The following is a 47496-nucleotide window of genomic DNA, read 5'->3' as shown; positions in this document are numbered from 1 at the left end:
CAAATCGAAAGTATGGGATTCATAAGCACTCGCTCAAAAAAGACATGATTAGCTGCTATCATAATCTATCGCACCTTGTGATGTCCGCTTTTCCTTCCGGCTTGCCAATTAGATGGGGAGCCTTTGGTGAAACCATAGTTGCTACTGCTTCTCGCTGCACTCTCCAAGCATTATTAGAAGCCGGGTTTAAGAAACCGGGTGTTTCCAAAAAACCCGGTTTCTCCTCAAAAATTCGGTTTCTGCACAAGTTCTATTTTACGTTACTCTTAACTCAGAAATTTAAAATTAGCGATCGCCCTCAAATTTAGTATCTATTATTTGCTGCTGTTTTATGAAAATCAAGAAAAAACAATTTAACCAATCGAATGTTATTTTCTCCCTAGCAATGCTCGGTGTCTTCCTTTTTTCCTTAAGTCTACGCTTTTGGGAACTAGAGCGATTTAACACTTTAGTATTTGACGAGGTTTATTACGCTAAATTTGCCAACGATTATCTCACCAAAACTCCTTTTTTCAACGCTCACCCGCCTCTGAGCCAGTACATAATTGCGATCGGCATTTGGATCGGAACTCACCTTCCATTCGGCAAAACCGCCGTCAACAGTATGGCAGGTTCCCTGCTTTCCCCTTGGGATTACCGCTGGCTGAATGCTCTTACAGGTTCCTTTATTCCCCTAGTTGTGGGAGGGCTAGCTTATCAGCTAGTTCGGCGCCGCACCTTTGCTTTTCTTGCTGCTTTGTTTATCGCCTGCGACGGTTTGTTTTTAGTTGAGTCTCGCTACGCGCTGAACAACATTTATCTAGTTTTGTTTGGAATTTTAGGTCAGTTATTTATTTTAAAAGCCGTAGAAGCAGAAGGCAAAAAGCGCTGGCTTTGGCTGGTACTCGCCGGGATAGGTTTCGGCGCATCTGCGGCTATCAAATGGAACGGATTGTGGTTTCTTTTCGGTACTTATCTAATTTTAATCTGTGCTTGGGCCGTTCGTTTTATCCAGGGTAACAGAGGAAATGAAGAACAAAGCCGCGAGGTAAATTCACCTTTAATTCCTGCCGAAAGTCCCGTACAAAAACTCACTAAACTCAATCTTATAGAACTCTGCTTAAGTCTAGCTATTATTCCTATTATAGTTTACAGCATCTCTTGGATTCCTCACCTGCACTTTAATCCAACTCCCAATTTCTGGCAGATGCAAACGGAAATTTTGACTTATCACCAGCGGATTAAAAGCGGCCCAGATGTACATCCTTACTGTTCCACGTGGTACAGTTGGCCTTTGATGCTGCGCCCCATAGTTTACTTCTACAAAACTGCTAGCAGCAATGCCCAACCAGATCCGGTTTTGCCGCCTTTACCTGAAGGTGCAACTCAGGCAATTTTTGACGTTCACGCGATGGGAAATCCCTTCCTTTGGTGGTTGTCAACCTTAGCTTTACTGCTAGTAATAGGAGTTTTAGTTCACCGGATTTTGGTGTGGCTGCAAACGCGCAGCGAGGCTTCTGTTGACACGATAGAACAGCAGCGGCCGATTTTGTTTCCGCCGACTGCTGAAATGTGGCTGGGGTTATATTTAATAGTTAATTGGGTCGCTAATTTGCTGCCTTGGGTGAAGGTGACTCGCTGCATATTTTTGTACCATTATATGGGCTGTTCTGTGTTTGCAGCCTTAGCACTTGCTTGGTGGGTTGACAGGTGGCTGCACAGCCCTCAAACTAGACTCCGAGGGATGGGGGTAACAATTATTTTTCTGGTTTTGAGTGCTTTTATTTTCTGGATGCCTATCTATTTGGGACTGCCTTTGTCGCAAATGGAATGGAAAATTAGGATGTGGCTGCCGTCTTGGGTTTAAGTTAGAAATAATTCCTTTATGAACGGGCAAGATGCCCGTTCCACAAGAAAATTAAGTTTTGTGGAACAGGCATCTTGCCTGTTCCTAACAAAGGTGCAAGATGTAAGTTATAACATTTATGACAAAGGTGAGTTTGCAAAAGCGAGAATTATTTTTGATAGAGTGCTCGATAAACTGGTTCACCGCGTTTCAGAGTAGCAATTTCTCTTTCAGTAGCAACAGGTAGGGGATTTTCTGCTAGCCAGTTGTCGCCGTTTTGACGTTTAAAACTGGGGTGATATGAAAAGCGATCGCACATTTCCCTTTCTACTTCTTCAATATCTGACTGGATAAAAACTTCGCCGCCAATTGCCAGATAAGTTGCCAATTCGTTGACTAATTCCTGCTGCACTACCCGCCGTTTGTGGTGCTTTTTCTTGAACCACGGATCGGGAAACTGAATGCTAACTCGGTGCAAAATACCTGCGGGTAAAGTTTCTAAAATTGGCTTTAGGGAACTATTCGCATTGCAAAACAAATAGTGCAGATTTGTCAAGCCTTTTTCGTCTCGCCAAAGATTCGCCTCCTCTACTAGAGGTTCCCGAATTTCTAATCCTAGAAAGTTCCAGTCTGTTTGGATTTGCGCCATGTGCCACAAAAACCGTCCTCTGCCGCAGCCGATATCTAAATGCAGCGGTAAATTTAAGTCGGCATAGATTTTAGTCCAATCCGGGGGACTTGCAGATGCTTGATATCTAATTGATAGGGGATTGACGTGTTCCCGCACTCTTACTCTTGCCAATTTTGCTGTCTCCTGAAGGTAATTTTTAACCGCTGATGAAGGCTGATTAACGCAGATAAATATTGATTTTTGCGAGGTTGTTCAATACTTTTTAATTAATGAGCAATTTAAAATTGCAGAGGAACAATTTTAAATTGCTCATTATTGCATTAGGCTTCTGGTTCAAGGCCTGCTGCTCTTAATTGGGCGGCTAGTCGATCGGCCCGCTGTTGAACATTTGCTTTTTCCTGCCGTTCCCTTTCTACCATTTCTGCTCCCCACAATAACATCTCTCCGCTCTCATCCCACCACCGCAACCAATATCCGGTTCTTTCAGCCTTGGTTCCCTGCCAAACACCCAAAAATAACCCAACTCCTTCAATCCAATAACGATTGTTTGAATCCGGCTGCTGTACTTGATATCTCCCTGATGAATTCAACTGATAGACTTCGAGAACTCCGGCGGCAGGTTCAAAAAGTACATAAATTGGCACTCGCAATACTTGCTCGTAAAAAAACCATTTTCCCGGCGGATACGTTGGTTTTATCGAATATTCATCGTTGGGAGTAGCTGATAAGAATTCCATGACAATCGCCGGGACTTCTCCTTCTAAGTTGGGAGTGTAACTGCGGCGAATTTCTTGACTAGAAAGCGGCTGGACGTTGCGGGCATAAAACCAATCTGGAGCTTTGATTACTAGCTTGCTGTCTACTGTCGCACAAATTCCCATGTTTGGGGCAACTAATATTCCTGTTACAATTAGCCCTGCGATTTCTAAGATTTCCCCCAAGGCGGCAGCCAGCAAGGGTTGGTCGATATTTTCCACAGGTTCCTCGTCTAAAATGAAGTCGTCTGGCAATTTTTCCCAGGTAATTTTTAAGTCGGCTGTACTGGCTGTCACGATATTTTACCTCTTACGGAGACTGCTGGAGCGCGGCTCGCAATACTTCGCGGTGAAAGAGCGATCGCTCTACTATAAATTTTATCCTGTCTGGCGATAAGGCGTCGCCGTTAGCATAGTGTTCCATCCAGGTTTTGCTGATTAAATAAGGATCGTCTGGCAATTCTGATAATAAGTATCCCGGCATTTCTAACTCGTCCATTAACTGGCTGACTTTGGGATCGTAGCTGAGGGCAAAACAGCGGCATTCTTCGGATGCTGCCATAATTAAACTGTGGTAGCGCATCCCGATCGCCATTTCGACTCCCCGGAATACTCCTTTCAATTTTCTCGGATCGTCTAAACTGAGGATGCGGCTTCTTTTCGGCAGGGCGTCGTGCAAATGTTTCGCAATTTCTAAGTCGTGAGACGCTTGAAAAGGCAGCAGCAAAATTAAGGTGCGAGTTGCTTTTTGAAAGTCAACTAAAGCTTGAGTTAAGATTGACAAACGCGCGGGAGTTAGTGTAGGATGAGAACGCAAACAAACAGCAACTCTGGGCGCAGGTAAATCCCACAAACCCGACACGGGAGAATTCTCCAAAGCCCACACGGGATCGGGCGCTAAAGTAAAGGGAATTTGCCAATCTGCAAGTAAAGTAGCTGAACCTTTATCGCGCACGCTGACGGCGGTGCATCCAGCAAAACAGCGCTGAGATAACTTGCGAGTCATTTCGCGCTTCAAAGGCCCAATTCCCTGGGCCCAGGCAACAGTTTTTAAGCCCATCCGCTGCGCTAATCCCATCAAACCCCCATAATAGAAAGGGCTCGCAATGCTAGTAGCGTCTTGGATTAAACTACCGCCGCCCCAGATTAGGGCGTCGGAGGTGCGGAGTGCTTCGAGAACTTGGAACGCATTCATGCGATCGCGTGCAGCTACCCCGTACCGCTGATTTGTCTCGACAGGATTGCCAGACAGGACGATCGGCGTCACGCCATCTGGTAACATTTGCAGTAGCGATGCCAACAGCGCCTCGTCGCCGCCGTTGCCTTTACCGTAATAGCCGCACAAAATTGCTCGCATTTCTACTCTTTTCTGTGTTTGTGGTGGGGAATCTAACTATTTTAGATTTTAGATTTTAGATTTTTTTGATATTTGAGATTTGATCCTAGTACCAAAAAAATGTTACTGTCAGCAAGCTTCAAGGCTTTACGTCATCAGTCAGCTCAAATCGCAAATCTAATAAAATCTCAAATCGCTAATCTAAAATTGTATGACGCATCATACTTTATATGACAGTTTCGTAAGTCCCGATAGATAAATCTTTTATCTTCGTTATCGATAAATTTTTCATCTTGGTTCACAATACAAAAAATGCACGCTTTGTCAATTCCCACCTGGATTATTCACATCTCTAGCGTCATCGAGTGGATTGCCGCCATCTGGTTAATTTGGACTTACGGCGAAGTCACTCAAAACCGAGCTTGGTGGGCCCTTTCCGCCGGAATGCTGCCCGCTCTCGTCAGCGCAATGTGTGCCTGTACATGGCACTATTTTGACAACTCCCCAGCCCTAGAATGGATTGTTACCCTGCAAGCGGGGATGACTCTCATCGGCAATTTTACTCTATGGGCGGCGGCTTGGTGGATTTGGCGATCGGCTCAGCCAGCAGAGAAAATTAAAGAGTAAAACAAGGAGAAACGAAGTGAAAAATAGCACTATTTGGGTAAAATTTGCGGCGAGTTTGCTTTTGTTGACAGCCGGATTTTTGCTTCCCAGCAAAGCCAGCAACACTTCCTTGCTACTCGCCCAACAGCCTAACTGCAAAAGTCCTCAAACTACACAGGAGCAGAATACCTGTTCCAGTCAAGAGTTTCAGGCAGCAGACAGAAAACTCAATCAAGTATATCAGCAACTTCAGCCGAAACTCAACAGCAAACAAAAGCAAAGATTGATAGTAGCACAGCGTAGTTGGCTCAAGTTTAGAGATGAATCTTGCAATTATGAAATGGGACAGTTTGAAGGTGGAACTTTGGCTGCTTCTACCTACGGTTATTGCAGAGCGAGGGTGACACAAGAACGAGTTAAAGACTTGGAGCGTTATTTGCAACAAGCAAGTTTGTAAAAGTTCGATCGCGATTTAGGGAGGTACACACTGCTAACCCTACGATATGGAACTATTGTTTTGTGGCACGTACCTAGTTAGCGAGAGAATTAGTAGCAATTAAACCTGCCTCAATCAACAAGCGATCGAGACTGTCAACCAGTCCATCAAGACAATGTAAAATTTGGCGATCGCCCGCAGGTAACGAAACACAATTAGTTAGACTGTCAATCTGGCTGTCCAAATCTTCCGGCAATTTTGAACACAAAGCTGTGGCCCTTTCTACCAGACGCTTTTCGCCAGGATGAGGGATAGAATTAACAGCAAAAACAATATCAAAATAACTGCCTAAAAAAGCTGCTGTTCGATGGATAATACTTACTGAATCGCGGCGCAAAACAGCGGATTCTAACTGGTGGCGAAATGAAAAAATCTGGTGGCGCAAAATCGGATAATTTTTGGCAATTATCGCTTGACAGAGTTGTTCTGGATAAGGTCGATCGACATTAGCTTGCAATTGCTGAAACCAACCGTCTCTGTCATACAATGATACTGAGGTGAGAACGTTCCACCAAAAACAGGTTGAATAACCTACTGATGCTTGATGTTTGACAAGGACGCGATCGAGTTCTTCTTCGATCCATTCGGGCTTGCGGTACATAATATCTATACCGCAGCCAGTGTTAATATCTATCCACTCGTCGCCGGGTTCCCAAAATTGATTGTTGATGGCGATGCGATCGGAAAATTGTCTCGCTATCGCCTCGCGTATGTCAACAGGAATATCCTCTTCAACATACACGTAAAAATCAAAATCCGACGACTCATCCGTAACTATAGTTGTTCGAGAACCTGCTAAAACGACAGCCACAACTTGAGGCAAACTGCTAAACTGCTCCCCAATAGTTTGAGCTAGTGATGGAATTTCTTCGAGAGCTATTTGATAATTATGCAGCATTTAATTACCTTTTTTTGAGCTTTAAAAATAACAGCAAATGCTTAACTATAGCACTCAAGATTTTAACGCCTAACTTTTAACTCGTCACTCAACAATTGATAATTGTTAACAAATACGGCGGAGGCGAACTGATGCGCTGCTACATCAGACCCCCCAACCCAAACCAGCTCAAAAGTGATATAAAATTTTGTTTTTATTTTACCTTTTGACACGCCAATGGTGTAAAATCTAAATTCTCAAATCTTATATTTTAAATCCCTATGTCTTTCGTTGGTTTGCACATTCACAGCGATTATAGCTTACTAGATGGGGCGTCTCAGCTACAGCAGCTCGCAGAACGGGCGGTGGAATTGGGGATGCCCGCGATCGCCCTTACAGACCACGGGGTGATGTACGGCGCGATCGAGCTAATCAAAGTTTGCAGAAATAAAAATATCAAGCCGATTATTGGCAATGAAATGTATGTCGTCAACGGCGACATTGAAGTAAAAGTTCGAGGTAGAAGAAAATACCATCAAGTTGTTTTAGCTAAAAATACCCAAGGTTATAAAAACCTCGTCAAACTAACCACAATTTCCCACTTAAAGGGAATGCCTGAAAGAGGTATTTTTGCCAGACCTTGCATCAACAAGGAACTGCTAAAACAATACTCCGAAGGTTTAATTGTCACCAGTGCTTGTTTGGGCGGCGAAGTTCCCCAAATGATTCTGCAAAACAAGCTAGATACTGCCCGCGAAGTAGCCAGATGGTATAAAGAAGTATTTGGAGAAGATTACTATTTAGAAATTCAAGACCACGGTTCCCCGGAAGATCGGATTGTTAATGTTGAACTCGTTAAAATTGCCCGCGAACTCAACATTCAAATAATTGCAACCAATGATTCTCACTATATTTCCTGCAACGACGTAGAAGCACACGATGCTTTGCTGTGCATTAACACCAACAAACTGATTGAAGAAGACAAGCGGATGCGCTACAGCGGCACTGAGTATTTGAAGTCCGCAGACGAGATGGCGCAACTGTTTCGAGACCATTTGGATGATGAAACAATCAAAGAGGCGATCGAAAATACCCTAGAGGTCGCAAATAAAGTATCGAGATACGAGCTCACAGGAGAAGCTCGAATTCCCACAATTCCAATTCCCCCCGAACATACAGCCGATACTTATGTAGAAGAAATATCTTGGCTGGGACTGTTAGAACGCCTCAAAGCCCGCACCAGAAATGAAATCCCCCCAGTCTACAAACAAAGACTAGAATACGAGCTGAAAATGCTTCAGCTGATGGGCTTTTCAGAATATTTTTTAGTAGTTTGGGACTACATGAAATATGCTAGAGACAACAATATTCCCGTCGGACCCGGACGTGGTTCGGCCGCAGGTTCTTTAGTTGCCTACGTCCTCAAAATTACCAATATAGACCCTGTACATCACGGATTACTATTCGAGCGATTTCTCAATCCCGAACGCAAATCTATGCCAGATATCGATAGCGATTTCTGCATAGAAAGGCGCGACGACATGATTAAATACGTTACTGAAAAATATGGCGAAGACCGAGTAGCGCAAATTATTACCTTTAACAGAATGACATCAAAAGCTGTCTTGAAAGATGTTGCCAGAGTTTTAGGTATTCCCTACAAAAAAGCAGACGAAATGGCAAAAATGATTCCCGTGTCGCGGGGGAAACCGGAAAAACTAAAAGTGATGATTTCCGATGCAACACCTGCACAGGAATTTAGAGACAACTACGAAAATACAATTTGCATAAATGCAGAAACTGGCACCGAAGTCCCAGTGCGTCAGTGGATTGACATGGCAATTCGCATTGAAGGAACTAACAAAACCTATGGTGTTCATGCCGCCGGTGTGGTAATTTCTTCCGTCCCCCTTGATGAAATTGTACCATTGCAAAAGAATAATGAAGGCGCTGTAATCACCCAATATTTCATGGAAGACTTGGAATTTTTGGGGCTACTGAAAATGGACTTTCTGGGACTTAAAAATTTAACAACTCTCCAAAAAACAGTTGATTATGTTAAGCACACGCAGGATATAACTATCGATGCCGAAGGCTTGCCTTCTAATATAGAACGCAGAGCTCAAGAGACATTTACTAGGAATAACAAGTTGCCCCCTGATGTAGCAAAAACTTATCAACTATTAGAAAAAGGAGATTTAGAAGGTATTTTTCAGCTAGAATCTTCTGGGATGCTGGATGTAGTAAAAAAAATTAAACCTTCCTGTCTGGATGATATTTCTTCTATTCTGGCGCTTTATCGTCCCGGCCCGCTGGATGCTGGTTTGATTCCACAATTTATCGATCGCAAACACGGTAGAGAGGTGGTTAAATATGACCATCCGCTGTTAGAGCCGATTTTAAAAGAGACTTATGGAACGCTTTGTTTCCAAGAGCAAATTATGCGGATGGCTCAAGATTTGGCGGGCTATTCTTTAGGTCAAGCTGACTTGCTGCGTCGCGCAATGGGTAAGAAGAAGGCTGATGAAATGCAGAAGCAAAAGGAAATATTTATTGATGGGGCGACTAAGAATGGTGTCACTCAAAGAATTGCCGAAGACTTGTTCGGGCAAATGCTTCAATTCGCAGAATATTGCTTTAATAAATCCCATTCAATGGCCTATGCCTATATCACTTATCAAACTGCTTATTTAAAGGCAAATTTTCCTGTAGAGTACATGGCTGCATTGCTGACTGCTAACAGAGGCGACCAGGAGAAGGTACAGAGATATATTGCTAATTGTCTCAAGCTGAAGATTGACGTTGAGCCGCCTGATATTAATGGTTCTGAACTAACTTTTACGCCATTGCCGATGGAGATGACTAAAGCTGAAAAACATAAAATTTTGTTTGGAATTTCGGCGGTTAAAAATGTGGGTGAAGGGGCTATTGAAAATATTTTGGCGGCCCGGCAGGAAGAGGGTAAGTTTAAATCGTTGGCTGATTTGTGCGATCGCGTAAATCTCCATTCTGTCAACCGCCGCGCTTTAGAAGCATTAATTCAATGCGGTGCTTTTGATAAAATTGACCCCAACCGTCATCAATTAGTAAACGACCTCGAAGGGGTGATGAAATGGGCGCAAGACCGCAAAAGAGACAGAGAAAGCGGCCAAGGTAATCTTTTTGACTTGTTAGGCGCGAATAGCTTTGGTAAGTCGGTCAATACCTATGAGTCGGCGCCAAAATCTAAATTGGTACCAGATTATGACAAACAGGAGAAATTGCGTTTAGAAAAAGAACTGCTTGGCTTTTATGTGTCAGAACATCCCCTAAAGTTTCTCATGCAAGTAAACGAAGACCCCGATGTTGTGACTCTCGAACAGTTAGCAGATAAAAAGGGGAAAGTATCAGTTATTGTCATGCTCAGCGCTATCAAAATGGTAGTGACTAAAAAAGGCGATGCGATGGCAATTTTGCAGTTAGAAGATTTGACACATCAAATAAAAGCTGTTGTGTTCCCCAAGGCTTACGAACAAGTGAAACCTTACATTGTAGAGAATGCTATCTTACAGATTAGTGGAAAAATCGAGAAAGATGGGGAGGAAATTCAGATAATTGTAGACACTGCAAAGCCGGTAGAAACAGTACAGGTTGAAGAGGAAATCGAGAAGGCGGAACCGGAAATAAATAACCATTGGCCGGCCGAACCAGTCAACGTTGTACGATCGACAAAACCTGTGGAAGTTCTAGAAATGGTGATTGTCAAGCTGACACCGCAGCAAGTACAAGACGGGAAAAAACTCAATTCCCTCAAAGCTATTTTGCAAGAACTTTCCAATCGGGGAGAAGATGCTAGCGTTTCTGTGGGGGGAATTGTTGTCGGTGAATATTCCTGTCAACCCCTTCGCATTAACCCTCAATTGTGGGTGCAAGATGGCGAGGGAACTGTTAGCCGTCTAAAGTCGGCTGGATTTGATGCTTGGGTTTTTCCTCTAGACAATCGCGGGGATGCTGCGGTGTTTCGAGAAATGCGATCGCAACTTAATGTACATTCTTGGGCCAGTCGTTTACTTGACACTGACACCGATCGCCTTCACAAGTATGTCACTTATCTCGCCCAACTAAACAGACGCCCGCCAAATTAACACTTCGCCGTCATTCCCACCGGTGACTAAAGTTTGACCGTCAGGACTAAAAGCCACCGGATTGTACCCAGCCAGACTGCACAAACATTCTCCTGTTTCAAGGTTCCAGAGTTTAACCGTACCGTCTCGACTGCCACTAGCCATCGTTTCGCGATCGGGACTAATCGCCACCGAAATCACCGCATCAGAATGCCCCCTCAAAGTATTAATCAATTCCCCTGTATCGGCATTCCACAATTTAACAGTAGCATCGGCACTTCCGCTGACAATCATCTTGCCATCTTGACTAAATGCGATCGCATAAACCCAATCTGAATGACCGACAAAAGTCCGTACACTCTCCCCAATACCTACCAGCCACATCTTGATAGTTGTGTCAGCACTACCGCTGGCAAGCATCATACTTTGAGGGCGAAAACTAACAGATAAAACCTTGTCAGAATGTCCCGAAAGCTTTTGAACCAATGCTCCGTTGCGCTGGTTCCACAATTTAATACTCTTGTCGCCGCTGGCACTCGCGATCGCTCCAGAGTCGCAACTAAAAGCCACCGAGTACACGGAGCCGTAGCGATGACTGTACGGCGAACCAAAATCGCTGTAAAATTCGCGAATCATCGCCTTTTTATCCAGCTTCCACTCAATGACTTTTCTGTCAAAACTGCCGCTAACTAGCATTCTCCCGTCTGGGCTGATTGCCACAGCATCAACCGTTGCGGAATGGCCGAAAAAAGTATGGATGAATTCACCTGTTTGCAGATCCCACAGCTTAATTGTTTTATCATCGCTGGCGCTAGCGAGAATATTGCCTTGAGGATTAATAACAACAGCATTAACCGAGGCTGAATGACCGTGGAGAATGCGATCGCACCGCCAGTTATTAGACAATAATTTCGGATTGCCAGCGGATGGCACAACATGAATCTTGGGGGGCGGCGCGGCGGAGACGGCGGTTGCCTTATTGGGCTGCGAGTTAGTTACTGGCGAATTAATAGCTATTTTTGTGGGCGAATTATAACTGATTTGAGAGCGGGGATATTGCCCAACATTTACCAAGTCTTGCAACACTTCAGCAGCGGATTGATATCGCTCTCGTACCGAATCTTTGAGCAATTTATTCAAAATAGTTGCTAATTTTTGGCTGACTTTTATGCCTTTTTGCGCCAAGTGCGATCGCCAAATCCATTTGCATTCCAAAGCATCGAACAAATCCTTCAATACTGCCCCAGTTAGCAGGTGAATACAGGTAACGCCCAAACTGTAAAGGTCGCTCGCCGGATACGCCTTGCCACTGCGAATTTGTTCGATGGGCGCATAGCCAGCAGTTCCAGTTATCGTTCCAGTTTGCGCCTCAGAAAGGCCGGTAATGTGCTTAGCAACTCCAAAATCTACGAGCACAAACTGACCCCCCATCGCCTTCCCCTGTACAGCCGGAGATTCAGCGACAATTAGCCCTTTCATACCAGCAGAAGATTGAGGTAAATTTGCCCCTCCTTTTCCTTTACCAGGAGTTGAGGTGCTGTATCCCGCCGCCGCCCACAAGGTTTGGGGAGTTCTCCGCACAATATTTTCCGGCTTAATATCCCGATGAATCACCTGCTGCTCGTGAACAAATTGCAAAACAGGCAGCAAATTGATCAACAATTCCCAAATCTGTTCCTCGCTAAAAGCTCCCCGCTGGTGCAACTCCTGAAACAAATTATTTCCCTCGATTAACTCTTCCACAAGATACAGACGTTTGGCTTGTTCAAAAGAAGCCAGCAAACTTGGAATCTGCGGGTGCTCTCCGAGTTCGTGCAGTCGGTGAGCTTCTTGTTTGAACAGTGCAGTTGCCTTTTCTAATTCAGCCTTTTCTTGAACTTGGGGGAAAAATTGTTTGATGGCGCAGGGAGTTTTCAACCTATCTTCATCGACAGCTAAAAAAGTTCTGCCAAATGTTCCTTCACCGATAGGTTGAATGGCGCGGTAACGCTCTTTCAGTAGCAATTTAGAGCCGCACGCCAGACAAAAATTGGTTGAGTCAGCATTCTGCGGCTTTTGGCAATGGGGATTGAGGCAATAGCTCATCTTTTTTCCGGCCTGGAGATTCCCACCACAGCTAAACTTAGCAATATGGTAGTCTGTTTCCACTCACGCCCAGAGCACCATTCTCGATAATACCTGAGAAACTCGCTTTCTTAACCTAAAATGTCGGCTCTCAAGTTGAGCCCGTGGCAAGAAACCAAGGTGAGGACACTAGAAGTGCTTGATGTGAGTTTCCATATATTCTAATGCTTTCCTAAAATTTTGCCGGTTGGCGGCTCACAAACTGGTATGTCAACAGTTAAGTGTTAATTACGGCTATTCTGGAGCATTTCTGCGGAGAGTAAATACCAAACTGACGTGATCCCGGCTATTTTCCCCCATCTAAAAGACACTCTTGCTCCTCACCACCCTTCTGTGACGATGCTTTGGCTTTAATCACCGCTTCTCTAAAGCCTAAAACTAATAAAATATTGGCAAGTGTTAAGAATAGTTCCGCAGAACCGTGCAGCCAATCAACATTTGCTAGTGACTCGTTGTAGGCAACTTTTGCGTAAATTGCGGCGGGAATCGTCACCGCTACAAAAACGAGAGTGCCGTAAAATCCCATCAGAGCTAAACGGGGTGTTTTTCTCGATCGAGTCAAAAACCAGAGAAATCCCAAGTATGGAAATAGAGACAGAACAAATAAAGTTTCTTTGGAAATCATTAGTAATTGGTGAGCGACCAGATACTATGATAAATTAAAAGCTCAAAAATTAGTGTGAATAATTTTTAACTTTTAATGTTTAGTTTTTAATATTTAATTAGACAGATGCACCCGTTTCTTTTGAACCGCTATAGAATCACCCAAGACCATAGCTCTTAACCCAAGCCGCAGCAGGTTGGCACTATCCAAAACCCCTCACCCACGCGGAGACAAAACCCGTAACTTTCCCCCTAACACCGTTTTTAGCATAACACCTTTTTCACCGTGCCAGTCTGTTAATTGTCCCTCACTCCAAAGCTACCCAGCAATTAGAAATAGAGACGGTTCCAAAGTTTTTTGTCTGCTAGGCATCAAGCAAGCATCGTTCAAAACCTCTAAATCCAAGCCGTTATTTCTATCTGCTGCCAGAATTTCCTTTAGCTTAGCATCAAAATCAAAACACGGCCCGCAATCCCAAACTTTGAGTTCCAATCGTCCGTTAAACACCGTAATTTCGAGTTGCACAGGAGTTTCTACTGGCAGATTTTTGTGAGCGTGGCGAACTGCATTACTGAAACCTTCAGCCAACGCCAACTGCAAGTTCAACCAAACTTCATTGGGGAGCGATAGATCTTTCAACTGCTCAAACCACAACAAAACTTGAGTTAAAGCATTCACATCTGTGTTCACTTGCAGGCTAATATGTTGAATACAAGTTTCATGCAGCTCTTCTTCCTGCTCTGTTTCAGGCTGCCAATCCCAGGTATTTAATAAATTCATTAACCCATCTAAAACGCTAGCTTTTTTTATATTTTGGGATTGATTGCGACCTTCTACTTCGTAAGTTTTACTCAGCGACAAACAATTTCGATTGTCGAGAGTCCGAGTGTAACTGATATCGTCTGCAATCTGCCACATGAGTTTGATTCCCCTGCCGCCTTCTGCAAGTTGATCTATGCTGTTCGACATCTATTTTCCTCCTCTGAAAGTATTAGCTGTACCCTATTTTCCCACCCGCCGAGACATTTGGTACTTTTTTTATACTTGCTGGCTCGGTATTATTTCGGGGATCATACAAAAATGCTATCTTTTTTAGAGAAGGCAGTGCATCAGCAATATGTCTTAAGAGTCTAAGCCAATTGGCTTATTTACCGATCGCCTGTACGGAGAAAGATCGCCCTCTGCAGCTAAATCCAACTCCATCGATTACCAATACTTATCCGTTGTCGGAGTCGGTCACTTGCCGCAGCCGTCGCCAGTTCCCGAATCACAGGCATTTAGCGCCTCCGGCCGTTCGCCGTTCGCTGCCACGGAGCCTTGATGTGCGGGCTTTCATCCCGAAGGCGTAAGTAATATCCGTGAGCGCGATCGAACCTTACACCGTCGAGTCGCATCCATCCACTAGACTAGGACTTACGCAAACAACCCAGTTTCTGCTCAGAATATTGGGTTTGACAGCGAGGAATTAATGAGGAAACCTGGTTTTTGGTCTCCCGCGCGTAAGTCCAGGAGACAAATCGGTGATGAAAGGCAGTTACAGAACTTACCCCGACTATGACCCAAATCAAACTCAAAATTCTGACTGCAGCGATAATGCTACTCCCATTTTGCGCCGCACTTCCCTTACAAGCTCAAAATCTGTCTCTAGTCAAGCGGCTGCTAGAAACCAGAGGATGTCCCGGATGTGACTTATTTGGCGCTTCCTTGAGCCGTGCAGATTTGTTTGGCGCTTCCTTGAGCCGCGCCACTCTCAGCAGGGCCGACTTAGTTGATGCCGACTTGACTGCGGCTGACTTAATGGAAGCTAATTTAAACAACGCCAACATGAGAAACGCCTTTTTGGCTGACGCCGACCTCCGCAAAGCCGACCTGAGCAGGGCAGACATCAGGGGAGCCAACTTAGAAAATGCCAACCTCAGCGAAAGTTTTTTGCGAGACGCATCCCTCCAGTTGGCTAACTTAAAATGCAGTAATTTGAGCGCCGCTAAACTAAGTAGAACCGACCTGAGAAATGCCGATTTAAGCGGTGCAAATCTTAGCGGTGCCGACCTCCAAGAAGCCGATTTAAGCGGTGCAAATCTCAGCGGTGCCGACCTTAGATCGGCCGACTTGAGGGATGCGAGATTGAACAAAGCTAATCTCACAGATGCCAATCTCTGCGGCGCCCGGATGCCGAACAAAAAAACATCTCGGCGAGGCTGCGAAGTTAAAAAAGAACAAGCTATAAGCACGAACAATTACTGCAATTATTGCTATGCCTTGAATGATTGGTGGCTGAATGTATTAAGGTTATACTAAGCGGTATCATCGGGATAACTGCTCCGCTTTAAATATGTACTGTTAGAAGTGCGAGCAGGCGGTACAGATATCAAACTTAACCTGTTACCGCCAATAGCTTTTATCTACTTTGAAGAACCTAAAAATTGGCTCAGTATTTGCAGATATTCTGCGCCCCCGATCTGTGCCACATTAGTGTGACCTCCGTCAGGAACTATGTACAACTGTTTGGGCTCCGGTGCTGCCTCAAACATTTTTTTGCTCATTTCCACTGGAACTACATTGTCAGCAGTCCCGTGAATAAACAGCACGGGCATTTGCAGGCGATCGACTTTTGAAAGAGAATCAAAACGCTGTGTTAGCAACAAATCTATGGGAAACATCCAAAACAGCCCTTTTTGGAAATTAACCATCGCCCGCGTCGAAGTAAAAGAGCCTTCTACGATTAACCCCGCCGCCTCCGGGTGACGCACAGCTAGGTCGATCGCGATCGCGCCTCCCAAAGAATGACCGTAGAGATAAATTTGATTCGGGTTAATCCCCCGCTGTTGCACCAAATAATCCCAAGCAAGTTGAGCATCCTCATAAACCTGAGATTCACTCGGAAAATCGCCCTGGCTTTTTCCATAACCACGATAATCCATCACAAATACCGACAAACCTAATCTATGAAATCGATAAGCGTGTTCGACATTTGCTCCCACATTTGAAGCATTGCCGTGCAGATACAAAACTACCCCCCCTAATCCCTTGTTAAGGGCGGGAACCGCAGCGATGGCCCGTTTGTCACTTTGGGGGGTACCCAGGAATGACTCCCCCTTTCTTGCTCCACCCCTTGCTAATGGGGGGCTGGGGGGATTTCCCGATGCAGGAATCCACCACCCGTGCACGCTGTCCACCGCGCCTGTTTTAGTTGGAATTGGCAACCAGACATCTTGATATTTCAACTGAAAATCATCTGGCGTAGTTTCGATCGCCCGCGCGGGAAAAAAGATAAACTTACCTTGTGCTACAAATAGGAATACACAAGCAGCAGAATAAGCAACGGCCAAAACTATCCCAAAAGCTATTAGCGATTTAGACAAAAGGAATACTAGCAACTTGTTCATAGATAGAGCACGCGGGAAATTAGAGATCGCTCAAAAGCTAATGGCAAATGATTAATTCAGACAATTAGCCAAGATCGATTACTAACTTCCGCCGCAGCATTCCGCCGATTTTCAAAAATTAATCCAATTCCGGGTGGTGTAAGTGCCAATTCGTAGACTGTTCGTAAGCGTGAGCCACTTGAAACAACCGAGATTCTTGCAAAACATTACCAATCAGTTGTATACCCACGGGCAGTCCTTTATCATCAAATCCGCAGGGCAAACTCAAAGCTGGCAAACCAGCAAGATTCACGGGAATAGTCATCAAATCTGACAAATACATACTCAGGGGGTCATTGAATTTTTCGCCTGCTTTAAATGCGGTAGTAGGAGCAGTGGGACAGACTAAAACATCAACTTGAGAAAAAGCTTTTTCAAAGTCTTCTTTAATCAAAGTCCGAACTTTTTGAGCTTTTAGATAATAGGCATCGTAATATCCAGCCGAGAGTACGTAAGTGCCGATCGCAATCCGGCGTTTAACTTCTGCACCGAACCCTTGAGAGCGAGTTTTGGCATACATATCCAAAAGATTATCGGGGTCTGGAGACCGGAAACCGTACTTGACTCCATCATATCGCGCCAAATTCGCCGAAGCTTCCGAGGGAGCAATGATATAGTAAGTGGGCAAACCGTAGCGGAACCGGGGACAAGAAATTACTTGAATTTCTGCTCCCAATTGTTGAAATTGTTCGATCGCCTTAGTAACGGCTTCTTTAACCCCCGATTCCAACCCTACACCAAAAGTTTCTTTAATTACACCAATTCTAATCTGACCCTTCGGTCGCAAACTGGGTCTCAAAGCTTGGGCATAGTCAGGAATTGGAACATTCAGACTCGTGGAATCTCTCGGATCGTAACCCGCGATCGCCCCCAACAAAATCGCCGCATCCTCAACAGTCCGGCCAAAGGGCCCGATTTGATCGAGAGAAGAAGCATAGGCGACCAAACCGTAGCGAGAAACCAATCCATAAGTCGGTTTCAGCCCCACCAAACCGCAAAAAGCAGCAGGTTGGCGGATTGAGCCCCCTGTATCCGAACCCAAACTCACGACACATTCTTCGGCGGCTACCGCTGCGGCAGAACCGCCAGAAGACCCTCCGGGCACGCGCTCCAAGTCCCAAGGATTCGCGGTAACTTGATAGGCAGAAGTTTCCGTCGAGCTCCCCATTGCAAACTCGTCCATATTCGCCTTACCCACAATCACCGCACCGGCTGCTTGGAGTTTGGAGACGACAGTGGCATCGTAGGGAGGAACAAAATTCTCCAAAATTCGAGAGGCGCAGGTTGTGGGAACGCCCTCGGTACACATATTATCTTTAACGGCGATCGGGATGCCGGCCAACAGGCCAATTTGCTCTCCGGCTGCGATTTGGGCATCCACTTTATGGGCCTGCGCCAATGCGCTGTCTGCCGTCACGCACAGAAAGCTTTTCAACTTCGGCTCTAGCTGGGTAATTCGGTCTAATGCTTCTTGAGTAATTTCCACAGCAGAGCGTTCTTTATTGACCAGTTGTCGGTGCAACTCGCGGATGGATGCCATGCTCGTACCTTTATCATTTCTACTTTGAGACAATACAGTTAATATAACTGGCAATTGTACCTGCTTACAGCCCGAGGGCAAAGTCGGCTATTTTTGTGGCGAAAGTTCCAGCCTCGAAGAGGGCTCCGCTAACGCGCGATCGGGCATTTTATCTACAATAGATTAAATTGCCCAAATCCCACCGAACACAAAATAGCGATCGAGTTTTTTACCTAATCTTTTAACAAATCAAAAAGGCAACTATATCACGACTGATGCAAAAAGTGGTTTGACGCGAGATTTATATGAGTAAGGGGTAAGGTGTGCAATGCGGCCCCTACATAATGTGGTTCTTCCTCCAAGAATGTGTATGCAAGATCACTCTCATTAGGAAATTAGTTCTTCCCAATTCAGTCATCTAAATTCTAAAATATTAGAACCCAGGTTCTCTTAGACGGCACCCCAAATTTATGGTATTAAAAAAAATCAAAGAATAAACTAATTCCAGATGGTGACTGCTTTATTCCGATAAATATACTCAGCTAATATTAAAAATTTACTTGATAAAGAATTACTACTTGGTGGAATTTAATTTATTTTGATAAACTGAAAGCAAAACATTAAAATCTAATTCTCAACGAGCTTATTAGCCTAAAAATTTTTATATAATAAAAATTAGCTAGACAATTAGGAGTAATAAAATATTAGATAATAGTTGATATTCCCCAATAATTAGGATTAGTTTACTAAGAGCGCTTTTTTAGTCAAAAGATAAATTCGGGGGGCAAGTTTCATCGGATACAGATTTTTTATTTCTCCGTCCTGAGTCTGCGAAGGAATGAACCAGGGGCTTGTATCCTGGATGCTTTCGGTCAAAAAGCCTGTCAGAAATCTGGGGTTGACAAAAAAGCTCGAAACGCTCACCGCCACGCCGAGGTCTCCTGTTGCACGCACCTGCAAAAAAACAGCAGTCCTTCCTCAAATGTGACTAGCTGCGTGCATCTGGGGTAAAAAAAGCTACTTAATTTGCCCGAACGATCCCCAGGAAAATAATTTCATCCGGAATTATCCCCAAAACCAAAGATATATGGTAAGAAGTTCCCGATGCCCCGTTGGAGGAATGCCACCTAAAGCTCACTTAGAATCCCACCTGACGGCAGAGGAACTCAAAATTCGCTACCGGCAGGCACAAAACACCACAGAGTCACGCCGCTGGCACTTGCTGCTCTTAGTTTCCAGAAATTGGACTATCAAACAAGCAGCCCAAGTCGTAGGCCTCAACTACGACTATGCCAAAGAAATTGTCCAGCGCTACAACCGAGAAGGGCCTAACTCTGTCAGGAACCGCAGCGGAGACCGCCAGCCCCCTCCTGCGAAATCCTTGCTGAATCCTGAACAGCAAGAAGAACTGCGACAAGCGCTGCAAGGCCCTGCCCCCGACGGCGGAGACTGGACAGGCCCCAAAGTTGCTCGCTGGATTGCCGAAAAAATCGGTAGCGATCATGTCTGGCCCCAACGCGGCTGGGATTACCTCAAGCGGTTGGGTGCTGACTGGCGACGGCGGCGCAAAAAGTAGATAGTTCGCAATATTTAAAGGGGGTTGATTGCTTTGGTGCGATCGCTCCCTTTATTTTGGTAATATTTTGCAATATTGGCGCGATCAAAACCATTTTAGATTTTAGATTTTAGATTTAAGATTTGTTCTCTTATCTAAAATCTAAAACTGTTTGACTGAAGTAACAATAGCTGCTTATATTGAATGTGGTGGTGTTAAGGATGTTAAAGATGCGAGATATCAGGTGTTTTTTGTCGATCGCCAACAAGATGGCGGCAGTAGTAGCCAGCATCGGATTGGTTCAGATGTTAACCATCGCAAGTTCATTCTCTCAATCATCTAACCCGCGTTCCCTAGACGAACTCTACAACATTCGCGATCGGCTGATCACCGAATTAGAACAACCCTCCTCTCCCTCCCCAGAACCAACCATCCTCTCCGGCTTAGTTCCCTTCGCAGCCAATCCTCAAGAACAGCTACTACAGCAGTTGCAAGCGGTGGAAGCTCAAATATTAGTAGAACAGAGGGCTAACGACAACTTACAGCAAGCAGTCCGTTTAGCCAACCGAGCCGTAGAAACAAAACTGCAGCAAAATAAGTCGATCGAATCTTCGCAGCAAACTCAATTTTTCTGGCATCAGGCCCTCAACAACTTGCAGGAAGTTCCTCAAAATTCATTTTTAGCTTCCCTCAGTGCCTCAAAAACTCAAGAATACCGGGAAAATTTAACAGCAGCAACCTTTCAAGTGCAGCAAGCAAAATCAGATTTTTTGGGTGCGCTTGCCCGGGAAAGCGGTTTGTCGGCTCAAGCTTCGATCGGTATTTGCAACCTTTCTAGAGAGTGCGTACACCTGCGGGGCGATGTGCCTCCTGTCAGTCCGGCCAGCTTAATTAAATTGCCGATTGCTGTCGCCCTGATGCAAAAAGTCGAAAAAGAAAAAATTAGTCTGAACCATGAAGTATTCGTCAATCGGGGTAATTTCACCGAAGACGCATCGGCAAAGATTACGTCCAATCGCAATTACCCGCTACAGCTACTGTTAGAAGAAATGATCTATCACAGCAGCAATATCGCCACCAATCAACTAATCGATTATTTGGGTTCGGATTACATCAATCAATATTTAGATAATAGCGGCTACGAAGTCACCCGCGTCAACTTCAAATTAATGGGGGAAAGAATTATGCCCTCCAACCCCGGTTCTGGTCGCAACCGCGTGACTGCTAACGAACTCACCGAAATGATGGTGCAAATTTACAACGGCGAAACACCCGGTGCTAAACTATTAATAGAAACTCTCAACCGCCAGTACGATCACGCTCTGGGATTTGCCGCATTGGAAGGAACGAAAGCTCAGTGGTTGGGGGAAAAAACAGGCCAAAATTCCTGGGTACTCGGCACAACTTTAGCGATGAGCATTGACGACGAAGCCTATGTGATTACTGTGATTGACAGCCGCAGCGGCGAGCTACAAATGCGCCAGTCTATTTCTAAAATTGCCGATTACATTGTCCGAAACCCCAGCTTTTAACCGCTGGAATATACAATTTATAGCGGGGGACAACGCACCGCCCAAACAGTTAAAAAATGCCGCATCAACAACTCAGTGTTTCCGTCAAAGGCAAAGGATTTCCTATTCTCTGCTTGCACGGCCATCCAGGTTCCGGCGATTGTATGTCCGTATTCACAGAACACTTATCAAAGCGGTTCCAGACGATCGCCCCAGACTTGCGCGGATACGGCAACAGCCGCACCTCAACTTTCTTTGAAATGACCGACCATCTGGTCGATTTAGAAGCACTATTAGACAAATTAGGAGTCGATCGGTGTTTGGTGATCGGATGGTCTTTGGGAGGGATTTTAGCGATGGAATTAGCCATGAAATATCCCCAGCGAGTCACCGGTTTGATTTTACTTGCATCCGCAGCAAAACCGCGAGGAAGTCACCCTCCCATCTCTTGGCAAGATAACCTTTACACCGGTTTAGCGGGAATTATCAATTGGGTGATACCCGGTTGGCAGTGGAATATTGATACTTTTGCTAGGCGATCGCTCTTTCGCTACTTGATACAGCAGCATACAGCCACCCCTTACCGCTACTTAGCACAGGCAGGTACCCCCGCCTACCTCAAGACTTCTAACACGGCCACCAAGGCATTAAATACCGCTCTCAGGGCAGGATACGATCGACTGATCCACCTCGGCGACATTCAATGTCCCAGCTTGGTGCTCGCCGGAGAGGCCGATCGGCACATCACCTCAGCATCCAGTTTAGAAACCGCCCGCCACCTCCACGATTGTCAGTGGCAGTGCTATCCAAATACCGCCCACTTGTTCCCTTGGGAAATTCCCGATCGGGTAGTTGCAGACATCGATCGTTGGATTGAGAGTCACCCCGAAGCAGTTGGCAATTGCGAGTGTTGAGTTGGGATTTTGTCACAAGCAATTTATCACCCAACACTCAACAGTTTTGAAGTTATAAATCACCACTCAAAACCGCACAGCGTTGCGATGGAAGCGTAGCCCTCTCAAAACTCAAAACTCCCCTGTTGCTACTGACCGCTCAAAACCGGCCACAGCCCTGCATCACCAAGCTTTCCCATATCTTCTGCAACCGTCAAAGTAATTGGTTTGCAGCGGTGAATCGAAACACTAACACCTTCTGCCCCTTCATTTTCTATGTCTTCTACATATCCTGCTTTTGCAGCTTCCGCCTCTCCATCGGTTAAGAACGGGCCAAAATAGTAAATGCACCGCGGCGCTGAAGTTTTAACTTCAACCCACCAAGCCAATCCGAAAAAGTTGAGCAAGCTAATCAAGAATTCTTTCATCTGCTTTTCTAATGTATTTGACGGTGTTTTCAGGGTGCTGCGAACACGCCTAGGCTTTTGTTATTTACACGTGGCTGACTGCTGCCAAGAACCGATCGAAACCTATTTAAATATATCTAAATAGATGGGTGTCGAATTCCTGTTTGAACCTAGGGGCTACGCCCCTTCTACTTTCGCCTGAACAAGTAACGACAGTCGATCGACTATCCTTACTTGTTCCGGGTGTGGTGCCACTCAATTCTGGGCGGCATCCACAATAAACTACTCTGTTGTGCTCTTTTTTTCAAGCACCTTTACGATCCGTGTACGTGAAACTTTTTGGGCCCGCGCTGACGGTAAATTTCGTATAAAGCCATCCCCGTTGCTACCGAGACATTCAGGCTAGGAGTATGGCCCCTTAAAGGAATTGAAACTAATCCGTCACATCCGCGCTGTATCAAAAGGCTCAAACCGTCAGCTTCACCACCCACCACTAAAACAGTGGGCCCGGAGAACTTGACTGTCTCTATAGATTGACCGACGCCTGCTGCAGTGCCATAAATCCAGAATCCAGCCTCTTTGAGTTCTTCCAGCGCCCGGTTAAGATTGACAACCCTCGCCACGGGCAGGCTTTCCAATGCCCCTGCTGCCACTTTTCTCACTGCCGAGGTAATCCCAACAGCCCGCCGCTGGGGAATCACCATGCCCTGAGATCCCAATGCTTCTGCGGTGCGAATGATCGCCCCTAGATTGTGCGGGTCGTTGAGTCCTTCTGCCACCACAATTACTGGATCTTCGCAAGCCGACTTAGCCTTTGCGATCAGTTCGCTCAAATCCAGGTATTCGTAAGCTGATACTTGGGCGGCTACGCCTTGGTGGTTTGCTTTGCGCGTGATGTAGTCGAGGCGCAAATCGTCAACTTCGTCAATAATGCTGCCGTTGGCTTTTGCTTCGGTTAGCAAGCTATGAAAGCGGGGATCGTAGCGCAGGTGCGGAACAACCCAGATCCGGTTGAGGACTTGGTTTGTTTCTAAAGCTGCTTGCACCGCATGGCGACCGTAAATCATGTCGTCTGTGTCTGCGTCTGGTTGCACGACTGTATTTGAGGCAGTGTCAACAGGGCGAGTGTCTCTGTCTTTGTCCCTGTCTCTGAAATGGTTGCCCCGGAATTCCTGCGGGCTATTGTCTTTGTCTCTGTCTTTGTAATAATTGCCCCTGGATTCCTGTGGGCTGCTGTCTCTGTCTCGGAAATTATTGCGGGCCCGCTGTGGGCTGCTGTCTCTGTCTCTGTCTCGGAAATTGTTGCGGGCCGGCTGGGGGCTGCTGTCTCTGTCTCTGTCTCGGAAACTGTTGCGGGCCGGCTGCGGGCTGCTATCTCTGTCTCTGTCTCGGAAACTGTTGCGGGCCGGCTGTGGGCTGCTGTCTCTGTCTTGGTAATAATTGCCCCTGGATTCCTGCGGACTGCTGTCTCTGTCTTTGAAATGATTATTTCTGCGAATTTCCGGTTGGCTGTCGGCATCGACTCTCCGTTTGAAAATTGCTCTCACGGGCATTTCTCGCGATTGCGGGGCGAAGGTCGATCGCTTTTGAGGCGCGTCTACTCCGCGAGTATCGGGACGGGGCTTGCGTTCAAAGCGGGGAGAGGATGGTTGTGAGTCCTGACGGCGGCCTTCGCTTTTGAATGGCTTGCTGTCGGAATTCGATCGCGAGGAGTTGGGTCTGGTAAATTTTCTCATTGGTTTCTTGTAGTCAAAACGTTTTGGCTGAAGGCTAGTCGATTGTAGATTGTAGATTTGAGATTCTTGATTGAGGGAGCAATCTTGGGGCTTTGAGATTTTAGATATTCTAGGGAGGGAGCAAGGATTTTGCTGTGTTCAAATTGCTAGTTAATAACTGATAAATCCTGTTTTGCCCATCAAGATTTTTGAGGTTTTATGTTGGCCGTGCAAGGATGGTTAATTAATCCCTCCTCATTCGCAACTCTTAACTGCTAAATCCTTTAAGTCTCAATATCTAAAAGTGCCAGAAGTTCGGTCAATCTTTCGGGATCGGTGAGATACAAATATCCGATCAAAGTTTCTAAGCTGCTGGCTTGTTGGTATATCTCTGGATCTGCTCGCTTAGAACGGCCCGCTGCAGCATTGCGGCCGCGCTTGACAATTGCTAATTCTGTACTGTTCAAGTAAGGAGAGAGCGATCGCAAGTGACGCGCTTGAGTTTCGGCTCGTACTTGCCCCACCACCAATTCGTGATAAGCTTGCAATCTTTTGGGTGGCACTAAGTACGAACTCCGAACGTAGAGTTCGTACACTGCATCTCCCAAATATGCCCAGGCTGCAGGCGAAATTCTTTCTATTTCTGCTGGTGTAGCCCTCGCAGGATGCACTCGATTTAAACTGATATCCGTCAGACTCAGTTTGAGTCCGTCATCTGCGATCGGCGACATACTTTTTTAAATAAAACTTCCGCACAGCTTGGTTTTTCTAGTTACTTACTTATTTCGTCTTTCGTCACTTCCGCAATTATAGCTTTTACAGGACTGTTCGCTCTCAGAGCACGAAGCGAGATATATAGGCAAAGCTTGGCGCGACGATCGCACTCCTAAAAAAGGCTTTTTACCAAATCGGGATGCTCTAATTTTTATACCATTTTTCCGCGTGTTTGCCACACATATTTTACTGCCCATCCACCGAAACTCTAAGCATCGGAGAAATAGCGGCTGGCGCGTGTCACAGCTTCTGGGTAAATTGGTATTGTTTTACCAGCAAAAAAATAAAAATTTGCTATCCAGCGTTTAGAACCGGATAGCTAATTTAATCCACTTTGGCGTCAAGCATCCTTGACGTTTTTTACCGCCTCATCAACCGAAGGCTGCAAAGACAAAAATTTCTCTAAGCGAACCAGTTTAACAGTCTGAGTTACGCGGGGATTTGAGACAATTTGCAATGTCCCTTCCAAGGTTTGGGCTTTTTTGACAAGTTGCACAAGTGCGCCCAAGCCTGAACTATCCACAAAGTCTATCTGAGACAAGTCCAAAATTACGTGTTTTGGGCCCTCGTCAATACATTTGCTTATTACCTTCCGAAAAGTGGCCTCAGAAAAAGCGTCCAGCAGGCCAGTCAAGCGAAATAACTGATAGTTATTCTTGACTTCGCGAGTGCCTCTGAGGCTAACGGTCAGGGTCAATGACTCAGGAATGACACCCTCCTAGCTAGATATGGCTTAAAGTCGAGGCTTCATTATAGGAGTTTTTTGGTCTTTTGTCTACAGTTTTTTAGTCATTAGTCATTAGTCATTGGTCATTAGTCAGAAGCGATCGACATAAACAGCCTCTGATGACTACTGACTAATGACTGCTGACTAAGGACTACTTACTGCTGGCTACTTTCTGATTGTCTCGCATTGACTGCACGAATCGATCGAATAAATAATCGGCGTCATGCGGGCCCGGACTGGCTTCTGGGTGGTACTGCACTGAAAACAGTGGCAGAGTTTTATGCTTCAATCCGGCTACGGTGCGATCGTTCAAATTGAGATGAGTAATTTCTACTTCAGGGGCTAGGGAATCGGGGTCGATCGCAAAACCATGATTTTGGCTAGTAATTTCTATTTGCTCAGTTAAACCCGCTGGATGATTCAATCCCCGATGGCCGAACTTCAGTTTAAAAGTTTCTGCACCCAAGGAAAGTCCCAAAATTTGGTGTCCCATGCAGATGCCGAATACGGGTTTGTCCGACTTTAACAAAGCTTTCGCAGTCGCGATCCCTTCCGTTACCGCCGCCGGATCTCCGGGGCCGTTGGACAGAAAAATACCGTCCGGGTTGTATTTGAGGATTTCCTCCGGCGACGTGTCAGCGGGGACAACGATGACCCGACACCCGTAACTCGCCAGACGCCGCAGGATGTTGCGCTTGATCCCAAAGTCTAGCGCTACCACCGTCCACATTTGGCCGTTAGCCGGTTTGACTGTGGGACTAAACTCCCAAACCGAGTCCGTGGCTTCAGACCACTCGTAAACCTCGCGAGTGGTGACTTCCTGAACCAGATTCAGCCCGTCCATGCTGGGGGCGTCTTGCACTAGCTCCAAAAGCTCTGCCTGGTCGAGAATCGTGGTCGAAATGCCGCCGTTGATCGCTCCCACCGTGCGAATTTTGCGAGTGAGGGCGCGGGTGTCGATCCCGTAAATTCCGGGGATATCGTACTGTTTTAGGTAGTCTTGCAGAGATTGCGAGCAGCGCCAGTTGCTGGGGCGGCTGCATACGTTCCGGGCGATCGCACCCCGAATTTGCGGGCGCGAGGATTCTTCGTCTTCAAGGTTTACCCCAGTATTGCCCAATTCTGGATAAGTAAAAGTTACAATTTGACCGCAATAGCTGGGATCAGTCAATACTTCTTGGTAGCCCGTCATTCCAGTATTAAATACTACCTCACCAACGACGGTGGCGTCAGCGCCAAACGACCAGCCGCGGTAAGCAGTACCGTCAGCCAGGACTAGGAGAGCGGGTTGTGCAGTTGAAAGTGACATGGCATCCTTAATTACTTTCGTTTGGTTTAATTCTTACCACTGCCAGGGATTTGATGCTAGCCGGCAATATACAGATATTATTTGAATTTGTGCAAGGGTTCGGCAAAGCAAGGCACTTATGCCGGAGGCAGAAGCAACAGATAATCAAAAAGCTGCAACAAGTGCAAATTTTCCCTCTCCCCCTCGGCCAGCAATTGATCTGCCAGCAGCTTATGAGGACAGAAAGTCTAAATCTATACCAAAAGGCAGTTGTCGCTGTTACGATCGAGCTACAGCGTTTAATCAAACTATGCCCAGCAAATCTCTCTTGCCTTTACTCTCAAACTCAAAAAAGTCTCTTCTGAACTCTAACAACCTGGGCCAACCTTTACTGGTTTTAGCAGGGGTTATGTCTCTGAGCAGTTCAATTTTAGTAGGCACTGTTGCCAACTCCTCGCCAGCAGTGGCTCAAGAAAGTGAGGGATGCTTCATGAGGAGCTCGTCAGGCCGAACCATCAACCTCAGCCAATCAGTCTGCGGTTTTCTCCCTAAAGAATTGACTCCCACCACTTCGGCGGCGGCAAAGTCGGGAGTGTTTCAGGCAAAAATCAGACGCCGAGAGGCTAATATCCCCGTCATAGAAGTCACATTTAACGGCAAACAAAAGTTCGAGATGATGGTAGATTCTGGAGCTAGTGGCACAGTAATTACACCAGCAATGGCTAAAGCCTTGGGCGTTGTTCTCCAGGGAACAGTGCAAGCACAAACTCCCAACGGAGTGGCTACTTTTCCCCTCGGTCGCCTGACTTCTATTGAAGCAGGTGGTCTGGCAGTTAACAATGTAGTTGTGGCAGTCTCGCCATCCCTAGATATCGGACTGTTGGGTCACGACTTTTTTGGTAATAAAGATGTGACTATTAAGCAAGATGTCATTGAATTTCGATCGCGCTCTTAAACAGAGGGAAGAAGGAAGAAGGAAGAAGGATTTTTTTTACTAACAAACAAGAATAGAAGACAGAAAAAAGTTTCCCAACTTCAAAAAGTATGAATGCAGAAGGCTGAGTTTTAGACGGTTAGAACGGGAAGATGTTGGCATTCTAAATTTTTCTTTACTTCTTCCCTCTTCCTTCTTCCTTCTTCCCTCTTCCTTCTTCCTTCTTCCCTCTTCCTTCATTTCAAAAACTCAATCAACTGCTGCAACTTCGCCCAAGATTCGCCGCTCAATAAAATGTCCTTAGCCATAGAAACTCCTGCTGCGTGGGAACCCATAGGAATTGCACCTCCCACCTGCAAAGCCAAAGAGGCATTCAAAGCTACAACATCCATTTGTGCGGGCGTCCCTTTGCCTTGCAAAACCTTCAGCAAAATCTCGGCGTTTTCCTCAACATTTCCACCTTTTAACGAGCCGATCGCAGTTGGTGTCAATCCTACCTTTTGGGGGTCTAAAGTAGTGAGTTCCACTTTGCCATCCGACAAAACCGCCAAATCAGTTACATCACCCAAACCCGCCTCGTCCAATTTTTCTCTGCCGTGAACGACTACAGCTAACTCAGTCCCCAACTCGGCCAAAGCTTGCGCGATAGTTGATACCAGACTAGGATCGAACACCCCGATTACCTGCCCTGTAGGGCGCATAGGATTGACAAGAGGCCCTAAAAGGTTAAAAACAGTCCGTACCTTCAAAGTGCGGCGGAGCGACGCTACAGCCTTAAGTGCCGGATGCCACCCAGGCGCAAATAAAAAGGTGATGCCTACTGCGTCTACCGCAAATCTTACCTTCGCGGGCTCGGCGTTGAGGTTGACTCCCAGTGCTTCCAACACGTCAGCAGAACCCACTTTGCTCGATGCGGAGCGATTTCCGTGTTTCGCGACTCGAACTTTGCCGGCGGCGGCCACAAAAGCTACAGCAGTGGAAATGTTAAACGTAGAAGCGCCGTCGCCGCCGGTGCCGCAAGTATCAATTAATTTGAGATTGGAGATTGAGGATTTGGGATTGAAAACGCTCCCCGAGTCGCCTGCAAGCGACTGAGAATCCAACACCTGAGCCATTCCTACCAATTCTTGGGCAGAAATGCCTTTGGCTTGGAGGGCAGCTAAAATTGCTCCTGAGAGGACTGGGGGAATAGCTTCTGCTAGCCATCCCTGCATCAAGTCGGCTGCTTGGGCGCGTGAGAGAGATTGTCTGTCTAATAGTTGTTGCAGGAGGGCTGACCACACAGGAGAATCCGCCGTCTGGGTTGAAGCAGGGGATAACTCTGGCGTTGCTAAGAGAGGAGAATCTGTCATTTATTAGTTTGTAGTCAAATTTAGCTCGATCGAGCTTTGTGCCCAAACCGAGAATCGATCGGGATTTTACCAGAGTTGCCGACCACATTTTGCGCGATCGGACCCAGATTTTTGCCCAAATGCCAACACCGCTACAGAAAATTTCCCCCCACAGCAGCAGAATATGAATTTTTTGATACAACAATTACCCTATTGTTGTGCCAACTTTACATATAAACTCCATATCGTAAAACTGCCAGCAGTCTGCTGTATTATCTATCAGCAATAATACTTAACAGTAACTCAGAGCAGCCAAAGACCGATAAAAGTTTCCGACAGGAGTTGTGGAGAGCAAAAATTTTAGACATTAGGAGAACCCCAGATTCATCTGTGGACTCAATTCTTTAATCTAGAATCTAAGATCTAAAATCGATTGACAGCAAGGACAGCGAGCGTTTAGCTCTTGTATGCGGGTTAGTTGCCTCGGAGAAGAGTCGATCGTACTCTCACCCAAATCCTAAAGATAGGCTCTTGCGGTTGTAGAAGTCGCTGCCTTTAATTGTAAGAACATCCTTGCTACTAACTTATTTCAGGGTATTCAACTGCTAATATATTCAGGGAGATTTCCAGGAGCGGGTTTTGCTCGAACACCTGCACCGCAAGCCGATCGATATGTCAATGCGATCGTGACAGCCAGTCAAGCCTCAAATAAATACCCGATCAACTAAACTTTCCGCAGCAACGACTAACAACTAACAGCCCCGTTGGACAGATGAATCAACACACTCGTCTCCGGCTGCGACACACCATCTTTCAGCCTAACAAACGGCTCAAATTTAAGAGGCGGTAGACCAAAAATATTCAACTCACACACAAGAGCAGGGTATTCACAAGTGGGAAATCAAAAATTAGGAAATAAAGCGATAGAATGCCTGAATGTCGCGGAGGCACTGCACCAAATGGAAGCAAAATATTATAGTATGTTTGAAAATGCGGTGTCGGGCATTTTTCAAACAACCCAAGACGGTCGCTACATCAGCGCTAACCCAGCTTTGGCTCGCATCTACGGATACAATTCCGCCGCAGAATTGATGGGCTGTCTGACTGATATCAGCGATCAGCTTTACGTCAATCCCGATCGGCGCGATCAGTTTGTTTCTGCTTTGCAACGACAGGGTATCGTATCGGATTTTGAGTCGCAGATTTATCGGCGGGACGGAACAATAATTTGGATCGCTGAAAATGCGCGGGCTGTCTGCGATGAAGCGGGTAAATTACTCTACTACGAAGGTTTTGTAGAAGATATCACCCAGCGCAAGCAAGCAGAATCTGCACTTCGAGAAAGCGAAGAACGCCTGCGCTTAATAATTGAAGGCGTTAAGGATTACGCTATATTCATGTTAGATACTGAGGGGTATGTAGCTAGCTGGAATTCGGGTGCAGAACGCATTTTTGGATACAGATCTCATGAAATAGTGGGCAATAAGTCGGAGTGTTTTTTCACGAAACAAGATCTTGAAATTGGCAAGCCCCAAGAAAAATTAATCAGGGCAGTGGCAGAAGGTCGATACGAAAATGAAGGCTGGCGGCTTCGCAAAGACGGATCGCGATTTTGGGCGAATATTATTGTTACTCCTTTGCGCGATGAAAGGGGAAAGTTGCAGGGCTTTTCTCAAGTAATGCAGGATATTACTGAGCAAAAGCGGGCGGCTGAGGAAAAGATGCAGTTGATTGCTTCTTTGCAGGCGTCGGAAAAAAAGTTTCGCACTTTGTACGAATCGACGACTGATGCGGTAATGCTCCTAGATGAAGAGGGTTTTTTGGATTGCAATCCGGCTACTTTAAAGTTATTTGGATGCAGCACTGAGTCGGAGTTTTGCGGCAAGCATCCTGCAGATTTTAGCCCGCCGTTGCAACCGGACGGACAAGATTCTATGAGTCTTTATCAAGAGCGCATTAATACGGCTATGCGATCGGGAAATTGCCGTTTTGACTGGCGGCACTGTCGTTTGGATGGTTCTGAGTTTCCGGCGGAAGTGCTGCTAACTTCTATGGATATCGGCGGCAAAATAGGGCTGCAAGGCGTGGTGCGCGATATCACTGATCGGGTGCAGGCTGAGGAAGCCCTGAAGCAGGCTAATGAGGTATTGGAATGCCGGGTTAAAGAGCGCACAAGTCAGTTGGAAGAGGCTATTAAAAAGTTGAGGTTATCGGAAGAAAAGTTTTCTAAGGCTTTTCGATCGAGTCCCGATCCGATGATAATTACTACTTTTTCTGAGGGTCGTTTTATTGAAGTTAATGATAGTTTTCTGTCGATGACTGGTTACGATTTAGAAGAAACGACCTGGAATACAGTACCGGGGTTAAATATTTGGGTAAGGCCTGAAGACCGAGTTAATTTTAGGCAAAGCTTGCACGAACAAGGTGTTGTTCGCAATCAGGAGTGCGAGTTTCGGATGAAGTCGGGATCGGTAGTGGTGTGTTTGCTGTCAGCAGAATTGATTAATTTGGACGGCGAACTCTGTATGCTGGGGGTGATGACGGATATTACCGATCGCAAACACGCCGAAGAAGCCCTACGGGAAAGCCAGCGGGCCTTGGCGACGCTGATGAGCAATTTGCCGGGAATGGCCTACCGTTTTCGCAACGATGCCGATCGCAGTATGGAGTTTGTCAGCGAAGGTTGCTATCAGTTAGCTGGCTATTCTCCTGAAGAATTTATCGGCACTCGGGAAGTTTCTATATCGGAATTGACTCACCCGGACGATCGCGATAATTTGTGGAATGCCGTGCAAGTTGCCTTGCAAGAAAATCGACCCTATCAGCTAAATTACCGCATTACTTCTAAAAATGGCGAATTAAAATGGGTTTGGGAGCAAGGTTTGGGAGTGTTTTCCGACTCGGGAGAATTGATAGCTTTGGAAGGCTTAATTACTGATATTTCCGAGCAGAAACGCAGTGAAGAAGCTTTGCTGCGATCGCAAACAGAGTTAACCCAACAAAAACTTCAACTTGAAAATACTTTGCACGAATTGCAGCAAACTCAAGCTCAATTGATTCACACTGAGAAAATGTCTACTCTCGGTCAAATGGTAGCCGGTGTCGCTCACGAAATTAACAATCCTGTTAGCAGCGTCTGCGGCAATCTCGTTCACGTCGGCCATTACACGGAAGATTTGCTGAATTTGCTCGATATGTACCAGAAGCACTGCCCGCAGCCGCCGGCAGCAATTCAAAATCAAATTAAGGATATCGAATTAGAGTTTCTGTTAGAAGATTTGCCGAAAGCGATGTCTTCGATGCAGGTAGGGGCCGATCGCATTCGGGAAATCGTGCGATCGCTCAGAAATTTCTCCCGCAAAGACGATTCTCAAATGAGTAAAGTTAACCTGCACGAAGGGATTGAAGGAACGCTGCTGATCCTGCAAAGCCGCCTGAAAGCCAGAGGCAACTATCCCGAAATTGCGGTAATTAAGGATTATGGAAATTTGCCTTTGGTTGAGTGTTATGCCGGGAAAGTCAATCAGGTATTTATGAATTTGATCGGAAATGCGATCGACGCGATCGAGGAATACAACGACGGGCGTTCAGTTGCCGAAGTCAAAGCTAACCGCAGCAAGATTAAAATTAGAACAGAAGTCCAAAATTCCCATGCTGTAATTAGGATTTCTGACAACGGCCCCGGTATGCCAGAAGAAGTTTCCCAGCAGTTATTCGAGGCTTTTTTTACCACCAAACCCGCTGACAAAGGCACCGGCTTAGGCTTGTCAATTTCCTACAAAGTTGTCCAAGAACACGGTGGTAAACTTAGCTGCGTGTCTGCACTCGGCCACGGAGCAGAGTTTATCATAGAATTGCCGATCGAACAACCGATAAAACAATCCTAAAGTGCGATCTGGGCGATCGCATTTCCGATAAGAGTCGCGGTTTGTAGTGAGGACTAAAGTCCTCATAAAACTCGATCTGACTAAAGCGATAAGGTGCCGTGGGTATGGAACCCTACATAGAGAAGTTTTGCGTATGTTCTGTATTGCTGAAACCCTGGCTTTTATCACAACTCGAATTACTGTCCCCACTTACCATTGGTAATGATTGAGAAAGCGACTAATAATAGTGGTACTTACTGTTTAAGAATGGTTAACATTGACCTACCTGATTGTTTCTGTTCCCTTTATTTCACATTTTGGGAAAAAATGCAAGGGCTAGTTGAGAATGGTGCAAGATGTGAGATAAAACTAACTATTTTTGACAAGGACTAAAAGATTGTCGGTGAAAGACAGATACACCGCAGCGTTCCAAAGCCAATTTATGTTTAGCAGTACCGTATCCCTTGTTATTTGTCAAGTCATATTCAGGATACTTAACAGCCAAACGTACTATTAATTCATCGCGCCAAACTTTCGCCACAATACTAGCAGCAGCAATCTGAATCGATCGCGCATCACCCTTGATCATCGTCTCTTGCTCGATCGCCAAATTGGGAATCCTTTGATTCCCATCAACCAAACACAAATCCGGCGTCACCTTCAACTTCAAAATCGCCCGTTTCATCGCCAACAAAGAAGCCTGCAAAATATTGAGGCGATCAATCTCCCGCACCGAAGCCGCACCAATTTGACAGTCAACCGCTACAGCCCGGATTTTTACGGCTAACCGACTCCGGGCTGCGGAACTCAACTGCTTGCTGTCGCGCACCCCGCAACTTGCTAATTCACCGAGAGCTTCGTCGGGCAAAATGCAGGCTGCAGCCACCACCGGCCCGAACAAAGCGCCTCGTCCGACTTCATCCACACCTGCAATTACTAGAGTGTTCGAGGGAGAGGAGGAAAGGGAAAGATGGAAAGATGGGAAGAGAGTAAAAATTTCTACTTCTTCCTTCTTCTCTCTTCCCTCTGACTTCTTCCCTCTTCCCTCTGACTTCATATCACTCATCCACAACGGCTGACGAGCGGCGGCGTCGGCGACGGTTGATAGCAGGCTCATCAGGTTGGCTGAGTTGGCTGGATTCGATCGGCTCATGGGATTCGATCGGCTCATGGGATTCGATCGGCTCATGGGATTCGATCGGCTCATAGGATTCGATCGGCTCATGGGATTCGCCCATCACATCGCTGGGTTCCTCAATCTGATCAAAATCATCAGTTTCGTCGATCAGACTCTCGCCATAAATTTGGGTATCATCATCATCCTCCTCAGAAAAAACAGGCTCAACTACCGACCTTTCGGGATAATAATCCCGTTCCTCAACATTCTGTGCAGGCGTAGTCGCTTCAAATTCAAATTCGAGCTGCTCGAAAGGCGGCTTGTTCGGGGCCGCTCCCGGAAGAGTCACCGAAACGATCGCATTCTTAGGATTTTTCACGCTGCGATCAGTAAGCACCAAAGGAGAAACCCCCATCAGAGCATAAACATCCTGCTCCTCCGCTGTCATTTCCACCGAAATCACCTCTGGAGGCTCCACCATCGGCTTCATCAACTCAGACTTAGCCGGACGCACACGCTCGAAATCCTCGCGCCTGCCAACAGTCGCCATATTCACTAGCCCGAAGCCCTCCGAAGCCGCCCGGATGCCGGGGGGTGCAAGATACTCAGAGCGCGTATCCGCTACAGGCGCGCTCGAAGTATTCGGCAGTCGCAACTTGCTGCGTACCGGTTCCTCCTCCGCCGGGAGAGCAAAAGGCTCTTCGCCGATCCGGCGGCGACGGCGGCGTCTAGTTCCGTTCCCCAAATCCTGATAGCTGGGATGGTTGAGCAAGTCCAAAGGTGAGGCGTTGCTGCCAGTCTCAAAATCCAAACTTTCGCTTTGAGGTTCCCAAGCAGCCCGAGCAGGTTCGGGGGGGCGTTCTTCCCGCACTGGGGCAGGAGTTGCAGCCGCCACAGGCGTCAAGCTGCGGCGTTCCAATCCTTCAGGCAAATTCAACAAAACGCGATTCGACGTAGCCACGGTACGATCGCCCGATTCCCGCACCGCTGCGGCGAAGTCTTCTTCTCCGGGGAGTTGCACCAGATGACCCAACCCGCTGCAAGTCGGACAACTGTGACCAAACAACTCGTAAATATTTTGACCTTGGCGCTTGCGAGTCAGTTCTACCAGACCCAATTCCGACAGTTGAGCGATTTGCGGTCGAGCTTTGTCAGCTTTGAGAGCTTTATTGAAATGTTCCAGCACCTGCAACTGATCGCGGCGGGATTCCATGTCAATAAAGTCAACAATAATCACCCCGGCAATATTGCGTAACCGCAGTTGTCTAGCAATTTCCGTGGCTGCTTCGCAATTTGTCCAGAGTACCGTTTCCCGAGCCGTCGCCGATCGAGTAAACGAGCCAGAGTTAACATCGATCACCGTCAGCGCCTCAGTCGGCTCGATAATCACATAACCGCCCGAAGGCAAATCCACCCTTGGTCTGAGGGCTTCTCGAATCGCAGCGTTAACCCGGAAAAATTCTAAAATCGAGGCGCGCTCTCGGTGGTGGTCGATCAAAACTCCCGCAGGAAGTTTACCGCCGTTCCAGCTCATCAACTGCTGCTTCACCCGCTTAATTCCATTTTGCGAGTCCACCACAATCCGATTCACGTCACCGCTGAACATATCTCGCAGCACCCGCTGGATAAAATCGTCATCCCGGTTGAGCAGTGCCGGTGCCCGCGAAGTACCGCCTTCGAGTTGAACGGCTTCCCACTGTTTTTGGAGGACTTCCAAATCTTCCATGATCGCTTCTTCCGTCATCCCTTCAGCTTCGGTGCGTACCAGCAGCCCCATTCCGGCCGGTTTCACCAAAATTGCCAGAGCTCTGAGGCGGTTGCGCTCGGCTTCGGACTTGATCCGCCGCGAGAGATTGACTCCCCTGCCATAGGGCATCAGTACCAAATAGCGGCCCGGCAGGGTAATGTTGCCTGTCAGCCGGGGGCCTTTGCTGCCCGTCGGTTCTTTCATTACCTGTACCACCACTTTTTGCTGGGGGGTCAGGAGTTCTGTAATTGCTCCGGCCGAGCGTTTAAGCCGCAGCGGACCGAGGTCTGTGACGTGCATAAACCCGTTACGTTCTGGGTCGCCAATATTGACGAATGCCGCATCTATCCCAGGGAGTACATTTTCAACGATTCCCAAATAAATGTCACTGACTTGGTGGCTGCCTGTGGCTACCACAAGTTCTTGGATTTGATCTTCTGAAAAGACGGCAGCAATGCGATGCTGCTCTGCTATAACTATCTGCTTTGTCATTCAATTTCCTCAAAAAACTGGCAGCAAGTTAGAGACACTTACGCACAACAGTGCCTCTGACTTAGACTGTAATTAGTAGTAGCTTGAAGAGTTATTAGCTGTGAGTTGGTGCAGGGTGGAAGGAAAGTTAACTGTTGACCGTTCACTGTTAACTGTTCAGTGTTAACTGTTACAGATAAAGTAGTTAAACCCGCCCGTACAGAGTTATGAGTTATGCTCAGCAGATAAATCTGAGAGATAGAAATAAGGAGGTTTTTATCGAGTTAGCCATATTGAGATTTGAGTTGAGAATTGCGAAATCAATACTCAAAATTCAACACTTACAACTCTTCCTTTGAACTCAGCGAATAAATTCATTGACACCGTACCAATTTCTTAACACACAACTTAACACTCCGAACTGATAACTCCGCTTGCGTGGTGGTTGAGGGCTGGTTTTGAGCGAAAGTAGGTAGGAGTGAAAGCGCCTAGACTTTTGTTGAATTCTTGCGCCATCGCACTCAACACACCCCAGTTTGGCATTCGACTGCAACCTCCGCCCCTGCCAACCCTAAAACCTTGTCAGTCGATTTTAGATTTTAGATTTTAGATTTTAGATTGACTCCACAGATGAATCTTGGAGATTCAAATTTAGTCTAAAATCTAAAATTTTGGTTCTCCACGAATTAAGTCGGGGGCTTATCTCCGTTTTTTGACGGTTCACTCAATTTTAGATTTTAAATTTTAGATTTTAGATTGACTCCACAGATGAATCTGGAAGATTGAACTAAAGTCTAAAATCTAAAATTTTTGGTTCTCCACGAATTAAGTCGGGGGCTTATCTCCATTTTTTGACGAGTCAGTCGATTTTAGATTTTAGATTTTAGATTTTAGATTGACTCCACGGATAAATCTGGGAGCTGGAACTTTAATCTAAAATCTAAAATTTTTGGTTCTTCCCGAATTAAGTCGGGAGCTTATCTCTGTTTTTTGACCCGTCAAAAACATCTATTGTTGAATACCCGCTCTGCGGTTTGAACCGTGAGATTTTTGAGTAAGCCGACAACCGACAACCAGTCGAGCAATCGAAATTAATCGCTAAATTTGGTTCAGACCCCGCTCCTGCGGGTTTGGCGCTAGATTTAGCCCGTGAATTTACAACCAAAAGGCTTGAAGTCTTGAACAGAAGCAATTTGCACCCAGCCCGCGTTGCTGGTTGACGAGGGCGGCGAGCGACTAAAGCGCTCGAGCCGCCGTGGCTTCCATAACAAGCGATTATAGCGTGAAACGACACATCCCGATCGAGAGCCGAAGGTGAAATATTCCACCACAGCTCCCCTATTTTAACCATAACCCAGGATTAGCTGACTACGCTCAACCTGCAGAAGCTGAATTTCCTGCTGGCTGACTTGTTCGAGCATGAAAACAATATGTTCTGGTTTGAGAACGTTGCCGTCGCTGCGACAACTGCCGGTATAGCGCAAGACGGCTCTACCTTCGGATGTAGCACTCCTAGCAGAGGTGCTGCTGTCTGGTTTCGGCTGTACAAGTTCTAGTTTGTGCAGCCTTTCGCGCAAATTGATATCCTGCGTCTTTCCCGACTTAGTAGTATGCACCCGCCAAAAAGCCTCTGTTTCGGCGATCGTCTTGACCCAAGCTTTCCAGTTGGCATCAGGAGCCACGGAGACAGGAGCAGAATTTTCCTGGTCTAATGCACCATTTTCTGTCAACGAGCCCCCTACACCCACAGTAATCACGTACTCCGCTGCTTCTAACAACTGGTTAGCAGAAGGAGCCTTGAGATCGATCGACTCAACCTTGTAAATCGGAATATTTTCCGGCAGCTTAGCGGCCAACTTTTCCCGAAAACTCTCAATATCGATCGGCTCAGTCAGCTCAAAGTCAGCAATTTCCCCAGTGCTGGTAACACCCAGAGGCAGAGCATTTGCCAGAGAAATCCGAGGGTTCGGGTGAAATCCCCCGGTAAACGAAATCGGCAAATCGGCTCTGCGGACTACTCGATCGAACAATCGGATCAAATCCAAATGACCAACCAAAGCCATATCGCCCACCTTCCCGAACCAAACCCGCAAACGCTGTTTCCGCTCCGTATTCGGGACAAACTCCCCAGCAAATTCAGGAATTGGCAGCGCATCCACAACCACATTGTGTCCGAAATCGGTGCCACACACCCCGCAGCGCGAACACCCTTCAAAGGAACAGTCTGGAACCGTCGCTGCTTCTAAAGCCTTTTGCAAGTCAATTTTCAGCCAGTTTTTGTCGATCCCCGTATCTAAGTGATCCCAAGGCAGGGCCTGATCGAGAGAGAGGGGGAGAGAGGGGGAGGGGGAAAGGGGGAGATCCGGAGAAGTGGGAAAATCTTCCTGCATTTGTCTTCCTTCTTCCTTCTTCCTTCTTTCTTCTTCCTTCTCCTCTTCCTTCTCAAAAAGATTCCACTCCCCACTTTCAACTTGGCGGTATTTCCAGGTAAGGCCCGATTCATCTATAGCCTGAGTCCAAGCTTTATATGCCTGATCTAAGCTTTCCCACCACGCATCCATACCCGCGCCAAGTTCCCAAGCGCGGCGGACTACAGTAGCCAAACGTCGATCGCCCCGTCCGACAAAATCCTCCATTGCCGAAATTCGCACATCAGTGTAATTCACCTTGACGCCCCGCATCCCTCGAAATTCTGCCTTCAGGAGTTTTTGCTTGCGGGAAAACTCAGCAGTAGAAACCGAGTGCCACTGAAAAGGAGTGTGAGGCTTAGGCGTAAAATTAGAAATTGTCAAGTTAAAAGTCAGTCCCCGCCGGCCATCCAGCCTGCATTCCCGGTGCAGCCAGCGGACTGTTTCGGCGATGCCCAGAACATCAAAATCTGTTTCTCCGGGCAAACCGATCATAAAATACAGCTTGATTTTATCCCAGCCGCGATCGACCGCAGTTTTGACACCCCGAAGCAATTCTTCGTTGGTCAAACCTTTGTTAACGATGTCGCGCATCCGCTGAGTACCAGCTTCCGGGGCAAAAGTCAAACCGCCTTGTCGGGTACCGCCGAGAATGTCGGCAATATTATCGTCAAATCTGTCAACCCGCTGGCTGGGTAGAGACAGAGAAATATTTTTATCTTTCAGGCGATTTTTGATTTCCATCCCGACTGCTGGGAGTGCCAGATAGTCGGAACAACTCAGGGAAAGCAGGGAAAACTCGCTGTGCCCGGTGGCTTGCATCCCCTGTTCGATCGCCTCTACGACTTGCTGCGGTTCGACATCGCGCGCGGGACGAGTCAGCATTCCCGGCTGACAGAAGCGACAGCCGCGGGTGCATCCCCGACGGATTTCTACTGTCAGTCTGTCGTGTACTGTCTGGACGTAGGGAACCAGCCCGATCGAATAAGCTGGTATCGGAGTTGCCACGCGGCGCAGAATTCGTTCTGGAACTTGCGGGCGGTTGGGATGAACAGAACCGTCGGCCGCCATATCGTAGAATTGCGGGACGTAGACGCCTGGAATTTGCGCTAAATCCAGCAGCAATGCTTCTCGGCTCAAATTATTAGTTTTGCCTTCTGCCAAAATCAAGCCAATTTCTGGCAGCAACTCTTCTCCATCACCCAAAGCGATGAAGTCAAAAAAGTCCGCGTAGGGTTCGGGGTTAGAAGTTGCCGTTTGCCCGCCAGCGAAAATCAGTGGAATTTGAACACCGTTTTGGGGATTTGTCGCTCTTTCTTGCCAAGTTAGGGGAATGCCAGCTAAATCCAGCATTTCCAGAATGTTTGTGGCTCCGAGTTCGTAGCTGAGGCTGAAGCCCAGAATATCAAATTCTGTGAGCGATCGCCTCGATTCTACGGCAAACAGCGGAGTTTTGGTCGATCGCAGTTTTGCTGCCAAGTCTGGTGCGGGCAAATAAGCTCGATCGCACAACTGTCTCGGCCCTGCGTTCAAAATGTTGTAAAGGATGATGTGCCCCAGATTGGAAGCACCAACTTCATAAACTTCTGGGTAAGTGAGAACCCAGCGCACCAAAGCCTCGTCCCAAGGCTTGTGCGTAGATCCCAATTCGTTTCCCAGATAACGAGCAGGCTGATTAATGTCTGCTGTAAGTAATTCTTCGACTTTTACTGCCACGGCTCGACTCGCTAAATATTTGCGACTCTTAAGCAGCCTACCTTAAAATCTGCCAACACGCCAACGACAGTAGCCTGTCTTTTCGGGCATTTAACCGAATTTGCTGTGTTTTGTTGCTTGTTTTCGCCTAGGAGTCACCTCTACCAGTGCTGGTTTACGCAGGAGTTTTCGGCTTCAAAGCTATCGACATTTTCAAATATTTCAAACACTCGATCGAGTTGGCTGAGTTCCAGAATCATCTTAATCCCGGGAGATACTGAGCAGAGACTAAACCTGCGCCCCATTTTTTTCGCCTGCTTGAGGCCCGAAACCAATGCCATCAAACCGGCACTGTCAATAAATTTTACTGCGCCCAAATCTACGAGTACCGCTACCACCCCAGGGGCTGCAATTGCTGTCATTAGTTGCCGTCCGAATTCTCCGCAGGTGGCTGCATTCAGGTGGTCTAGGGGTCGAATCACCGTAATTGGTTTATGGGCAAGAAGTGTCTGCATATGTCAAACCTATGGTTGCTACGTATTTTCAACTACTGTGCTGGACAGGTGTAAGCCTAAACCTACTTGATTACTCTGAGGCTAACTTGCTCTGAGGGAAATCGACCAGTTTTTTCAGTAGTTTTACTGAATCTTTATTTATTGCCTCTTTTTTATGAAATTTTGCGTAAGATTTGGGCAGGAAACGTAAGCTACTATACTATTTTTTATTAAGGCCAGCACCTTGAGTCTTGGTAACTCTAAAAATTGCGATCGACTTTGCCCTAGCTGTTAGATAAAACTGAACAATGTAATTTAAATCACTTATTAGTTCTGATCTAGATCACCTGTTTCCTCGACACTTCAGAGGAAAATTAAACTGTACGGAGTTCTCCGACTTACTATGCAAGCAACTCATGCTATTCGTCAACTTGTAGAAAAAGCCCTCTACATTAAGCAGTTGACGCCTGACATTGAAAACGAAATCAACTACGAGCTCACCCGTTTGGGGTACATCTCGGATATTGATTATGAGGCTTTAGAGTTATTAATGGATGAAATGGATGCCGGCCGGGTGCAATTGGTATCTAACCGTCGATAGTGGAAAGTTGGCGACCAGTCCATAGCCCAAAACAAAAAAATCCTTGCACGGCGGGCAGTAGAGGAGTTTTAGAAGCATTTACGCCGGCCGAATATTTTTCTACTGAAGCACCTCGTTGCTGAACTTTATATTTGAGGAAATAGTGTTAGGGGCGATCGTCACTGCACCTCTGCTCAAAAGCTAAAAACTTTGACTTAAATTAAATTTATAACTTTTGGGGTATGACAAATTAGGTTAATTGTAACTGTAACTAAAAGTCATGCTTAATCAAGCAGCTAATTGCTGAACTTGATATTTTAGGAGAGACTGTTAAGCGTGATCGTCCCTGCACCTCCTACAATTTTAGATTTTTGATTTTAGAAGTCGGACTACAGATGATTATCAGGGTTTGGAACTTGTCTACAGTTGCATTCCTTTTAGAAACTGCTATGAGTATCAAAAACTACACACTGTGACCTAAATTAAATTTATAACTTTTGGGCCTTGACAAATTAGCTCTAAGTCTAATTCATACCGAAATTTTTTCGGCAAAATTAGGACTCAGGCAAACTGTCACAAATAAAGCTTAAATTTTAAGTATGTAGTGGCGCTTGTGCTCTCTTGGCTTAGGAAATATCGTACAAGCGCCACTACATCTTTTTGTTTAATATACCAGTTGGTCTTAGTCCTAAGAATTATTATCCGATCGCTCCAATGCAAAAAAATTGGTTTGTAGTCGCGGCCTGCGTCCTCAAAGTTTGCAAACCCACTCAATCTAAAATCTAACCTCTAAAATCTTTGATCGCGCCGCCAAACTTGCCACCACCGCGACCAACTCAGCAGGCTCGATCGGCTTGGGCACGTAAATTTGAAAACCTTGCTGCAGTGCCCGTATCCGTTCCTCTACCCTACCAACCGCCGTGAAGGCCAACGCCGGAATTTCCCTGTCCACCATCCGCGATCGCACTTGCCGCAGCAGAGCCTCTCCATCAGGGGCCTGCATCTCGATATCGATCGCCAACACATCCGGATTCAGCCTTTCAATCGCCTCCAGGGCAGCCATGCCAGAGCTAGCAATCTCCACCTGGGCTCCGCAATCTTCGAGCACTGTACACGCAAAATCCAGGGAATCCGCGTCGATATCGACCACCAAGACTCGCACTCCAGAAAGATTGCTGCTGACAAAAGAGTCCTTTACAGGGGCTCGCGCCCTGCTTTGAGGAATCGCCAGCTCCACAAGTCCAGCAACAGACAATCCAGCGTCGCAATGAAGCTGTTGAATTGGCAATTTCACTAAAAACCTCGAGCCTTTTCCCTTCCCGGCTGATTCGGCTTGCACCGTCCCCCCGTGCATTTCCACAAAATGCCGCACTAGGGCCAAACCCAAACCCAATCCGTTGTACGATCGCCTTGTAGAGCTGTCAGCTTGGCTGAACCGCTCGAAAACGTGTGGCAAAAACTCTTCTGAAATCCCTTGTCCCGTGTCGCTGACTTCAATTTCGACACTAGCCTGCGACAATTGTTTACAGCAAGCGGATTCCTCACGGGCCAAAGTCCTCTCCATCTTTCGCACCTCCACCTTCACCTGTCCGCCATTGGGAGTAAACTTAATCGCATTCGACAGCAAATTCCACGCTACCTGCTGCAAACGACCGGAATCGGCAAAAATCCGCCCGGTAGTGGGGTCGAAATCCGTCACAATTTCAATACTTTTGGCGGCAATCGCGGGCGCCAGAGTGTCGATAGCAGCCTCAACAGTCGAAATCACATCCACCCACCGCAAATTCAGCGACAGTTTGCCAGTAATAATCTGCGACACGTCCAACAAATCCTCGATCAGAGTTGCCAGCGACCGTGTATTGCGGTCGATCGTTTCCAGAGCCCGAACAGTCGTTTTTTCGTCAAACTTGCGGTTTCGCAACAGTTGTGCCCATCCCAGCATCGCATTCAGCGGCGTCCGCAATTCGTGGGACAAAGTTCCTAGAAACTCGTCTTTAATCCGGTTCGCGCGCGCCAATTCCTGGGCTCGATCGTGCAGTTCTCTTTCCAACTGCTTGCCAACCGTCAAGTCGAGAATAAAAGCCACAGATTCTTGCCGCTTTTGGGCCAGCAAAACATATCCGATCAACACCGGAATCCGGCTACCGTCTCTCCTCCAGAATTCCTTTTCATAGGGAGTGCAAGCCCCCGTTGCTTGTGCCTCTGCCATCCCCTTCTTGTCGAGAAACTGGTACTCCGGCGGGGTGATGTCAATCGAGTTTAATTCCCCACGCTGCAACTGTTCCCGCGTGTAACCAACTATCCGCAAAAATTCATCATTGGCCTCAATGATACCGCCGTTAACATCCCCAAAGATAATTCCTATCAAGTTAGCTTCGGCTAACATTCTCAGTTTTTCTTCGCTAGCTTGGAGTGCAGCTTCTGTTTGCTTGCGATCGGTAACATCTTGGATGTAACCCGACAAACCCGAATCGGAAGGATAAAAACGCATCTTCAACCACTTATTCCATAACGGTACGAATTCTTCATACTCGATTGTCACCTTTTCTGCTAATGCTTTGGTAGCCATTTTGTAAAACTGTAAATCAACAGCTCCGGGAAATATATCCCAAATTTTTTGACCAATTAGTTCTGCTTTTGGTCGGCCTAACAGCTCCATAGCTTGGTGGTTAACATAGGTATAGTTCCAATTTAAATCAACAGCAATAAAAGCATCAGTAATGCTTTCGAGAATGTTCGTAATTTTATCGTTTGCCAATTGCAGCGCTTTAGCAGTTTCTTCTGCTTGCAACCTCGCTGCTTGTTCGCGGGACAAAGCCGCAGCGCGTTCTTGTTCTGCCAGTTTTCGATCGCTAATATCGATGTAAGAACCGATGTAACCTGCAAAAGCGCGATCGGGCCTGTACCGGGGTACGCCTGTACCCAAAACCCAGCGGTATTCCCCGTCATAACGCCTCAAACGGCATTCTATCCGGTACTCGCTGCCAGCGTCGAAGGCTTTTTGGTAAATATCCAGACATTCTGGCAAGTCATCTGGGTGCAAGTTTTCCATCCAACCCGTACCCATTTCTTGTTCCAAAGTTCTACCGGTAAACTCCAGCCAAACTTTGTTAAAGTAATCGCCAAGTTGGTCAGTGCCCGACATCCAAATCATCACCGGCGCGGTATCTGCCATAATCCGAAATCGACCCTCGCTTTCCTGCTGCTGTGCTTCGGCTTGCTTGCGATCGTTCCGTTCTTGAACTTCCCGCAGGGCCCGCTCAATCGACGGTACCAGCCGTATCAAACGGCGTTTGAGAACATAATCAGTAGCGCCGCTTTTCAAAGTTTCGATCGCCACTTCCTCACCCAAAGTAGCCGAAACAAAAATAAATGGCACTCCCGGACAAGTAGTGTGGGCGATTTCCAGCGCAGCTATCCCGTTAAAACAAGGCAGCATATAATCTGCCAAAATAATGTCAAAACGTTGTTTTTCCAGCGCCGTGGCAAAGTCTTCTCGAGTTTCCACACACACCAGAGAAAATTGGAGCCCGCCATCCATTAGATATGCCTCAATCAGTTCGGCATCTAGGGGGCTGTCTTCTACTAAGAGGATACTGAGCGTTTTCACAAAAATTCCTTTTACTTAAATATTAATTAGCGGAAACAAAATTTGATTGGGCTGCGGCTGGTTCAGTGAAGCCCAAAAAAGTCTTGCGTTTTTAATGGCATAAAAAAATGTAAAAATCAATTGGTTTCATGAGTTGAGCATTCATATCTCAATCCTAGCTTCTAATCAAGTCTATTGCTGCTTGCAGCGAGGTAAATCCCCGCTCTGACTCGAGCGGCTAGTACGCTTGTTTTTCCTTAACTTTCGTCGGCTTCCAAGAAATCGGCATCGCTGGAGTCTTGCTTCTATGCAGCAGTTTAGCTATACCCTGTTAAACAAATAGTTTCGCACTTCTGGCTAGAAACAACTAGCTATGTAGTAATTTATCTCGCTTGCTACTAACTACTGCTACCTCGTTTGGCAGATTATTTTTTTGTAGTGATGCCCAAGTTAATTCTATATTGCTTTGCCGCTCCTCTCAAGCTCGAATTCGGTTGAGTTCTGCCCTTATTTCCTGAATATCGATCAATCCTGTCAAAAAAGTCAAAGTTGCTGGTCTGTCTGCTTTACTTTTTGCCGGATTTGCCTACCATGCAACTGTTGCATGGTAGGTAACTGTTGTTTTGTTTATCCCTGTCGCCCATCAAAAATCACCGCTTTTAGAATAAAAAATAGTTATACTGCATCTATCCAAAGATATATTTTGGCAGAGACACTGCACTCAACCTGCAGAGGTTACCCTGAATTCGGTACAACGAAGTGCCACCCAGCCCAAAATCTGAGAAAGCTCGATCGACCAATTAAATTCCTATACAAATCCCAGAAAATTTTGTCTGGACTCCCTACACTTGCACTCCCTGGCTGCCTCTGACCGATCGGCTTATTGATTGAACCGACCCAAAGTGTCTTAAAATATACAATACGGTGAGCTGCTGCACAGCCCGCATATATTAAAACCAAGCGCCAACTTGCAATAATTCTTTAAAATAGAGGTACAGCACCGGCGATCCCTAACTCTTCCCCCTCAGAAAGGGTAGGGTTTAGCAGAATTGAAAACCATCGTCTATGGTGACTTCCAGTAAAGCCCGTGCAGTTGCTTTAGTCTCAGCTTTATTCAGGTTATTGGCAACCAGTTACGAGGAGATTTGACCCGCCGTGCTCCAACGCATCAAACAAGACTTAAAAAACGACCTGATCGCAGGACTATTGGTAGTGATACCCTTAGCTACCACCATCTGGCTGACAATTACCGTCGCCAGTTGGGTGATCAATTTTCTCACCAAAATTCCCAAGCAGATCAACCCTTTTGACGGACTCCACCCGATTTTGGTGAATCTGCTAAATTTTTTAGTAGGGCTGGCTGTACCCCTGCTGAGCATCTTAGTCATCGGTTTAATGGCCCGCAACATTTTCGGCAAGTGGCTGCTAGATTTTGGCGAACGGGTGTTGCAGGCAATTCCCCTAGCGGGTTCGGTTTACAAAACCCTCAAACAACTGCTGGGAACCCTCCTCAACTCAAACGACAAATTTCGCCGTGTGGTGTTAGTGGAATATCCCCGGCGGGGAATCTGGACTTTAGCATTTGTGACCGGTACGATCGAGAGTAACGATATCCCGCCTCACCTTTCCGGTGAAACCCCGATCGGCATTTTCATCCCCACCACTCCCAACCCCACTACCGGATGGTACGCTATCGTCCCCGAAGCAGATTTAGTCAATTTGTCAATGTCGATCGAAGATGCCTTTAAAGTCATCATCTCTGGCGGCATCGTCAACCCCAACAACTCCATTGCAGTAACTCCCGAAAACATCAAGGGCAAAACACTCGAACCCTTGGTATCCGAATCAAGATACCAGCCTGTCCCAGTCCAAGAAGATTGAACCAGGACATCTATCTGTAGGTCAGCTTTAGAGAACATCTCAATCAGAATAAAAAAAAGCGTTTTTTAGGAGAGCAAGCGGGACGCCCGCTACATATATACATATAGTAGGCGTCCCGCTTGCTCTCCTGTAAAAGTAAAACTCAGATGCTCCTCACATCTTGCACTATTCTCAAGAACCGGCTTTCGGGCCAGTTGCACAAGAAAATTAAC

General features: G+C 46.5%; 34 protein-coding genes. 14 read left to right on the top strand and 20 right to left on the bottom strand.

The features are described from left to right. Nucleotides 1-308, top strand: a 308-nt coding sequence (locus QUA38_RS05380; protein WP_333159870.1) for a hypothetical protein, incomplete at its 5' end; no start/stop codon positions are given. A 23-nt stretch (nucleotides 309-331) separates the two neighbouring features. After that, a complete protein-coding gene (locus QUA38_RS05375; protein ID WP_333159868.1) occupies nucleotides 332-1846 on the top strand; it encodes a phospholipid carrier-dependent glycosyltransferase in 1515 nt (504 codons plus the stop codon). Between the two features lie 148 nt (nucleotides 1847-1994). Here QUA38_RS05375 and trmB read toward each other — a convergent pair whose 3' ends face one another. The 3 genes from trmB to csaB all read right to left on the bottom strand — a co-directional run bounded on the left by trmB (nucleotide 1995) and on the right by csaB (nucleotide 4568). Beyond that, nucleotides 1995-2627: a tRNA (guanosine(46)-N7)-methyltransferase TrmB gene (trmB, locus tag QUA38_RS05370; RefSeq protein ID WP_333159866.1), complete on the bottom strand. Its 633-nt coding sequence runs from the start codon at nucleotides 2625-2627 to the stop codon at nucleotides 1995-1997. 149 nt (nucleotides 2628-2776) lie between these two features. Beyond that, nucleotides 2777-3508 carry a Uma2 family endonuclease gene (locus QUA38_RS05365; protein WP_333159864.1) on the bottom strand — a complete coding sequence of 244 codons (732 nt, stop codon included), beginning with the start codon at nucleotides 3506-3508 and terminating at the stop codon, nucleotides 2777-2779. Nucleotides 3509-3521: 13 nt separating this feature from the next. Further along, nucleotides 3522-4568 (bottom strand): polysaccharide pyruvyl transferase CsaB, encoded by a 1047-nt coding sequence (csaB, locus tag QUA38_RS05360; RefSeq protein WP_333159862.1) that lies wholly within the window; start codon nucleotides 4566-4568, stop codon nucleotides 3522-3524. A gap of 291 nt (nucleotides 4569-4859) precedes the next feature. Here csaB and QUA38_RS05355 point away from each other — a divergent pair, with 291 nt between their 5' ends. After that, complete coding sequence (locus tag QUA38_RS05355) at nucleotides 4860-5174, top strand: DUF2499 domain-containing protein (protein WP_333159860.1); 315 nt, start codon at nucleotides 4860-4862, stop codon at nucleotides 5172-5174. Nucleotides 5175-5190: 16 nt separating this feature from the next. After that, complete coding sequence (locus tag QUA38_RS05350) at nucleotides 5191-5610, top strand: lysozyme inhibitor LprI family protein (protein ID WP_333159858.1); 420 nt, start codon at nucleotides 5191-5193, stop codon at nucleotides 5608-5610. 73 nt (nucleotides 5611-5683) lie between these two features. On the opposite strand, the gene QUA38_RS05345 is transcribed toward QUA38_RS05350, so the two are convergent. Next, nucleotides 5684-6547 (bottom strand): DUF4037 domain-containing protein, encoded by an 864-nt coding sequence (locus QUA38_RS05345; RefSeq protein WP_333159856.1) that lies wholly within the window; start codon nucleotides 6545-6547, stop codon nucleotides 5684-5686. 260 nt (nucleotides 6548-6807) lie between these two features. Here QUA38_RS05345 and QUA38_RS05340 point away from each other — a divergent pair, with 260 nt between their 5' ends. Next, complete coding sequence (locus QUA38_RS05340; protein WP_333159855.1) at nucleotides 6808-10650, top strand: DNA polymerase III subunit alpha; 3843 nt, start codon at nucleotides 6808-6810, stop codon at nucleotides 10648-10650. Here QUA38_RS05340 and QUA38_RS05335 read toward each other — a convergent pair. From QUA38_RS05335 to QUA38_RS05325, 3 genes are all read right to left on the bottom strand, one after another. Continuing rightward, complete coding sequence (locus QUA38_RS05335; RefSeq protein WP_333159854.1) at nucleotides 10627-12714, bottom strand: protein kinase domain-containing protein; 2088 nt, start codon at nucleotides 12712-12714, stop codon at nucleotides 10627-10629. The genes QUA38_RS05340 and QUA38_RS05335 overlap by 24 nt on opposite strands. A gap of 325 nt (nucleotides 12715-13039) precedes the next feature. Beyond that, nucleotides 13040-13378 (bottom strand): DUF3593 domain-containing protein, encoded by a 339-nt coding sequence (locus QUA38_RS05330; protein WP_333159852.1) that lies wholly within the window; start codon nucleotides 13376-13378, stop codon nucleotides 13040-13042. A 297-nt stretch (nucleotides 13379-13675) separates the two neighbouring features. Beyond that, on the bottom strand, nucleotides 13676-14326 hold the full coding sequence (locus tag QUA38_RS05325; protein ID WP_333159850.1) for an ATP-binding protein: 651 nt from the start codon (nucleotides 14324-14326) through the stop codon (nucleotides 13676-13678). Nucleotides 14327-14950: 624 nt separating this feature from the next. Here QUA38_RS05325 and QUA38_RS05320 point away from each other — a divergent pair. Continuing rightward, a complete protein-coding gene (locus tag QUA38_RS05320) occupies nucleotides 14951-15655 on the top strand; it encodes a pentapeptide repeat-containing protein (protein WP_333159848.1) in 705 nt (234 codons plus the stop codon). 104 nt (nucleotides 15656-15759) lie between these two features. On the opposite strand, the gene QUA38_RS05315 is transcribed toward QUA38_RS05320, so the two are convergent. Both QUA38_RS05315 and gatA read right to left on the bottom strand, forming a co-directional pair. Then, nucleotides 15760-16743 (bottom strand): alpha/beta fold hydrolase, encoded by a 984-nt coding sequence (locus QUA38_RS05315; protein WP_333159846.1) that lies wholly within the window; start codon nucleotides 16741-16743, stop codon nucleotides 15760-15762. A 118-nt stretch (nucleotides 16744-16861) separates the two neighbouring features. Next, a complete protein-coding gene (gene gatA / locus QUA38_RS05310; RefSeq protein WP_333159874.1) occupies nucleotides 16862-18322 on the bottom strand; it encodes an Asp-tRNA(Asn)/Glu-tRNA(Gln) amidotransferase subunit GatA in 1461 nt (486 codons plus the stop codon). Nucleotides 18323-19421: 1099 nt separating this feature from the next. On the opposite strand from gatA, the gene QUA38_RS05305 reads away from it, so the two are divergent. The 4 genes from QUA38_RS05305 (at nucleotide 19422) to QUA38_RS05290 (ending at nucleotide 22281) form a co-directional block, all read left to right on the top strand. After that, nucleotides 19422-19877, top strand: coding sequence for a helix-turn-helix domain-containing protein (locus QUA38_RS05305; RefSeq protein WP_039886916.1), 456 nt, complete (start codon nucleotides 19422-19424; stop codon nucleotides 19875-19877). Nucleotides 19878-20028: 151 nt separating this feature from the next. Further along, nucleotides 20029-20199, top strand: coding sequence for a hypothetical protein (locus QUA38_RS05300; RefSeq protein WP_333159844.1), 171 nt, complete (start codon nucleotides 20029-20031; stop codon nucleotides 20197-20199). Then, entirely contained in the window at nucleotides 20162-21388 is a 1227-nt protein-coding gene (locus QUA38_RS05295) for a serine hydrolase (RefSeq protein WP_333159842.1), read from the top strand. The genes QUA38_RS05300 and QUA38_RS05295 overlap by 38 nt, the downstream gene beginning before the upstream one ends. Before the next feature lie 56 nt (nucleotides 21389-21444). Continuing rightward, nucleotides 21445-22281 (top strand): alpha/beta hydrolase, encoded by an 837-nt coding sequence (locus QUA38_RS05290; protein WP_333159840.1) that lies wholly within the window; start codon nucleotides 21445-21447, stop codon nucleotides 22279-22281. Between the two features lie 128 nt (nucleotides 22282-22409). Here the strand turns inward: QUA38_RS05290 and QUA38_RS05285 are convergent, their stop codons facing one another. The 5 genes from QUA38_RS05285 to carA form a co-directional block, all read right to left on the bottom strand. After that, nucleotides 22410-22688 (bottom strand): DUF1816 domain-containing protein, encoded by a 279-nt coding sequence (locus QUA38_RS05285; RefSeq protein WP_333159838.1) that lies wholly within the window; start codon nucleotides 22686-22688, stop codon nucleotides 22410-22412. A gap of 293 nt (nucleotides 22689-22981) precedes the next feature. Beyond that, nucleotides 22982-24403 (bottom strand): 23S rRNA (guanosine(2251)-2'-O)-methyltransferase RlmB, encoded by a 1422-nt coding sequence (gene rlmB / locus QUA38_RS05280; RefSeq protein ID WP_333159835.1) that lies wholly within the window; start codon nucleotides 24401-24403, stop codon nucleotides 22982-22984. Between the two features lie 263 nt (nucleotides 24404-24666). After that, a complete protein-coding gene (locus tag QUA38_RS05275; protein WP_333159833.1) occupies nucleotides 24667-25113 on the bottom strand; it encodes a ribonuclease III domain-containing protein in 447 nt (148 codons plus the stop codon). Nucleotides 25114-25496: 383 nt separating this feature from the next. Then, entirely contained in the window at nucleotides 25497-25853 is a 357-nt protein-coding gene (locus QUA38_RS05270; RefSeq protein WP_333037230.1) for an STAS domain-containing protein, read from the bottom strand. Nucleotides 25854-26034: 181 nt separating this feature from the next. Next, complete coding sequence (gene carA, locus QUA38_RS05265; protein ID WP_333159831.1) at nucleotides 26035-27192, bottom strand: glutamine-hydrolyzing carbamoyl-phosphate synthase small subunit; 1158 nt, start codon at nucleotides 27190-27192, stop codon at nucleotides 26035-26037. A 118-nt stretch (nucleotides 27193-27310) separates the two neighbouring features. Between carA and QUA38_RS05260 the strand changes: the two genes are divergently transcribed. After that, nucleotides 27311-28126: a retropepsin-like aspartic protease gene (locus QUA38_RS05260; protein ID WP_333159829.1), complete on the top strand. Its 816-nt coding sequence runs from the start codon at nucleotides 27311-27313 to the stop codon at nucleotides 28124-28126. Nucleotides 28127-28341: 215 nt separating this feature from the next. Here QUA38_RS05260 and trpD read toward each other — a convergent pair whose 3' ends face one another. Next, nucleotides 28342-29457 (bottom strand): anthranilate phosphoribosyltransferase, encoded by a 1116-nt coding sequence (gene trpD, locus QUA38_RS05255; RefSeq protein WP_333159828.1) that lies wholly within the window; start codon nucleotides 29455-29457, stop codon nucleotides 28342-28344. An 872-nt stretch (nucleotides 29458-30329) separates the two neighbouring features. Between trpD and QUA38_RS05250 the strand changes: the two genes are divergently transcribed. After that, complete coding sequence (locus QUA38_RS05250) at nucleotides 30330-33323, top strand: PAS domain S-box protein (protein WP_333159826.1); 2994 nt, start codon at nucleotides 30330-30332, stop codon at nucleotides 33321-33323. Between the two features lie 352 nt (nucleotides 33324-33675). Here QUA38_RS05250 and QUA38_RS05245 read toward each other — a convergent pair whose 3' ends face one another. The 4 genes from QUA38_RS05245 to QUA38_RS05230 form a co-directional block, all read right to left on the bottom strand. Further along, nucleotides 33676-34359 carry a ribonuclease HII gene (locus QUA38_RS05245; RefSeq protein ID WP_333159872.1) on the bottom strand — a complete coding sequence of 228 codons (684 nt, stop codon included), beginning with the start codon at nucleotides 34357-34359 and terminating at the stop codon, nucleotides 33676-33678. A gap of 1 nt (nucleotide 34360) precedes the next feature. Continuing rightward, complete coding sequence (locus QUA38_RS05240; protein WP_333159824.1) at nucleotides 34361-36658, bottom strand: Rne/Rng family ribonuclease; 2298 nt, start codon at nucleotides 36656-36658, stop codon at nucleotides 34361-34363. A 1322-nt stretch (nucleotides 36659-37980) separates the two neighbouring features. Then, nucleotides 37981-40761, bottom strand: coding sequence for a TIGR03960 family B12-binding radical SAM protein (locus QUA38_RS05235; protein WP_333159822.1), 2781 nt, complete (start codon nucleotides 40759-40761; stop codon nucleotides 37981-37983). A 140-nt stretch (nucleotides 40762-40901) separates the two neighbouring features. Further along, complete coding sequence (locus QUA38_RS05230) at nucleotides 40902-41255, bottom strand: STAS domain-containing protein (protein WP_333159820.1); 354 nt, start codon at nucleotides 41253-41255, stop codon at nucleotides 40902-40904. A 382-nt stretch (nucleotides 41256-41637) separates the two neighbouring features. Here QUA38_RS05230 and QUA38_RS05225 point away from each other — a divergent pair, with 382 nt between their 5' ends. Further along, nucleotides 41638-41835 (top strand): hypothetical protein, encoded by a 198-nt coding sequence (locus QUA38_RS05225; RefSeq protein WP_333067027.1) that lies wholly within the window; start codon nucleotides 41638-41640, stop codon nucleotides 41833-41835. A gap of 754 nt (nucleotides 41836-42589) precedes the next feature. Here the strand turns inward: QUA38_RS05225 and QUA38_RS05220 are convergent. After that, nucleotides 42590-45424, bottom strand: coding sequence for a PAS domain S-box protein (locus QUA38_RS05220; protein ID WP_333159818.1), 2835 nt, complete (start codon nucleotides 45422-45424; stop codon nucleotides 42590-42592). A 1134-nt stretch (nucleotides 45425-46558) separates the two neighbouring features. Here QUA38_RS05220 and QUA38_RS05215 point away from each other — a divergent pair. Continuing rightward, entirely contained in the window at nucleotides 46559-47284 is a 726-nt protein-coding gene (locus QUA38_RS05215) for a DUF502 domain-containing protein (RefSeq protein WP_333159816.1), read from the top strand. The last annotated feature ends 212 nt before the right edge of the window (nucleotides 47285-47496 follow it).

This window comes from Microcoleus sp. Pol12B4 (assembly GCF_036701385.1).
GTDB lineage: Bacteria > Cyanobacteriota > Cyanobacteriia > Cyanobacteriales > Microcoleaceae > Microcoleus.
This window is presented reverse-complemented; position numbering and strand designations above follow the sequence as displayed.

Bases quoted from the DNA above. Each gene is read 5' to 3' on its own strand.
- QUA38_RS05375 (WP_333159868.1), top strand. From the start codon at position 332: ATGAAAATCAAGAAAAAACAATTTAACCAATCGAATGTTATTTTCTCC.
- csaB (WP_333159862.1), bottom strand. From the start codon at position 4,568: ATGCGAGCAATTTTGTGCGGCTATTACGGTAAAGGCAACGGCGGCGAC.
- QUA38_RS05355 (WP_333159860.1), top strand. From the start codon at position 4,860: ATGCACGCTTTGTCAATTCCCACCTGGATTATTCACATCTCTAGCGTC.
- QUA38_RS05345 (WP_333159856.1), bottom strand. From the start codon at position 6,547: ATGCTGCATAATTATCAAATAGCTCTCGAAGAAATTCCATCACTAGCT.
- QUA38_RS05340 (WP_333159855.1), top strand. From the start codon at position 6,808: ATGTCTTTCGTTGGTTTGCACATTCACAGCGATTATAGCTTACTAGAT.
- QUA38_RS05335 (WP_333159854.1), bottom strand. From the start codon at position 12,714: ATGAGCTATTGCCTCAATCCCCATTGCCAAAAGCCGCAGAATGCTGAC.
- QUA38_RS05330 (WP_333159852.1), bottom strand. From the start codon at position 13,378: ATGATTTCCAAAGAAACTTTATTTGTTCTGTCTCTATTTCCATACTTG.
- QUA38_RS05325 (WP_333159850.1), bottom strand. From the start codon at position 14,326: ATGTCGAACAGCATAGATCAACTTGCAGAAGGCGGCAGGGGAATCAAA.
- QUA38_RS05320 (WP_333159848.1), top strand. From the start codon at position 14,951: ATGCTACTCCCATTTTGCGCCGCACTTCCCTTACAAGCTCAAAATCTG.
- QUA38_RS05315 (WP_333159846.1), bottom strand. From the start codon at position 16,743: ATGAACAAGTTGCTAGTATTCCTTTTGTCTAAATCGCTAATAGCTTTT.
- gatA (WP_333159874.1), bottom strand. From the start codon at position 18,322: ATGGCATCCATCCGCGAGTTGCACCGACAACTGGTCAATAAAGAACGC.
- QUA38_RS05305 (WP_039886916.1), top strand. From the start codon at position 19,422: ATGCCACCTAAAGCTCACTTAGAATCCCACCTGACGGCAGAGGAACTC.
- QUA38_RS05295 (WP_333159842.1), top strand. From the start codon at position 20,162: ATGTTAACCATCGCAAGTTCATTCTCTCAATCATCTAACCCGCGTTCC.
- QUA38_RS05290 (WP_333159840.1), top strand. From the start codon at position 21,445: ATGCCGCATCAACAACTCAGTGTTTCCGTCAAAGGCAAAGGATTTCCT.
- QUA38_RS05285 (WP_333159838.1), bottom strand. From the start codon at position 22,688: ATGAAAGAATTCTTGATTAGCTTGCTCAACTTTTTCGGATTGGCTTGG.
- rlmB (WP_333159835.1), bottom strand. From the start codon at position 24,403: ATGAGAAAATTTACCAGACCCAACTCCTCGCGATCGAATTCCGACAGC.
- QUA38_RS05275 (WP_333159833.1), bottom strand. From the start codon at position 25,113: ATGTCGCCGATCGCAGATGACGGACTCAAACTGAGTCTGACGGATATC.
- carA (WP_333159831.1), bottom strand. From the start codon at position 27,192: ATGTCACTTTCAACTGCACAACCCGCTCTCCTAGTCCTGGCTGACGGT.
- QUA38_RS05260 (WP_333159829.1), top strand. From the start codon at position 27,311: ATGCCGGAGGCAGAAGCAACAGATAATCAAAAAGCTGCAACAAGTGCA.
- trpD (WP_333159828.1), bottom strand. From the start codon at position 29,457: ATGACAGATTCTCCTCTCTTAGCAACGCCAGAGTTATCCCCTGCTTCA.
- QUA38_RS05245 (WP_333159872.1), bottom strand. From the start codon at position 34,359: ATGAAGTCAGAGGGAAGAGGGAAGAAGTCAGAGGGAAGAGAGAAGAAG.
- QUA38_RS05240 (WP_333159824.1), bottom strand. From the start codon at position 36,658: ATGACAAAGCAGATAGTTATAGCAGAGCAGCATCGCATTGCTGCCGTC.
- QUA38_RS05230 (WP_333159820.1), bottom strand. From the start codon at position 41,255: ATGCAGACACTTCTTGCCCATAAACCAATTACGGTGATTCGACCCCTA.
- QUA38_RS05225 (WP_333067027.1), top strand. From the start codon at position 41,638: ATGCAAGCAACTCATGCTATTCGTCAACTTGTAGAAAAAGCCCTCTAC.